The 55,850-nt window shown below is 58.9% G+C and carries 52 protein-coding genes, 1 other RNA gene, 1 pseudogene and 1 riboswitch (1 of these 55 cut by a window edge); of the genes and pseudogenes, 34 read left to right on the top strand and 20 right to left on the bottom strand.

The genetic code is table 11. The features are described 5' to 3' along the window. Positions 1–36: 36 nt before the first annotated feature. Together JFT87_RS27935 and upp are read right to left on the bottom strand one after the other, a co-directional pair. Positions 37–1,311, bottom strand: a complete 1,275-nt coding sequence (locus tag JFT87_RS27935) for a uracil-xanthine permease family protein (RefSeq protein WP_201206633.1) — start codon at positions 1,309–1,311, stop codon at positions 37–39. A gap of 2 nt (positions 1,312–1,313) precedes the next feature. Further along, the gene (upp, locus tag JFT87_RS27930; protein ID WP_201193530.1) at positions 1,314–1,952 is read right to left on the bottom strand and encodes a uracil phosphoribosyltransferase; all 639 of its coding nucleotides are present in this window, start codon (positions 1,950–1,952) and stop codon (positions 1,314–1,316) included. 176 nt (positions 1,953–2,128) lie between these two features. Between upp and JFT87_RS27925 the strand changes: the two genes are divergently transcribed. The 3 genes from JFT87_RS27925 to JFT87_RS27915 all read left to right on the top strand — a co-directional run bounded on the left by JFT87_RS27925 (position 2,129) and on the right by JFT87_RS27915 (position 3,701). Further along, on the top strand, positions 2,129–2,686 hold the full coding sequence (locus JFT87_RS27925) for a hypoxanthine-guanine phosphoribosyltransferase (protein ID WP_133840271.1): 558 nt from the start codon (positions 2,129–2,131) through the stop codon (positions 2,684–2,686). A 178-nt stretch (positions 2,687–2,864) separates the two neighbouring features. Beyond that, entirely contained in the window at positions 2,865–3,350 is a 486-nt protein-coding gene (locus JFT87_RS27920) for a hypothetical protein (RefSeq protein WP_201206631.1), read from the top strand. 63 nt (positions 3,351–3,413) lie between these two features. After that, on the top strand, positions 3,414–3,701 hold the full coding sequence (locus tag JFT87_RS27915; RefSeq protein ID WP_092278109.1) for a PA4642 family protein: 288 nt from the start codon (positions 3,414–3,416) through the stop codon (positions 3,699–3,701). A gap of 76 nt (positions 3,702–3,777) precedes the next feature. Here the strand turns inward: JFT87_RS27915 and mqo are convergent, their stop codons facing one another. Then, positions 3,778–5,286 carry a malate dehydrogenase (quinone) gene (mqo, locus tag JFT87_RS27910; protein ID WP_201206629.1) on the bottom strand — a complete coding sequence of 503 codons (1,509 nt, stop codon included), beginning with the start codon at positions 5,284–5,286 and terminating at the stop codon, positions 3,778–3,780. Between the two features lie 738 nt (positions 5,287–6,024). Beyond that, the gene (locus JFT87_RS27905; RefSeq protein ID WP_201193542.1) at positions 6,025–6,258 is read right to left on the bottom strand and encodes a hypothetical protein; all 234 of its coding nucleotides are present in this window, start codon (positions 6,256–6,258) and stop codon (positions 6,025–6,027) included. Between the two features lie 204 nt (positions 6,259–6,462). Here JFT87_RS27905 and JFT87_RS27900 point away from each other — a divergent pair, with 204 nt between their 5' ends. Continuing rightward, entirely contained in the window at positions 6,463–7,047 is a 585-nt protein-coding gene (locus JFT87_RS27900) for a YajG family lipoprotein (RefSeq protein WP_201206627.1), read from the top strand. 326 nt (positions 7,048–7,373) lie between these two features. Here JFT87_RS27900 and JFT87_RS27895 read toward each other — a convergent pair whose 3' ends face one another. Further along, positions 7,374–7,580: a hypothetical protein gene (locus JFT87_RS27895; RefSeq protein WP_054045634.1), complete on the bottom strand. Its 207-nt coding sequence runs from the start codon at positions 7,578–7,580 to the stop codon at positions 7,374–7,376. 194 nt (positions 7,581–7,774) lie between these two features. On the opposite strand from JFT87_RS27895, the gene JFT87_RS27890 reads away from it, so the two are divergent. Beyond that, positions 7,775–8,053, top strand: coding sequence for a hypothetical protein (locus JFT87_RS27890; RefSeq protein ID WP_201206624.1), 279 nt, complete (start codon positions 7,775–7,777; stop codon positions 8,051–8,053). Positions 8,054–8,149: 96 nt separating this feature from the next. On the opposite strand, the gene JFT87_RS27885 is transcribed toward JFT87_RS27890, so the two are convergent. Next, positions 8,150–9,313, bottom strand: coding sequence for a 1-acyl-sn-glycerol-3-phosphate acyltransferase (locus tag JFT87_RS27885; RefSeq protein ID WP_201206622.1), 1,164 nt, complete (start codon positions 9,311–9,313; stop codon positions 8,150–8,152). 142 nt (positions 9,314–9,455) lie between these two features. Here JFT87_RS27885 and JFT87_RS27880 point away from each other — a divergent pair, with 142 nt between their 5' ends. From JFT87_RS27880 to JFT87_RS27870, 3 genes are read left to right on the top strand one after another with little or no spacing between them, the layout of a single operon-like run. Next, entirely contained in the window at positions 9,456–9,638 is a 183-nt protein-coding gene (locus JFT87_RS27880) for a CPXCG motif-containing cysteine-rich protein (protein WP_201206620.1), read from the top strand. Positions 9,639–9,647: 9 nt separating this feature from the next. Continuing rightward, positions 9,648–9,908: a putative signal transducing protein gene (locus JFT87_RS27875; protein ID WP_201206618.1), complete on the top strand. Its 261-nt coding sequence runs from the start codon at positions 9,648–9,650 to the stop codon at positions 9,906–9,908. Positions 9,909–9,943: 35 nt separating this feature from the next. Beyond that, positions 9,944–10,567 (top strand): SOS response-associated peptidase, encoded by a 624-nt coding sequence (locus tag JFT87_RS27870; protein WP_201206616.1) that lies wholly within the window; start codon positions 9,944–9,946, stop codon positions 10,565–10,567. A 107-nt stretch (positions 10,568–10,674) separates the two neighbouring features. Here JFT87_RS27870 and JFT87_RS28995 read toward each other — a convergent pair whose 3' ends face one another. Continuing rightward, positions 10,675–11,418: a methyl-accepting chemotaxis protein gene (locus JFT87_RS28995; protein WP_416350746.1), complete on the bottom strand. Its 744-nt coding sequence runs from the start codon at positions 11,416–11,418 to the stop codon at positions 10,675–10,677. A 111-nt stretch (positions 11,419–11,529) separates the two neighbouring features. Then, positions 11,530–11,727, bottom strand: a pseudogene (locus tag JFT87_RS28990) (HAMP domain-containing protein); the annotation flags it as partial. 1,300 nt (positions 11,728–13,027) lie between these two features. On the opposite strand from JFT87_RS28990, the gene JFT87_RS27860 reads away from it, so the two are divergent. Beyond that, a complete protein-coding gene (locus JFT87_RS27860) occupies positions 13,028–13,843 on the top strand; it encodes a M48 family metallopeptidase (RefSeq protein ID WP_201206612.1) in 816 nt (271 codons plus the stop codon). A gap of 151 nt (positions 13,844–13,994) precedes the next feature. On the opposite strand, the gene JFT87_RS27855 is transcribed toward JFT87_RS27860, so the two are convergent. The 3 genes from JFT87_RS27855 to JFT87_RS27845 all read right to left on the bottom strand — a co-directional run bounded on the left by JFT87_RS27855 (position 13,995) and on the right by JFT87_RS27845 (position 16,840). Next, complete coding sequence (locus JFT87_RS27855; protein ID WP_201193568.1) at positions 13,995–14,579, bottom strand: TMEM165/GDT1 family protein; 585 nt, start codon at positions 14,577–14,579, stop codon at positions 13,995–13,997. Positions 14,580–14,667: 88 nt separating this feature from the next. Continuing rightward, a riboswitch (yybP-ykoY riboswitch) is annotated at positions 14,668–14,792 on the bottom strand. A gap of 50 nt (positions 14,793–14,842) precedes the next feature. After that, the gene (locus JFT87_RS27850) at positions 14,843–15,841 is read right to left on the bottom strand and encodes a class I SAM-dependent methyltransferase (RefSeq protein WP_201206610.1); all 999 of its coding nucleotides are present in this window, start codon (positions 15,839–15,841) and stop codon (positions 14,843–14,845) included. 33 nt (positions 15,842–15,874) lie between these two features. Next, positions 15,875–16,840 (bottom strand): 2-hydroxyacid dehydrogenase, encoded by a 966-nt coding sequence (locus JFT87_RS27845; protein ID WP_201206608.1) that lies wholly within the window; start codon positions 16,838–16,840, stop codon positions 15,875–15,877. A 325-nt stretch (positions 16,841–17,165) separates the two neighbouring features. On the opposite strand from JFT87_RS27845, the gene JFT87_RS27840 reads away from it, so the two are divergent. Then, positions 17,166–17,795 carry a LysE family translocator gene (locus tag JFT87_RS27840; RefSeq protein ID WP_201206606.1) on the top strand — a complete coding sequence of 210 codons (630 nt, stop codon included), beginning with the start codon at positions 17,166–17,168 and terminating at the stop codon, positions 17,793–17,795. 115 nt (positions 17,796–17,910) lie between these two features. Here the strand turns inward: JFT87_RS27840 and JFT87_RS27835 are convergent, their stop codons facing one another. Next, positions 17,911–18,681: an AraC family transcriptional regulator gene (locus tag JFT87_RS27835; protein WP_201206604.1), complete on the bottom strand. Its 771-nt coding sequence runs from the start codon at positions 18,679–18,681 to the stop codon at positions 17,911–17,913. 85 nt (positions 18,682–18,766) lie between these two features. On the opposite strand from JFT87_RS27835, the gene JFT87_RS27830 reads away from it, so the two are divergent. The 5 genes from JFT87_RS27830 (at position 18,767) to JFT87_RS27810 (ending at position 28,454) form a co-directional block, all read left to right on the top strand. Beyond that, positions 18,767–19,951, top strand: coding sequence for an MFS transporter (locus JFT87_RS27830; RefSeq protein WP_201206603.1), 1,185 nt, complete (start codon positions 18,767–18,769; stop codon positions 19,949–19,951). 148 nt (positions 19,952–20,099) lie between these two features. After that, entirely contained in the window at positions 20,100–21,782 is a 1,683-nt protein-coding gene (locus tag JFT87_RS27825; protein WP_201206601.1) for a fatty acid--CoA ligase, read from the top strand. Positions 21,783–22,128: 346 nt separating this feature from the next. After that, positions 22,129–24,018, top strand: coding sequence for a DUF1302 domain-containing protein (locus JFT87_RS27820; protein ID WP_201206599.1), 1,890 nt, complete (start codon positions 22,129–22,131; stop codon positions 24,016–24,018). Positions 24,019–24,046: 28 nt separating this feature from the next. Next, positions 24,047–25,411, top strand: a complete 1,365-nt coding sequence (locus JFT87_RS27815) for a DUF1329 domain-containing protein (RefSeq protein WP_201206597.1) — start codon at positions 24,047–24,049, stop codon at positions 25,409–25,411. A 310-nt stretch (positions 25,412–25,721) separates the two neighbouring features. After that, a complete protein-coding gene (locus JFT87_RS27810; RefSeq protein ID WP_201206595.1) occupies positions 25,722–28,454 on the top strand; it encodes a LuxR C-terminal-related transcriptional regulator in 2,733 nt (910 codons plus the stop codon). Between the two features lie 103 nt (positions 28,455–28,557). Here JFT87_RS27810 and JFT87_RS27805 read toward each other — a convergent pair whose 3' ends face one another. After that, positions 28,558–33,510, bottom strand: a complete 4,953-nt coding sequence (locus JFT87_RS27805; protein ID WP_201206593.1) for a matrixin family metalloprotease — start codon at positions 33,508–33,510, stop codon at positions 28,558–28,560. Positions 33,511–33,706: 196 nt separating this feature from the next. Here JFT87_RS27805 and JFT87_RS27800 point away from each other — a divergent pair, with 196 nt between their 5' ends. Together JFT87_RS27800 and JFT87_RS27795 are read left to right on the top strand one after the other, a co-directional pair. Beyond that, positions 33,707–34,351 (top strand): MBL fold metallo-hydrolase, encoded by a 645-nt coding sequence (locus JFT87_RS27800; protein ID WP_201206590.1) that lies wholly within the window; start codon positions 33,707–33,709, stop codon positions 34,349–34,351. A gap of 100 nt (positions 34,352–34,451) precedes the next feature. Beyond that, entirely contained in the window at positions 34,452–35,180 is a 729-nt protein-coding gene (locus JFT87_RS27795; RefSeq protein WP_201206588.1) for an OmpA family protein, read from the top strand. A gap of 224 nt (positions 35,181–35,404) precedes the next feature. Here the strand turns inward: JFT87_RS27795 and JFT87_RS27790 are convergent, their stop codons facing one another. Continuing rightward, positions 35,405–35,839, bottom strand: coding sequence for a YhcB family protein (locus JFT87_RS27790; protein ID WP_201206586.1), 435 nt, complete (start codon positions 35,837–35,839; stop codon positions 35,405–35,407). Between the two features lie 144 nt (positions 35,840–35,983). Between JFT87_RS27790 and JFT87_RS27785 the strand changes: the two genes are divergently transcribed. The 3 genes from JFT87_RS27785 (at position 35,984) to zapE (ending at position 39,179) form a co-directional block, all read left to right on the top strand. Then, positions 35,984–36,613, top strand: a complete 630-nt coding sequence (locus tag JFT87_RS27785) for an alpha/beta hydrolase (protein ID WP_201206584.1) — start codon at positions 35,984–35,986, stop codon at positions 36,611–36,613. Positions 36,614–36,637: 24 nt separating this feature from the next. Further along, positions 36,638–37,993, top strand: a complete 1,356-nt coding sequence (locus JFT87_RS27780; RefSeq protein ID WP_201206581.1) for a tryptophan--tRNA ligase — start codon at positions 36,638–36,640, stop codon at positions 37,991–37,993. A 91-nt stretch (positions 37,994–38,084) separates the two neighbouring features. Continuing rightward, positions 38,085–39,179 (top strand): cell division protein ZapE, encoded by a 1,095-nt coding sequence (gene zapE / locus JFT87_RS27775; protein ID WP_201206579.1) that lies wholly within the window; start codon positions 38,085–38,087, stop codon positions 39,177–39,179. Positions 39,180–39,361: 182 nt separating this feature from the next. Here zapE and JFT87_RS27770 read toward each other — a convergent pair whose 3' ends face one another. Beyond that, positions 39,362–40,258 (bottom strand): GlxA family transcriptional regulator, encoded by an 897-nt coding sequence (locus JFT87_RS27770; RefSeq protein ID WP_201206796.1) that lies wholly within the window; start codon positions 40,256–40,258, stop codon positions 39,362–39,364. Positions 40,259–40,501: 243 nt separating this feature from the next. On the opposite strand from JFT87_RS27770, the gene JFT87_RS27765 reads away from it, so the two are divergent. Continuing rightward, on the top strand, positions 40,502–41,638 hold the full coding sequence (locus JFT87_RS27765; RefSeq protein WP_201206577.1) for an acyl-CoA dehydrogenase family protein: 1,137 nt from the start codon (positions 40,502–40,504) through the stop codon (positions 41,636–41,638). 103 nt (positions 41,639–41,741) lie between these two features. On the opposite strand, the gene JFT87_RS27760 is transcribed toward JFT87_RS27765, so the two are convergent. Then, on the bottom strand, positions 41,742–42,782 hold the full coding sequence (locus JFT87_RS27760) for an NADP(H)-dependent aldo-keto reductase (RefSeq protein WP_201206575.1): 1,041 nt from the start codon (positions 42,780–42,782) through the stop codon (positions 41,742–41,744). A 245-nt stretch (positions 42,783–43,027) separates the two neighbouring features. Here JFT87_RS27760 and rplM point away from each other — a divergent pair, with 245 nt between their 5' ends. From rplM to JFT87_RS27725, 7 genes are all read left to right on the top strand, one after another. Further along, positions 43,028–43,456, top strand: coding sequence for a 50S ribosomal protein L13 (gene rplM / locus JFT87_RS27755; protein ID WP_007905295.1), 429 nt, complete (start codon positions 43,028–43,030; stop codon positions 43,454–43,456). 14 nt (positions 43,457–43,470) lie between these two features. After that, complete coding sequence (gene rpsI / locus JFT87_RS27750) at positions 43,471–43,863, top strand: 30S ribosomal protein S9 (RefSeq protein ID WP_003216038.1); 393 nt, start codon at positions 43,471–43,473, stop codon at positions 43,861–43,863. Positions 43,864–44,130: 267 nt separating this feature from the next. Beyond that, complete coding sequence (gene petA / locus JFT87_RS27745; protein WP_201206573.1) at positions 44,131–44,724, top strand: ubiquinol-cytochrome c reductase iron-sulfur subunit; 594 nt, start codon at positions 44,131–44,133, stop codon at positions 44,722–44,724. Continuing rightward, positions 44,724–45,935, top strand: coding sequence for a cytochrome b (locus JFT87_RS27740; RefSeq protein ID WP_054045582.1), 1,212 nt, complete (start codon positions 44,724–44,726; stop codon positions 45,933–45,935). The genes petA and JFT87_RS27740 overlap by 1 nt, the downstream gene beginning before the upstream one ends. Continuing rightward, entirely contained in the window at positions 45,935–46,717 is a 783-nt protein-coding gene (locus JFT87_RS27735; protein ID WP_201206571.1) for a cytochrome c1, read from the top strand. Before JFT87_RS27740 ends, JFT87_RS27735 begins: the two co-directional genes overlap by 1 nt. Before the next feature lie 150 nt (positions 46,718–46,867). Further along, a complete protein-coding gene (locus tag JFT87_RS27730) occupies positions 46,868–47,485 on the top strand; it encodes a glutathione S-transferase N-terminal domain-containing protein (RefSeq protein WP_201193598.1) in 618 nt (205 codons plus the stop codon). A gap of 16 nt (positions 47,486–47,501) precedes the next feature. Further along, complete coding sequence (locus JFT87_RS27725; protein ID WP_054045578.1) at positions 47,502–47,915, top strand: ClpXP protease specificity-enhancing factor; 414 nt, start codon at positions 47,502–47,504, stop codon at positions 47,913–47,915. Between the two features lie 190 nt (positions 47,916–48,105). Here the strand turns inward: JFT87_RS27725 and JFT87_RS27720 are convergent, their stop codons facing one another. The 4 genes from JFT87_RS27720 to JFT87_RS27705 form a co-directional block, all read right to left on the bottom strand. Beyond that, complete coding sequence (locus JFT87_RS27720) at positions 48,106–48,687, bottom strand: BON domain-containing protein (RefSeq protein ID WP_201206569.1); 582 nt, start codon at positions 48,685–48,687, stop codon at positions 48,106–48,108. Further along, positions 48,684–49,277, bottom strand: coding sequence for a phosphoheptose isomerase (locus JFT87_RS27715; protein ID WP_007904374.1), 594 nt, complete (start codon positions 49,275–49,277; stop codon positions 48,684–48,686). Before JFT87_RS27715 ends, JFT87_RS27720 begins: the two co-directional genes overlap by 4 nt. 104 nt (positions 49,278–49,381) lie before the next feature. Then, positions 49,382–49,744: a YraN family protein gene (locus JFT87_RS27710; RefSeq protein WP_201206566.1), complete on the bottom strand. Its 363-nt coding sequence runs from the start codon at positions 49,742–49,744 to the stop codon at positions 49,382–49,384. After that, on the bottom strand, positions 49,744–51,555 hold the full coding sequence (locus JFT87_RS27705) for a penicillin-binding protein activator (protein ID WP_201206564.1): 1,812 nt from the start codon (positions 51,553–51,555) through the stop codon (positions 49,744–49,746). The genes JFT87_RS27710 and JFT87_RS27705 overlap by 1 nt, the downstream gene beginning before the upstream one ends. Positions 51,556–51,732: 177 nt before the next feature. Here JFT87_RS27705 and rsmI point away from each other — a divergent pair, with 177 nt between their 5' ends. The 6 genes from rsmI to JFT87_RS27675 form a co-directional block, all read left to right on the top strand. After that, on the top strand, positions 51,733–52,638 hold the full coding sequence (gene rsmI / locus JFT87_RS27700) for a 16S rRNA (cytidine(1402)-2'-O)-methyltransferase (RefSeq protein WP_185058240.1): 906 nt from the start codon (positions 51,733–51,735) through the stop codon (positions 52,636–52,638). 75 nt (positions 52,639–52,713) lie between these two features. After that, an RNA gene (gene rnpB, locus JFT87_RS27695) (RNase P RNA component class A) lies at positions 52,714–53,067 on the top strand. Between the two features lie 355 nt (positions 53,068–53,422). Next, positions 53,423–53,878: a division/cell wall cluster transcriptional repressor MraZ gene (mraZ, locus tag JFT87_RS27690; protein WP_008147486.1), complete on the top strand. Its 456-nt coding sequence runs from the start codon at positions 53,423–53,425 to the stop codon at positions 53,876–53,878. After that, a complete protein-coding gene (rsmH, locus tag JFT87_RS27685) occupies positions 53,875–54,822 on the top strand; it encodes a 16S rRNA (cytosine(1402)-N(4))-methyltransferase RsmH (protein ID WP_446739745.1) in 948 nt (315 codons plus the stop codon). Before mraZ ends, rsmH begins: the two co-directional genes overlap by 4 nt. Then, on the top strand, positions 54,819–55,112 hold the full coding sequence (gene ftsL, locus JFT87_RS27680) for a cell division protein FtsL (RefSeq protein WP_201193606.1): 294 nt from the start codon (positions 54,819–54,821) through the stop codon (positions 55,110–55,112). Before rsmH ends, ftsL begins: the two co-directional genes overlap by 4 nt. Continuing rightward, positions 55,112–55,850, top strand: partial view of a peptidoglycan D,D-transpeptidase FtsI family protein gene (locus tag JFT87_RS27675; RefSeq protein WP_201206791.1) — the beginning only. 1,001 nt of this gene lie beyond the right edge of the window; 739 of the gene's 1,740 nt are visible here — the first part of the coding sequence; its start codon is at positions 55,112–55,114; the stop codon falls past the right edge of the window. Before ftsL ends, JFT87_RS27675 begins: the two co-directional genes overlap by 1 nt.

Raw genomic sequence — 55,850 nt, 5'->3', positions numbered from 1 at the left:
GATGAATCCCCTCGCCACAGGGTATTACGTCGACTGTTAGAGAAGCGGATCATCCGCCTTCTTGTGCTTCCAGCTGTCATTGCCCGGCAGCAACAGGTTCAGCGCAATCGCCACCACCGCACACAGTGCGATGCCTTTGAGGCCGAAGTCGTCTGGCCCTGTGCCGGTGCCGATCAGCACGCCGCCAATCCCGAACACCAGGGTCACCGAGACAATCACCAGATTGCGCGCCTCGCTCAGGTCGATCTTGTGGCGAATCAGCGTGTTCATGCCCACCGCCGCAATCGAGCCGAACAACAGGCACAGAATCCCGCCCATCACCGGCACCGGAATGCTTTGCAACAGCGCGCCGAACTTGCCGACAAACGCCAGGCTGATGGCAAAGATCGCCGCCCAGGTCATGATTTTCGGGTTGTAGTTCTTGGTCAGCATCACCGCGCCAGTCACTTCGGCGTAGGTGGTGTTGGGTGGGCCGCCGAACAGACCGGCTGCGGTGGTGGCAATGCCATCGCCGAGCAGGGTGCGGTGCAGGCCCGGCTTCTTCAGGTAATCGCGACCGGTCACGCTACCGACCGCAATCACGCCGCCGATGTGCTCGATGGCCGGGGCCAAGGCTACCGGGACGATGAACAGAATCGCCTGCCAGTTGAATTCCGGCGCCGTGAAGTGCGGGATCGCAAACCATGGGGCGGCGGCAATCTTCGCGGTGTCGACCACGCCGAAGTAGAACGCCATGGCAAAACCTACCAACACGCCGGAGATGATCGGCACCAGGCGGAAAATGCCTTTGCCGAACACTGCGACGATCAGGGTGGTCAGCAGCGCCGGCATCGAGATCAGCATCGCGGTCTGGTAATGAATCAGCTCGGAACCGTCGCCAGCCTTGCCCATCGCCATGTTGGCGGCAATCGGCGCCATGGCCAGGCCGATGGAGATGATCACCGGACCAATCACCACCGGTGGCAGCAACCGGTCAATGAACCCGGTGCCTTTGATCTTCACGGCCAGGCCGAGAAAGGTGTAGACGAAACCCGCCGCCATTACACCGCCCATGGTCGCTGCGAGGCCGAACTGGCCCTTGGCGAGGATGATCGGGGTAATGAAGGCAAAACTCGACGCCAGAAACACCGGCACCTGACGCCCGGTGACGATCTGGAACAAAATCGTCCCCAGACCTGCGGTGAACAGCGCCACATTCGGGTCGAGGCCGGTAATCAGCGGCATCAACACCAGGGCGCCGAACGCCACGAACAGCATCTGTGCACCCGACAGCACTGTGCGCCAGAGCGGATCGTTGAACTCTTCCTGCATGCTCAAGCGTCCTTCTGCTTGGTGCCGAAGATTTTGTCACCGGCATCGCCCAGGCCCGGGATGATGTAACCGTGCTCGTTGAGTTTTTCGTCGATGGAGGCGGTGTAGATCATCACGTCCGGGTGAGCTTTCCCGACGGCGGCGATGCCTTCAGGTGCCGCTACCAGCACCATGGCGCGGATGTCCCGGCAACCGGCCTTTTTCAGCAGGTCGATGGTGGCGACCATGGAGCTGCCGGTGGCGAGCATCGGGTCGATGATCATCGCCAGGCGTTCGTTGATTTCCGGAACGAGTTTTTCCAGGTAGGTGTGAGCTTGCAAAGTTTGTTCGTTACGGGCCACGCCTACAGCGCTGACTTTGGCGCCCGGGATCAGGCTCAGCACGCCTTCGAGCATGCCGATACCGGCGCGCAGGATCGGCACCACGGTAATTTTCTTGCCGGCGATTTTCTCCACCGACACAGTGCCGCACCAACCTTCGATATCGTAGGTTTCCAGCGGCAGGTCTTTGGTGGCTTCGTAGGTCAGCAGGGCACCGACTTCCTGAGCGAGCTCACGGAAATTCTTCGTGCTAATGTCTGCGCGGCGCATAAGGCCAAGTTTATGACGGATCAGCGGATGGCGGATCTCTTGGATGGGCATGGGGAAAGGCTCCGGCGGCGGGCAAAAAAACCGGCCTAGATTAATCTATCCGAGGGTGTTGTCCTATAGACATAAGGTACGTTAGTCCACAAACGCTTGATCTGGCCTCGCTTGATGCGTACCTTTGCCCGCTTTTCCTGAATCCGTCCCTCCCTTTACCCCCCCTGGAGAGCGCCATGCCTGCTGATCTCGAGCATATCCGTCAAATCATGCGAGAGGCTGACTGCCTGTACACCGAAGCTGAAGTCGAGGCGGCCATCGCCCGTGTCGGTGCACACATCAACGAACAGCTGGCTGATACCAACCCGGTGGTGTTCTGTGTAATGAACGGCGGCCTGATTTTCGCCGGCAAGCTGCTGACTCATTTGCACTTCCCGCTGGAAGCGTCTTACCTGCACGCCACCCGTTATCGCAACGAAACCAGCGGCGGCGACCTGTTCTGGAAAGCCAAGCCGGAAGTTTCGTTCCTGGACCGTGACGTGCTGATCATCGACGACATCCTCGATGAAGGTCACACCCTGGGCGCGATCATCGACTACTGCAAACACGCCGGCGCTCGCGCTGTGCACACAGCCGTATTGATCGACAAAGACCACGACCGCAAGGCTCGCCCGGACCTCAAAGCCGATTTCGTCGGCCTGCCGTGCATCGACCGTTACATCTTCGGTTACGGCATGGACTACAAAGGCTACTGGCGTAACGCCAACGGGATTTTTGCCGTTAAAGGCATGTAACTCCCGGCACCAATCCCTTGTGGGGGCGGGCTTGCTCGCGAAAGCGTCGGCACATTCAACATCAATGTGTCAGTAAGACCGCTTTCGCGAGCAAGCCCGCTCCCACAATGGTTCTGTGTTCTGCATCCACCGTTGTACACCCATGCTAGAGTGCTCGGCCTCGCCTCCGGAGCCCGTCATGAGTCTTTTGATCCGCAGTTGCGCCGTCCTGTTGCTGACCCTCAGCCTGCCTCTGGCCGCTGCTCCTGCGCCGATGCACGCGCAGTTTCTACCGCCGGACGACCTGACCCTGCGTGACGCTGAACCGGAGCAACAGCAACTGTTGCAGGTCACCGAGTATTCGGTGGTGGTGGGTAGCCAGCGCCAGTCCACCCAACAGCCGATTCCGGTCACGTCACCACTGCTGATCCGCCTCAAGGGCAAATCCTTGAACAAGGGCGCGAGCATCAATCAGGTGCTGGTCAACTTCGATGGTGAAAGCAAAAGCCTGAAAAAGCCGATCTACGACGAAAAAAGTAAAACCCTGACGCTCTACTACCCGCTGGCCCAATACCGGGTGGTGATCGATCTGCTGCGCAACGACACGGTGTATTGCCAGTTCCTGAGCTACGCCAACGGCCATGTCTGGGCCGATCTGCACACCGGCAGCGTTCGTTCGCGTTGAGCCCGGCGTCAAACGAGGGGTAAACTGCCCGCCCCGTGAAATGTCTGCGAGCTGGAGTCGGCAATGCGTAAAGATAAGAAGCAAGTGATTGGTGACGAGATCGGCGATGAGCAGATCAAACTGTTCCTCGATTTTGAACCGGTCGACGCCACTTCCCCGTCCCTGCACAAACTGATCAAGGCTTATCGCGGCCTGCGCATCGACGACTTCGAGCGTTTCCTGACGTTTTTCGTCGAGGCCGGGTTTGATCTGGACGGCAAAGATGAGCACGGCAATGATTTCGTCGCGGTGATCAAGGATCAGCGCAATGCGGCCGAGTACATCGAATTGATCGCCAAGGCTCGCGGTTAAGATCAAAAGCCAAGATCAGCGGCATAAAAAAACGCCCCGCTCTCAATGAGAACGGGGCGTTTTTTATGGGACCGAATCAAGCGTAGCTTTCGGTCTCGTTACTGGCTTCAACCAGTTCCAGCGCGACGTTGTTGTGCGCGTTGATCTTGCGATACAGCGCCGCGTCGGTTTCCAGGACCTTTTCCCGAGCCGGGAAGATTTCCGCCAGTTTGGCAGCCCACTCACCGGACGCTTTGTTCGGGAAGCACTTCTCGATCAGTTCCAGCATGATCGAAACGGTCACCGAAGCGCCTGGCGAAGCGCCGAGCAGGGCAGCAAGAGAACCGTCCTTGGCCGCGACCAGTTCGGTGCCGAACTGCAGAACGCCGCCCTTTTTCGGGTCTTTCTTGATGATCTGCACCCGTTGGCCGGCCACTTCCAGGCGCCAGTCTTCGGCTTTCGCTTCAGGGTAGAAGCGGCGCAGGGATTCCAGACGCTGTTCCATCGATTGCATCACTTCGCTGACCAGATACTTGGTCAGGTCCATGTTGTTTTTCGCCACGGCCAGCATCGGGCCGATGTTGCCGGCGCGTACCGACATCGGCAGATCCATGAAAGAACCATGCTTGAGGAACTTGGTGGTGAAACCGGCGTATGGCCCGAACAGCAGGGACTTCTTGCCATCGACCACGCGAGTGTCCAGGTGCGGCACGGACATCGGTGGCGAACCGACCGCTGCCTGGCTGTAGACCTTGGCCTGGTGATGCTTGACCACTTCAGGGTTGTCGCAACGCAGCCACTGGCCACTGATCGGGAAGCCGCCGAAGCCTTTGCTTTCTTCGATGCCCGACGCCTGCAACAGCGGCAATGCCGCACCGCCAGCGCCGAGGAAGACGAATTTGGCGTCGACTTCACGGGTGTTGCCGCTGTTGACGTCCTTGATACTGACGGTCCAGCCATTGGCGTTACGCTTGAGGCCAGTCACACGCTTGCAGTACTTGACCTGGGCATCGGGTGCGCTGGTCAGGTGCTTGAGCAGTTGATTGGTCAGCGCGCCAAAGTTGACGTCGGTGCCGTTCATCACGCGGGTGGCCGCGAGGACTTCGTCGGCCGGACGGCCCGGCATCATCAACGGCATCCATTCGGCCATCTTGGCCTTGTCTTCGGTGTATTCCATGTCGGCGAAGGCGTGGTGCTTGCTCAGCACGTTGAAGCGATCCTTGAGGAAGGACACGCCGCTGTCGCCTTGCACGAAGCTCAGGTGCGGCACCGGGCTGATGAAGGATTTGCACGAGCCGAAGGTGCCTTTTTTGGTCAGGTACGACCAGAACTGCTTCGACACCTCGAACTGGGTGTTGATGTGCACGGCTTTCTTGATGTCGACGGTGCCGTCGGCGGCCTGAGGCGTGTAGTTGAGCTCACACAGCCCGGCGTGACCGGTACCGGCGTTGTTCCATGGGTTGGAACTCTCCGCAGCACCGGAATCCATTAGCTCGACGACTTCCAGCTTGATCGCGGGGTCGAGCTCTTTGAGCAGTACAGCGAGGGTGGCACTCATGATGCCGGCCCCAACGAGTACTACGTCGACTGCTTCGTTATGCGCCATTTAACGCGTCTCCAAAATCTGCAGCACCAAATTGTCGGCATAGCTGCCAGGAGTGACGGGGCGTGTCAGTGATGCCCCAGGTACCCATGGCCAGGATCGCCATGTCCGAATCTTCGCAATTTTTCGCAACTTCGACGGACGCTACCGGCCGGGCCTATGAATCACATGAACTCATTTCAGCGCGCGACTGGCAATTCGACTTATGGTCGAGACATCCGTTTGTGCAACCAAATCCGTAGCGGACAGGCTTCAGGCTCCGGTGTTCGAGGAGTACTCGGTCCTGTGTCGTTGGGCTGTTTCAGACGCTAATGGTGCATGTTCAGACGCAAAACTATTCATTTGCTCGCCACACTCTTGTGAAGTTGTGAAAACCCGTTTTTTTCACGCTCTTTTGAAGACGTGAACCTCAAAAAAGGGCTGTCCCAGCCTGGCACCGTGCCCGGATGGATTGCCGCCATGGAATACATGACAGGCAAAACGGGCAAACAGCTCAGTAACCGAGCGTAATGACAGCTCTGCAGATTCGCGAAAAGTGGGGTTTTTGCTCAGGGAACAGCAAGCGCGCCAGCTTCACTCGATCTGTGTGGGCGGCTCTCTGTGGGCGGTGCGGGGTGTCAATACCGAGGCATTAACGATGCTGCGAGGCCCGATCAGGAGACGTCCTTATAATCGGGGTGAGATTGTATCTAAGAAACGCAGGGAAATGGACGTGTTTAATGACTTTTATTAGGCGTCTGGTCAGGTGGTCAACAGCTGTTGAGCGCGTGCGCGTGGCTGGCGCTGGCTGATGCGGGCGCTGGCGGGCAGGGGATGGTGCAGCCAGTTGAGGCGGATTTCTTCAATTTCGACCCAGCCATCGCCCATGGGCTGGAGGCTGCACTGCTTGAAAGCCTGGCAGTGGCCGTTGCGGTCGAGCAGGGCAAAGCTGCGGTGCAATGGGCGTGGTGCGAACAGCGAGATCAGATAACGCATGGCGAAGTACCTTGTGGGGGCTGCTGTGAAGAATGCCCGCGAGCCGTGACGTGCAAGTGTAAGGACGGTGACATATTTGTGACAGGATCCGCGGTCTGAAGGGTTCGTCAGAGATTTCAGTAATGTTTGTAGTCCCCTAGTTCGTCGCAGGCGCCCACCGCTATACTGCGAGCACTGTTAGTGCCTGATTCTGGAGAGAAGAGCATGTTGCAACGCCTGTTGTTCGGTTTGATCACTGTGACCAGTTTGACCCTGGTTGGCTGCGCCCACAGCCCGCAACAACTGAGCCCGGAACCGAAGCTGACCACTCAGCTGGCGCCGGTTGGCCATGGCCAGCAGGTTGTGGTGCGTGTGGTGGATGGCCGTCCGTCGCCAACCCTGGGAACCCGTGGCGGTCTGTACCCTGAGACCAGCGCGATCACCGTGCAGGGCGCGCAGATTCTGCCGAAGCTGCAAGCCCAGGCTGAAGCCGCCGTGCGTTTGCTGGGTTTCACCCCGGTGTCCAACGGCATGAACGCGCCGCAGTTGACCGTGACCCTGGCGGAGCTGAGTTATCAGTCGCCTAAAGAAGGCATGTATGTGACTGAAGCGACCATCGGCGCGACCTTCCGCTCTGATGTGCAGAACGCCAACCGTCGTTACAGCGGCCGTTACGGTGCTTCCCTGGATCAGCGTTTCGGTATGGCGCCGAACCAGGAAACCAACACCAAACTGGTCAGCGATGTGTTGAGCGACGCGCTGACGCGCCTGTTCAAGGACCCGACCGTGGGTCAGATGCTCGGCGAATAACCTTTCGCGAGATTCAAAAAAAGCCCGGTGCCAGTGATGGTTCCGGGCTTTTTTGTGTCTGCGATTTTTTGTGGGTGACGCCGACCCAATGTAGGAGCGGGCTTGCTCGCGAAGAGGGTGTGTCAGTCAACATCAATGCAGCTGACCCACCGCTTTCGCGAGCAAGCCCGCTCCCACATGGGATTGGCGGAGGCCACATAATGACCGATCAACTCTGAACCCTGTAGGAGCGAGGCTTGCCCGCGAAGGGACCGAACATTCAACATTAGTGTCGACTGACACACCGCTTTCGCGGGCAAGCCTCGCTCCTACATGGATCTAAAGCATCACGCTGCTTCTGAGTAAAAATCCAGCACACTCACGCCGGTCAGCAAATCCGTCTCCGGCAAGTCCGCATGTTGATGCCCGCCCAATGCGCAATACACCAGCCAGTGGCGGTCCTGGACGTTGAAGGCAAGGCTGCCAACGAGATTCTGCTGTTCGTCGCTTTGGGCGATGAGGTAGAGGCGGTCCTGGTTTTCGGCGTGCAGCATGTTGAACTCTGTGTGGGTTTCGAGGGGCGCCAGACTGGCGCATTCAGATGACGATGCTGTGACGCCGGACAGGTATCGGCCAAGTGGTGCGTTATTTGTCGCAAAGGTGAGGGCAGGCGGGCAGGCTTTCGGTAGAATCCACGCCGCAGTCGTCGGTCCGGCGCCTGCCACCCTGGTTCTGCCCGAGGTCCGTGATGTCGTTGCATTTGATTTCGCTGTTTACCAACCATCCCGCCAAATTGATCAACTTGCTGGCCTTGCTGCTCGCCTTCCCGGGCAGTTGGTTGTTGCACGCCACTCGTCGCCGTGAACAGCGCGCCATGGCCAGTATTGCCGCCCAGCGTCAGGCGCAACCCAATGCCGAGCCGATGCTGGATTGGGCGACGTTGCGCATGAACCGGTTTTTCTATCGTTTTGGTTTTGCCTGCCTGGGCCTGGCCCTGATCGTCTCCTGGATCAGCACCCGCTACTAAAATCAAAAGATCGCAGCCTTCGGCAGCTCCTACATAGGAACACAATCCCCTGTAGGAGCTGCCGAAGGCTGCGATCTTTTGATCTTGCTGTTGAATTTACAACGGCAACCCGGCCTTCACCCGATACTGATTCCTCACCGGCGTCGCATATTGCAGCACCATGAACGGCCGATGCTCCTCAGGGCAGGCTTCCAGGCGTCGCTGCCATTCTTCCTGAGCCTTGGCCAGTTCATCCGCCGCAAACACTTCGGTCGCTTTCGGCACCTGCAGTTGCGGATCCGCGTCCTTCCACATGGCGTACGCCAGGTAGTGCACCGGGAACAACCGGTAGCCGCCGAGGATCTGCCGGTCCATCTCGATCGCCAATTGCTTGGTGTCATCGAACAGCTCGGTGATCGGCGTGGCAAAGTTCACGTGGACTCGGCCCTTGTAGCCGGTGATGCCCTTGGCGATGCTCACGTCGTCCTCGCCCGGCACTTTGGTGTAACTGCCGGTGGTCGCGCGGATAAACAGCTCGCGGGCCTTGGCCTGGTCGCACGGGTCGTATTCGTAGCTGATCGACACCGGGGTGACGTTCAGCGACTGAATGACCTCGCCGAACGGCTCGTCCTTGCGGCTCATGTGGAACATCTTGAGGATCGCCGACTCGGTACGGTCGTCGCCGTCCTTGGCCCGGCCTTCGGCCTGGGCGATCCAGATCGAGGCGCAGTCTTTGCGGATCGAGTGGTTGATGTAGGCCGACAGCAGCTGATAAGCGGCCATCTTCTCGCGGCGACCGGTGATCGAACGGTGCACGATGAAGCTCTTGTTCAGGCGCATCAAATCGCTGACGAAGGGCTTTTGCAGCAGATTGTCGCCAATGGCAATGCGCGGGGTCGGCAGGCCAGCGTGGTACACGGCATAGTTGACGAAGGCCGGGTCCATCACGATGTCGCGGTGGTTGGCGATGAACAGGTAAGCGCTGCCAGATTTGAACTGCTCGACGCCGGTGTAAGTCACGCCGTCGGTGGCGCGTTCGATGGTGTGGTCGACATAAACTTCGACTTTGTCCTGCAATGTGGCCACCGAATTGACGCCGGCGAACTCACGGCGCAGCCGATGAGCTATAAGAGGTTTGAGCATCCAGCCGAAAGCACCGGCGTAACGCGGGAAGCGGAAGTGGATGAGAATATCTAGAAGCGCCTTGTCGCCGAGCAGCCGTGCCAGCACCGCTGGGACTTCGCTGTCGTCGTAAGGTCGGATGGCATCGAATTCGCCCATCATGCTCTCTTGTTAGAAACGGCTAGGGTAAGTAAAGGTTTTGATCGAAAACCAACGGGGCACGGTCTGAAAAGTTAGCCAGACAAAAATAGCCCTGCAAATAGACCGGCGATTATACGCACAAGTCACTTGGGAGACCGCGATGCTGGAAAGCGCAGTGTATGAATGTCCGTATTGTGGTGAGGAGGTTGAGACTTCCGTGGATCTGTCGGGTGGTGATCAGACCTACATCGAGGACTGTCAGGTGTGTTGTAAGCCGATCAAGTTTGTATTGCAGGTTGACGGAGAGGAATGGCACCTCGAAGTCTTCAGCGAAAACGAGTGAGGGGCGCGTATGCAGCGAATCTACGAACCGGAAAACCTGATGGAAGGTGAATTGCTGCAAAGCATGCTCGCCAGCGAGGGCATCGAGGCGCATCTGGTGGGGCGTGATTTGCTCGGCGGCACGGGCGAGTTGCCGATTTACGGGTTGCTGGGATTGTCAGTGGATAACGACCAGGCGCAATACGCCCGAGAGCTGATCACCGCCTACAATGCCGCGCTGCCGATGCCCGGTGATGAACCGGAAAGTTTTCCCGGCACCCTGGTCTGTTAGGCTGACGTTCGTTTTATCAAGAGTCGTGTTGCCCCATGTGTGGACGTTATGCCCTGTTTCGCTGGAACCCCGCCTTCGCGGCCCTGCCTGGCTTTCCCGCCGATCAGCAGGCCCAGTGGAATATTTCTCCCAACGATTCGGTGTTGATGCTGCGTGCCGGCACCAGCGGCCAGCGTGAACTGGCCCGTGCCCGCTGGGGCCTGACGCCGCCGTGGCTGACCGACCTGTCGCGCACGCCGGCCCATGCCCGGGCCGAAACCGTCGCCGAACAACCGATGTTCCGCCAGGCGTTGCGCGAGCGCCGTTGCCTGTTGCCGGCCAATGGTTTCTACGAGTGGCGCGGCACCCAGCGCAAACGTCCGTATTGGCTGACGCCGGGGGAGGGCTCGGCGCTGTTTTTCGCGGCGATCTGGGAAGCGTATCCGGTGCAGGAACAGGTGTGGCTGAGCACGGCGGTGATCACTCAGCCGGCGGCGAGTCAGCGTCGGCCGTTGATTCTGGATGAGGCGGGGCAAGCCGCCTGGCTTGATCCCGAGACGCCGTTGCATGTGTTGCAGGGGTTGCTGGCCAGTGAGCCCGCCCCATTGCGTGAGCGGGTACTGGCGAATCTGGTGAATGATCCGAAGCTGAATGGGCCGGAGTGTCTGACCCCCGGCTGATTGGGCGTCTGTTCCGACGCCTTCGCGAGCAAGCCCGCTCCCACAGGGATTTGTGAACGCCACAGATCCAATGTGGGAGCGGGCTTGCTCGCGAAGAGGGCCTCGGATCAAACCTTGAACTGATTGATCAACCGCCGCTGCTGTTCCGCCAACTTGGTCAGATCCGCACTCGCCGCGCTCGATTCATCCGCCCCGCCCGCCACTTCATTGGCCACTTGCCCAATGTTGATCACGTTCCGGTTGATGTCGTCAGCCACCGCACTCTGTTCCTCCGCGGCGCTGGCAATCTGCGTGTTCATGTCGTTGATTACCGACACTGCTTGAGTAATCGTCTCCAGCGCCTCGGCCGCTTTCGCCGCGTGCTGCACGCTTTCGTCGGTACGGTTCTGACTGTCTTCCATGACCCGCACCACATCGCGGGTGCCTTGTTGAAGTTGCTGGATCATGGTCTGGATTTCTTCGGTGGCCTTCTGGGTCTTCTGCGCCAGGTTGCGTACTTCATCGGCCACCACCGCAAAACCACGGCCCTGTTCACCGGCGCGGGCCGCTTCGATGGCCGCGTTCAAGGCCAGCAGATTAGTCTGCTCGGCGATCCCGCGAATGGCGGTGAGGATCGCGTTGATGTTCTCGCTGTCCTTGGCCAGGGTTTGCACCACGGCCACCGCTTTACCGATTTCCACCGCCAGCACGCCAATCGAATTCGAGGTGTCGCGCACAATCTGCATGCCTTGGGCTGCCGCCTGATCGGCATGACTGGCCGCCTGCGCCGCGGACGTCGCGTTACGCGCCACGTCTTGAGCGGTGGCGGTCATTTCGTGCACCGCCGTGGCGACCTGATCGATCTCGGCCATTTGCTTGTGCACGCCGATATTGGTGCGAATCGCAATGTCGGCGGTGTGTTCCGACGAATCGCTGACACTCTGCACCGACGTCACCACTTGGGTGATCATCGCCTGCAACTTGGCCAGGAAGGTGTTGAAGCCTTTGGCGATCGAGCCCAATTCGTCGGTGCGGTCGCTGGTCAGGCGTCGAGTGAGGTCGCCTTCGCCCTGAGCGATGTCGTCGAGCATGGCCACCATTTGCTTGAGCGGACGGGCAATGCCGTGGCCCACCAGCCAGATCACCAGCAAGCCGATACCGGCAATCAGCAACCCGACCATGGCCATGCCGAAAGTGTCGGATTTGCGCTGTTTATCCAGATCGCCTTGTAGTTTTTGCAGGTCCGCCATCACTGCGTTCAGCGGCAATTGCAGCATCAGCGTCCAGCGGGCGTCGGTCTGGCCGATGCCGAATGGCAGGTACAACTCGATCCGGCCCTGGGCCTTGTCGACCGTGTAAGTCACTTCGCCGCGCTTGAGATTGGACATATTGGCGATCTGCTGGCTGTCGAGGATGTCGCTGACCTTCTCGCCGAATTTGCTCGGGTCCTTGGTGTAGGCGACGATTCGGCCATTGCCGCCGATCAGCGCCATCACGCCTGAGCCGCCATACAGTTTCTGGTTGGCGCCCAGCAGCATTTCCTGGATGAAGTTCACCGACAGGTCCGCGCCGACGATGCCCTGAAAGGTGCCGTTGAGCATGATCGGTTCAATAAAGGAGGCGAGCATGACGATTTTGTCGCCGACCTTGTAGGGCGCCGGATCGATCACGCAGGATTTCCTGGTTTCTTTCGAGCACAGGTAGTACTCGCTGGCGCGCACGCCGGTGGACAGGGTTTTCTGGTCGTCGACGTCCACCAGTTTGTCCAGGCCCAGGCTGCCATCCTCGTTGCGGAACCACCACGGCAGGAAACGCCCGTTGGCGGCGTCGATGCCGACCACCTTGGTGTCGACGTAGGCCGCGTCGTTATGGTCCAGTGCGTTTTTTTCCCAGCCGATGTAGGTGCCGAGGATTTTCGGGTTCTTGGTGACGTTTTCCTTGATCAGGCTGATCAACTGCTCACGGCTGAGATTCAGTTGCGGCTGGCCATCAGCCCCCGGCGTGCCGATCAGTTCATTAACGCGCACCAGTCCGCCGGCAATCAGCAGCGGCGCTTCGAGTTCGCGCTGAATCTGGCTGACCTGAGTCTGCGCCAGGGACGTCAGGCGTTGCTCGATGACTTGTTCGAACTGCGCCTGGGTCCGCTCCTGGACCATGTCTTGCGTCCGGGCACCGGAAAACAGCGCGTACAGCACCAGGGCGGCAACAACGCTGAGGACGATAGCGCCGGCAAGGGCCGCCACGGAAAACTGGATCGACTTGAATTTCATGGGGGCTCCGCACGCAAGAGGACGTCTGCGTTGGGGTATCGGCAGGTGGGCCAATGGACATGAGCCCAAGGGGGCGAATTGACCCTTTTGGATGTGCCCGTGTCGCATTCAGGCAGGCGCAGAACCTTTGCGCAGCAGGGCAGTCAGTTCAGTATGAATTTTTTCCACTACAGTCTGCCTTTCGCAGAGTGCGGATATCGGGAGTTACGGGATGAACAAGTCACTGATGGCGGGTGTGCTGGGCTCGGTGCTGTTGCTCAATGGCTGCGAGACGGTGAACACGACGAGTGCCGGTGAGGTGGGTGTCGTTCGTCAGCAGCGGATGTTCAGCCTGGTGTCGAGCGAGCAGGTCAATCAAGCGTATGCCCAGGATTACCAGCAGACCCTGGGTGATGCGAGCAGCAAGAATGTGCTCGACAAAACCAGCGCCGATGCCAAACGTATTCAGGTGATCGCCGATCGGTTGATCGCCCAGGCGCCGACATTCCGGCCGGACTCCGCGCAATGGAAATGGGAAGTCAATCTGATCAAGAGCGATGAGCTCAATGCCAACTGTGGTCCTGGCGGCAAGATCATCGTTTACACCGGTCTGCTCGACAAACTGCAACTGACCGACGATGAAGCGGCCGCAGTGATGGGGCATGAAATTGCCCACGCTTTACGCGAACACGGTCGCGAGGCCTTGTCGAAGTCGTATGGCGTGCAAATGGCGCAACAGATGGCGATAGCGGCGGGTGCGCCGCCTGCATTGGTGGAGGTGGGAAACAATGGTGTAAACCTGTTGATGACGTTGCCCAACAGCCGCGCCAATGAAAACGAAGCCGACCTGATCGGTCTGGAACTGGCGGCTCGCGCCGGCTACAACCCGAATGCCGCAATCACCTTGTGGAACAAGATGAGCAAGGCTTCCGAAGGTTCGTCGCCGGAATTCATGAGCACTCACCCGGCGTCGACCAGTCGGATTGCTTCGCTGCAGGCAGCGATTCCGAAGGTGATGCCGTTGTACGAGAAAGCTGCGAAGTCCTGATATTCATGGGGCGAGGCTGCTGACGCCTTCGCGAGCAAGCCCGCTCCCACATTGGATCACCAGTGCTCACAAATATTGTGGCCACCGAGATTCCCCTGTGGGAGCGGGCTTGCTCGCGAAGAACGATAACGCGGTCTACCGACCTACGCCGTCAAACCCACCCACTGCTCTGCATCGCCTTGTACACCGCGACAATCGCCAGCACAAAGAACGCCGCTGCCGCCAGGCGACGAATCAAGGTCAATGGCAGTTTGTCCGCCGCAAAGTTACCGGCCAATACCACTGGCACGTTGGCGATCAACATACCGGCGGTGGTGCCGATGATCACCAGCCACAGGTCCGGGTATTGCGCGGCGAGCATCACGGTGGCGACCTGGGTTTTGTCGCCCATTTCGGCGAGGAAGAACGCGATCAGCGTGGTCAGGAACGGCCCGAACTTGCGGGCGGTACTGGCTTCGTCGTCGTCCATCTTGTCCGGCACCAGGGTCCACAATGCCGTTGCGGTAAAGCTCGCGGCGAGGATCCAGTGCAGCGTCGCATTCGTGAAGAAGCTACCAAACCAGGCACCTACCGCACCGGCTGCCGCGTGGTTGGCCAGCGTCGCGGCGACGATACCGGCGATGATTGGCCAGGGTTTGCGAAAGCGCGCGGCGAGAATGAGCGCGAGCAGTTGCGTCTTGTCGCCGATTTCGGCCAAGGCAACGATTGCGGTAGGAACGAGAAGAGAATCCAGCATCAGGGTTTTCCTAAGGGGCGGGTCGACACGGCTATGACACGTACAGCCTTCCCGCCCCGGGTAAGGTGTTCGTGTCATAGGTCTTGTCAAACCCTGGCGATCCGTCTGTGCGGACGCTTAGGTCGCATACGCCATGGTCTGTTGACCAAGTATGTTGACGTATGCCGGACGAGCATGGCGCTCGTGGGAGACTACTCCCCTAGGACGGAGCGGATTCTGCCTAGGCAAATCCGATTGGGCAAGCCTCTTTTTTAAAAGAAGTTTCAGCCGCGTTTGGCCCGGTAGATCCGGAAACCCTGTCCTTCAGCCTTGATCGCACACACGCCGAGGTGCTCTTCGATCAGCGGTTGATACTTCAGGAAGCTGTTCGCAACCAGGCGCAGTTCGCCACCGTTTTTCAGATGTTTGGCTGCTTTTCGCAGCAAGTTCTCGGTCGCGAAATAATCTGTGTGCACCCCGACATGGAACGGTGGGTTACTCAAAATCGCACTCAAACCCATCGGCGCGGCATCGATGCCATCACCGGTAATCACCTCGGCTTCCAGACCGTTGGCGGCCAATGTCAGACGACTGCTGGCGGCGGCAAACGCATCCACGTCGAGCAACGTGACCTGATTGTGTGGATAACGACGCTTGACCGCCGCGCCCAACACGCCGGCACCGCAACCGAAGTCCAGCAAGTGGCCGCTCGGCAATTTGTCCAGATGCTCCAGCAACAGCGCGCTGCCGCGATCCAGGCGACCGTGGCTGAAGACGCCCGGCAGGCTGATGACTTTCAGCGGCCCTTCGGCCAGTGGCAGTTCGTATTCCTGGGCCAGGCTTTCCAGCGACTTGGCTTCTGGCGCATTGGCGACGGTGACCTGCCACAGTTGGCAATGCCGTGCGCTGTCGAGCTTGCGCGGTTTGCCGAACGGGTTCAGTTGCTTGGCCGCGCCTTCGATACCGCTGCGTTTTTCGCCGACCAGGTACAACTCGCGCCCGGCCAGACGTGAGGCGAGGGCGTTGAGGATGTAGTCGGTCAAATCCTTGGACTTGGGCAGAAACACCACGGCGGTTTCGAATTCGCGCTCGGGCGCATTCACGCCAAACTGGCTGCGATCGGCGAAGCGTGCGTCCAGTGTCGCTTGATCGCCGGCATGCCAGCACCAGCCGTGGGCGTCGGGCAGGCGGCCCAGCAAGTCGTCGGCGGGCAAACCGGCCAACAACACCGAACCCTGGAACAACTCGGCCTGACGAAGCAGTACTTCACTGCGCGGATCCATACTCTGCTCCTTGAAAAAAAGTGCGGCAGTTTATCAACTGACGACCCGCAGCGCTGTACCGCTGAAGAACGCCTGAGCGTTTTCGGTCAATTGCCCAACGATCCGCTGCCGCGCTTCGCGACTGCCCCAGGCGTTGTGCGGGGTGACGATCAGTCGAGGGATGTCGTGGGCCAGCAGCGGATTGCCAGCGGTCGGTGGTTCGACGCTCAGCACATCGGTGGCGGCGCCGCCCAAATGACCGTTGCGCAACGCATCGGCCAGTGCCTGTTCGTCGATCAAGCCACCGCGGGCGGTGTTGACCACGAAGGCACCGGGTTTCATCGAGGCCAGCTCACGGGCGCCGATGAAGTGGCGGGTGTGTTCGTTGAGCGGGCAGTGCAGAGTCAGCGCGTCGATTTGCGGCAGCAGTTCATTCAGCGGCAAGCGATCCGGGCGGGCAGGGCGACCTGGAATCTGCCCCAGCACTACGCGCATGCCGAAGGCTTCGGCCAGCCGTGCGACGGCGCCACCCAGTTCACCGTGGCCGAGCAGGCCGAGGGTTTTGCCTTCCAGTTCGACGATCGGGTAATCCAGCAGGCAGAACTGTTTCGCTTGCTGCCAGCGACCTTCGCCGACGGCTTTCTGGTAGTCCGCCAGGCGTGTCGCCAAATTGAGCAACAGCATGATCGTGTGCTGGGCCACCGACGGCGTGCCGTAACCCTGGCAGTTGCAAACGGTGATCCCGTGGGCGCGGGCGGCGGCCAGATCGACGTTGTTGGTGCCGGTGGCGGTGATCAGGATCAGCTTTAATTCAGGGTTGGCGGCCATGGCGGCGGCATCGATCAGGATCTTGTTGCTGATGGCGACGGTGGCGCCCTTGAGGCGCTCGATCACTTGGTCCGGTGTGGTTTGGGCGAACAACTGCAAATCGCTGAAGCACTCGCGCAAGGGGCTCAGGTCGAGGTCGCCCAGATCCAGGGACGGGTGGTCGAGGAAAACGGCGCGGCGAGAGTTCGTCATCAACTGTACCTTTTGTGCAATGAACTGAAGGCGTAATCTGCCGAGCCTACCAGATGAAACAAATGGTTACGCACTGGCTGAAAGTCACTCGGTTGAGACTTTGAAGTACGGCGCAGTCCTGTGGCGAGGGTGCTTGCCCCCGTTGGGGCGCGAAGCGGCCCCTTTCAACAGCAACCCGGCTTCATCAGGTGTACCGAGTGCACCGATTTACGGCTGCTTCGCAGCCGAACGGGGGCAAGCCCCCTCGCCACAGGTTTTATGCAAGCCATAGAAATTGAGTTTGCTTCAGTTTATTTATTGACCACGTCGCCCTAGAGGAGCCCCCATGTACTGGACAGAGTTTTTGACCGTTGCCCTGATTCACCTGCTGGCCGTCGCCAGCCCCGGCCCGGACTTTGCCGTGGTGGTGCGTGAGAGCGTGACCCACGGTCGACGTGCCGGGACCTGGACCGCGCTGGGTGTGGGGTCGGCGATTTTCCTCCACGTTGGCTATTCGCTGCTGGGCATCGGCCTGATCGTGTCCCAGTCGATCGTGCTGTTCAACGCCTTGAAATGGGCCGCCGCCGCGTACCTGCTGTACATCGGTTTCAAGGCCCTGCGGGCACAACCGGCCAAACCCGTGGCGGACGATTTGCACAAGGAAGTCGGCGAGCGCACTGCTCGCGGCGCCTTCACCTCAGGCTTCGTGACCAATGGCCTGAACCCGAAAGCCACGCTGTTTTTCCTGTCGCTGTTCACCGTGGTGATCAACCCGCACACGCCGCTGGCCGTGCAGGCTGGTTACGGGGTTTATCTCGCGGTGGCGACGGCGTTCTGGTTCAGCCTGGTGGCAATGCTGTTCAGCCAGCAGCGCGTACGCGCCAGTTTCGCCCGCATGGGCCATTGGTTCGACCGGACCATGGGCGCGGTGCTGATCGCCATCGGCGTGAAACTCGCGTTCACCGAGATGCATTGATAGCACCCTGAAAATAACGACCCTGATCCTTGTAGGAGCTGCCGAAGGCTGCGATCTTTTGATCTTAACGGTACTGAAACGCCGAAGATCAAAAGATCGCAGCCTTCGGCAGCTCCTACACGGGATTGAGTTCGCTCAATTTGTTCAACGCACTCAGGTATTCCCGAGGGTTCTCCCCGAGCAAGCGGCGGAACATCGCGCTGAACGCCCGGGCGCTGCCGTAGCCCAGATCCTGCGCCACGTTCTGCACGCTTTCACCGACGAGCAGGCGCGGCAGGGCTTCCATCAGGCGCAGTTGCTGGCGCCAGGCATTGAAATTCATCTTCAGTTGTTGCTGGAACAGCCGCGCCAGGGTTCGTGAACTGGCGCCGACCTGCTGGGCCCAGTCTTCCAGCGTGTTGGGGTGGTCCGGTGTGCGCAGCAGTGCCAGGCAGATGCCTTGCAGGCGCCGGTCCTCGGGCATAGGGATATGAAGGGGAAGGTTTTCCAGGCCGGCGATTTCTTCCAGCATCAACTTCTGGATCAACGGATTTCCCGCGTGTTGCGGGCCTTGCACTGCCCGCAGGATCAACTCGCGCAGCAACGGCGTAACGGCCAGCACGCAGCATTGTTGTAGGCTCGGCGGCGACAGTTCCGGAGCAATGAACAGCGAGCGCATACGCACCTCACCGGACATGAAAATCTCATGGGCCACCATGGGTGGAATCCACACCGCCCGGGTCGGCGGAATCACCCAGGCGCCCTGCGCCGTGACCACCCGCATGGTCCCGCAAACGGCATAGAGCAACTGTGCTTCGCGATGTTGATGTAGCTCTTGGTGAGCGCCATCCATGTAATCGCGCGGATAGGCGCTGACCGGGCCGTGCTGGAAGTGGCTGATTAACATGTCGGTTCCGATGACTTTGTTGTCAGGAATACGCTTTTTCGCCAACTTAGCATAAGCCGCTCACTACAACGTAAAGCGTGCCGCGATGAACCAATCCAGAAACGTCATCCGCTACATCAACGCAGCCCATGTGATCGACCACATGTTCATGCTGATCTTTCCCGCCGCCATTCTTGGCATGACCCAAGCCTTCGCCCTGGATTACGCCGCGCTGATCGGCCTGTCCTTGGGCGGCTTCATTGCCTTCGGCGCCTGTTCGCTACCGGCCGGTTGGCTGGGTGATCACTGGAGCCGGCGGAAGATGATGCTGGTGTTTTTCTTCGGAATTGGCGCCTCGGCAATCTTTACCGGGTTGAGCACCCGCGCACCCATGTTGGTACTGGGCCTGACGCTGATCGGGATCTTCGCCGCGATTTATCATCCGGTGGGCACTGCGATGCTGGTGGCCTATGCACAGAACCGTGGCCGGGAAATCGGCATCAACGGTATGTGGGGCAACCTTGGCGTGGCGTTTTCGGCGCTGATCACCGTGTTGCTGGTGGCGCAGTTCGGCTGGCGTTCGGCGTTCATTCTGCCGGGCGTGGTGGCGATTGTTCTGGGCATCGGTTTTGCCTTGCAGGTGCGTGAAGAGCCGATTCCCAAGCGTCCCCATACGCCGCTCAAAGGCGCGGCCGGCCAGCGGATTTCCATGGTCATGGTGTTCGGTGTGCTGGCCCTGGCCACGGCGACCGGCGGCGTGGTGTTCAACGCCACGACCATGACCTACCCGAAACTGTTTCAAGAGCGCCTGCACGATCTGTTTGCTTCGCCGCAAATCCTGGGCGTTGTGGTCAGCCTGGCGTATGCCTTCGGCGCCGTGGCGCAGTTGAGCATCGGCCGGGTCCTGCATCGTTTCAGTCTGAAATGGCCGTTCCTTGTGTTGACGTTGTGCCAGGCGCCGCTGCTGTTCGGATTGGCCTACGTGGATGGCTGGGCCGTGATTGCACTGGGCGCGGCGTTCATGTTCGTGGTGTTTGGCCAGGTCACGGTGAATGACGCGATGGTCGCCAACTTCGTCGCGCCGCAGTGGCAATCCCGGGTTTTTGCGCTGCGTTACTGTTTATCGTTCGGTGCCAGTGCTACTGCGATTCCGCTAATTTCGTTCGTCGAACCACGCCAGGGATTTGTAGGGCTTTACCTGATATTGGCGGGTTTTGCGGCGTTGACCTTCGTCGCTGCACTGGTTTTCCCACGGACGCCGTCTGAGGCTGCTGTAGGGCAAACGGCGTAACCGGTGACGAAATCCTGCAAATGCTGGCGCAAAGCTAGCATTTGTACCGCTGTGCAAATCATTCCTTTGACTGATTTGGCTGCGGTATAACGGCTCTAGAGTAATGATCTTTAATAGCCAACACCGTGTAGTCAGAAAAGGGATTCTTATGTTGCAGACTCGCGTTATTCCGCCAGCCGAAGGCGCTTACCAGTATCCGTTGCTGATTAAACGACTGCTGATGTCCGGCGCTCGTTACGAGAAAACCCGCGAGATCGTGTACCGCGACCAATTGCGCTACAGCTACCCGACGTTGATCGAGCGGGTCGCACGGTTGGCCAACGTGTTGACGGCGGCCGGGGTCAAGGCCGGGGATACCGTGGCGGTGATGGACTGGGACAGCCATCGCTACCTGGAATGTATGTTCGCCATCCCGATGATTGGCGCGGTTATTCACACGATCAACGTGCGGCTGTCACCGGAACAGATCCTCTACACCATGAACCACGCCGAGGACCGCTTCGTGCTGGTCAACAGCGAGTTCGTCGGGTTGTATCAAGCCATCGCCGGGCACCTGACCACGGTTGAGAAAACCCTGCTGTTGACCGACCTGCCAGAGAAAACCGCCGATTTGCCGAACCTTGTCGGTGAATACGAGCAACTGCTGGCCGCCGCGAGCACGCAGTACGACTTCCAGGATTTCGACGAAAACTCCGTCGCGACCACGTTTTACACCACAGGTACTACCGGCAATCCGAAAGGCGTGTACTTCACCCATCGGCAACTGGTGCTGCACACCATGGGCGTGTCGACGATCATGGGTTCCATCGACAGCGTGCGGCTGTTGGGTACCAACGACGTCTATATGCCGATTACGCCGATGTTCCATGTGCACGCCTGGGGCTTGCCGTATGTGGCGACGATGCTCGGGCTCAAGCAGGTTTATCCCGGCCGCTACGACCCGGAATACCTGGTGGAGCTGTGGCGCAAAGAGAAGGTCAGCTTTTCCCACTGCGTGCCGACCATCCTGCAAATGGTCCTCAACGCCAAGGCTGCGCAGAACGTCGATTTCGGCGGCTGGAAAATCGTCATTGGCGGCAGTGCGCTGAACCGCACGTTGTACGAGTCTGCCAAGGCCAAGGGTATTCAATTGACCGCCGCTTACGGCATGTCGGAAACCGGGCCGTTGGTCTCGTGCGCTCACCTCAACGACGAGTTGATGGCCGGCACCGAAGACGAGCGCACCACCTATCGAATCAAGGCCGGCGTGCCGGGTCCCTTGGTGGACGCGGCGATCATCGACAGCGATGGCAACTTCCTGCCCGCCGATGGCGAGACCCAGGGCGAACTGGTGCTGCGTGCGCCGTGGCTCACCGAAGGTTATTTCAACGAGCCCCAGAAGGGCGCCGAGCTCTGGGCCGGCGGCTGGTTGCACACCGGCGACGTGGCGACGCTGGACAGCATGGGCGTGATCGACATCCGTGACCGGATCAAGGACGTGATCAAGACCGGCGGCGAGTGGATCTCGTCCCTGGACCTCGAAGATCTGATCAGCCGTCACGCAGCGGTACGTGAAGTAGCAGTGGTGGGCATTGCCGATCCGCAGTGGGGCGAGCGCCCGTTTGCCTTGCTGGTGATCCGCGAGGGCCATGTGATCGGGGCCAGGGAACTCAAGGAACACCTCAAGCCGTTCGTTGAGTTGGGGCACCTGAGCAAGTGGGCGATCCCGAGCCAGATTGCCCTTGTTACTGAAATTCCCAAGACCAGTGTCGGCAAGCTCGACAAGAAGCGTATCCGCCTCGACATCACCGAATGGCAGGCCAACAACAGCACCTTCCTCTCGACGCTTTAAGCGTTATCTGAGCTCCACTGGCGTGCCCGAAAAGGCACGCCAGCCCCACCAAGCAAGCGCTTGGCTTGTTAAATCCAAATTTTCAGCCATCCTTGCCGTGCCGACATGTGTCGGACTGGCGAAAGGACTGTTCCAGAGTGGCCGGCAGCTGCAAATCACACTTTAGAGGGATCAAGCCGTACTACCTGCTGGCTATAGTCCGCTCAAGGATTTTTAAGAACGGAGCAAACGCACAAACGGGGCGATGCACATTTGGATTGACGTCGGGATCTCTTGGCTCCCGGTCACCCACAACGTTTTTAAAAGTACTCACTGCCATAACAATAATGCACATGGAGTAGCGTCGATGACATCAGTAAACCAGTTCTGGCGCCGGGCGAAATTGCCGCTGGCGGTCAGTCTTGCTTCTACGCTCGCCGGGCCCGCATTCGGCGTCAGTTTCAATATCGGTGAAATCGAAGGTCAGTTCGACTCGTCGCTCTCCCTGGGCATGAGTGTTTCGACCCAGCAGCCGAACAAGGACCTTATTGGTGTCAACAACGGTGGCAAGGGCTTGTCCCAAACCTCCGATGACGGTCACGCGAACTTCAAGAGCGGGCAAGCCTTCTCGAAGATCTTCAAAGGCATCCATGACCTTGAATTGAAATACGGCGATACCGGCGTGTTCGTGCGGGGCAAATACTGGTACGACTTCGCGCTGCAAAACCAGGACCTGGAATTCAAGAACGTCAGCAACGATCACCGGGATGAAGCGGCCAAGTCATCGGGCGGCCAGATCCTCGACGCCTTCATTTACCACAACTACTCCATTGCCGATGAGCCGGGTTCGGTGCGTCTGGGCAAGCAGGTTGTGAACTGGGGTGAAAGTACTTTCATTGGCGGCGGTATCAACTCGATCAACCCGATCGACGTGTCCGCGTTCCGTCGTCCAGGTGCCGAGATCAAGGAAGGCCTGATCCCGGTCAACATGTTCTACGTGTCCCAGAGCCTTACCGAAAACCTGTCGGCCGAGGGCTTCTATCAGCTTGACTGGCAAAAGACCGTCACCGATAACTGCGGCACGTTTTTCTCTCAGCCCGACATCGTGACCACCGGTTGCGATGACAACCTGCGGGTACTGAACAAGAGTTCGACGATTCCAGGCGTGGCGCTCGGTCCATTGGCCGCTGCCAATGTCGACGTCAACGACGAAGGCGTTCTGGTGCGCCGCGCCCCTAACCGCAACGCGCGGGACAGTGGGCAGTTTGGTGTTGCCGCCAAGTACATGTTCGATCCGCTGGCCACCGAATTCGGTGCCTACTTCATGAACTACCACAGCCGTGCGCCGATCTTCAGCGCCACGGGTGCGCCACAGTCGGTCTATAACGGCGTCAAGGCACTGCCAGGCCCGTTCCAGGCACTGGGGCCTTTGGTGGTTGCGGGTAACTCGGAATACTTCATCGAGTACCCAGAAGACATTCGTCTGTATGGTTTGAGCTTCTCCACCACCCTGCCTACCGGTACGGCGTGGAGCGGTGAGATCAGCTACCGGCCGAATGCGCCGGTGCAGTTGAACTCCACCGACATTCTGTTCGCCGGTGTGCGTCCGTTGGGCGGTGCGCTGACCAATGCGTCGATTCTCAGCGGCGTCCCCGGTCAGGATCTGCACGGCTATAACCGCAAGGAAATCACCCAGTTCCAGACGACGTTCACGCATTTCTTCGATCAGGTCATGGGCGCCAACCGTCTGACCCTGGTCGGTGAAGTCGGCGTGACCCACGTCGGCGGTCTGGAAAGCAAGTCCGATGCCCGTTATGGCCGCGATCCGGTCTTCGGTCCGGGTGAACTGCCGTCTACCGGTGGCCTCAACACTTGCTCGCAGATCCTCAACGCCTCCACCATCGCAGGTGCCGGTGCGGGTGCATCGACCAGCAACCAAAGCAGCAATTGCAACAACGATGGTTTTACCACGGCTACTTCGTGGGGCTATCGCGGTCGCGCCATCTGGGATTACAGCGACGTGTTTGCCGGCGTGAACCTGAAGCCGAACGTGGCCTGGTCCCATGACGTCAAGGGTTACTCACCAGGCCCAGGCGGCAACTTCGAAGAAGGTCGCAAGGCAATCAGTCTTGGGCTCGATGCCGAATACCAGAACACCTACACAGCGAGTCTGAACTACACCAACTTCTTTGGTGGCGACTACAGCACGGTGGATGATCGCGACTTCGTTGCCCTCAGCGTCGGCGTGAACTTCTAAGCACAGTTTTTTCAGGACGAACACACATATGAAAATAACAAAGAGTCTGTTCCACGCCGGTGTTCTGGGGCTTTCGCTGCTGGCCAGCGCGGTCATGGCGGCGGTTCCTGCTGCCGAAGCCGACAAGCTGGGCAAAAGCCTGACGCCGATGGGGGCCGAGATGGCGGGTAACGCCGACGGTTCGATCCCGGCCTGGAAACCGCTGCCGAAAAATGCCGGCACGGTCGACAGCAAAGGCTTCCTGTCCGACCCTTACGCCAGCGAAAAACCGCTGTTCACCATCACCGCACAAAACGTTGACCAATATAAGGACAAGCTTGCACCGGGCCAGTACGCGATGTTCAAGCGCTACCCGGACACGTTCAAAATGCCGGTCTATCCGTCCCATCGCGGCGCCACCGTGCCGGATGACGTGTTTGCCGCCATCAAAAAGAACGCCACGACCACCAACCTGGTCGCCGGTGGCAACGGTCTGGAAAACTTCGAAACCGCCGTACCGTTCCCGATCCCGAAAACCGGTCTGGAAGTCATCTGGAACCACATCACCCGCTATCGCGGTGGCAGCGTGACCCGCCTCGTGACCCAGGCGACGCCACAGACCAATGGCTCGTTCAGCCTGGTGTATTTCCAGGATCAGTTCGTGTTCCGCGACAAGATGAAGGACTACGACCCGAAAAATCCGGGCAACGTCCTGTTCTACTTCAAGCAGAAAGTGACCGCGCCGGCCCGTCTGGCAGGTACCGTGCTGCTGGTGCATGAGACCCTTGACCAAGTGAAGGAACCTCGCAAGGCCTGGGTTTACGCCACTGGCCAGCGCCGTGTGCGTCAGGCACCGCAAGTGTCCTATGACGGCCCGGGCACTGCCGCGGATGGCCTGCGCACCTCCGACAACCTGGACATGTACAACGGGGCGCCGGATCGTTATGACTGGGCGCTCGAAGGCAAGAAGGAGATGTACATTGCCTCCGACAGCTACAAGATCGATTCGCCGACTCTCAAGTACACCGACATCATCAAGGCCGGCCATATCAACCAGGACCTGACGCGTTACGAGCTGCGCCGGGTCTGGCATGTGGTGGCGACCTTGAAGCCAGGTCAGCGTCATATCTATGCCAAACGTGACTTCTTCATCGACGAAGACACCTGGCAGGCAGCGGTCATCGACCATTACGACGGTCGTGGTCAGCTGTGGCGCGTGGCCGAAGCCCATGCCGAGGATTACTACGACAAGCAAGTGCCGTGGTATGCGCTGGAAGTCCTGTACGACCTGCAATCGGGCCGCTACCTGGCACTGGGCATGAAGAACGAAGAGAAACAGGCGTATGACTTCGGCTTCTCTGCCAGCAAAAGTGAATTCCAGCCGGGCAACCTGGGTCAGGATGGTATTCGCTAAGCAGTAATCAGAGGCCGCATCCTCGAAAAACGCCCCGACTGGTTCGGGGCGTTTTTTTGGGGAAAAACATCAAAAGATCGTCCGAACGCGGCCCGAGCCTTCGGCAGCTCCTACGGGTATACGCCGATCCCATGTAGGAGCTGCCGAAGGCTGCGATCTTTTCACTGATACGGATGTATCAAAAGCCTGACACCTTTGGTTGTATTCTTTTTGTAGCCATTTGTAGCAACAACCTTCAATACCGCTCCGTTTACCGCTAGTCTGCGGACATCTGCAACGCCGCCAACAGCAATTCAAACAAGAGCCGGCCATGACTGATCTGTCCCCACTTCCGGGTCCTGCAACCGTCGCCGTCGCGGCATTGGACGGGCGTTTCTTCCGGCCCCCGTTGCCTGACGGCCATGTGCTGCGACCTCGCCTGTGCGAACGCCTGGGTGCGGGGCTGGGTGGCCGGTTGCTGCTGGTCAGCGCCCCGGCGGGGTTCGGCAAGAGTTCGTTGGCAGTGGAGTTCTGTCAGAGCCTGCCGGCTCATTGGCAAAGTCTTTGGCTGGGATTGAGCCCGCGGGACAACGATCCGGGGCGTTTCCTCGAGCGTCTGCTCGAAGGCCTTCAGGACTTTTTTCCGCAACTGGGCAGCAAGGCGCTCGGGCTGCTGAAAATGCGTCAGCGCCATCAACCCTTCGCCTTCGAAGAATGGCTGGACGGTTTGCTGGATGAGCTGGCCGTGCACCTGTCGCCGAGTACGCCATTGCTGCTGGTGCTGGATGACTACCATTTGGCCCAGGGACCGGTGCTCGATCGCTGCCTGCAATTTTTCCTCAATCACCTCCCCGATGGCCTGCTGGTCATGGTCACCAGTCGGCAACGTCCTGACTGGCACCTGGCGCGACTGCGGCTGTCGCGGCAACTGCTCGAACTGCATGAGCAAGACCTGCGACTGACCCGTGACGAAGCCCTGACCCTGCTGGATCGCCATAGCAGTTCATTGCGCGGGGAGGCGCTGGAAAGCCTGATCCTGCGCAGCGAAGGCTGGGTGGCCGGCCTGCGCTTCTGGCTGCTGGCGGCGTCCGAAGTCGGCAGCGATGGCGCGTTGCCGCAGTCGCTGCACGGCGGGGAAGGGCTGATCCGCGATTACTTGCTGGAAGAAGTCATCGATTGTTTGCCCGCCGAAGTGCAGGCATTCCTCTATGACACCGCGCCTCAGGAGCGCTTTTGCAGCGAGTTGTGCGACGCCGTGCGCGAGGCACATGACAGCGCCGAGATCCTGCGTTTCCTGTTGGCCCATCAGATTTTTCTGGTGCCGTTGGACGAGCACGGTCACTGGTACCGTTATCACCACTTGTTTTCCGACTTGCTGCGCACGCGGCCCACGACTCAGGCCCTGGTGCCGGCCGCCAGCCTGCATTTGCGTGCCTGCCGCTGGTTCAACGCCCAGGGATTGCTCGATGAGGCGGTAGAGCAGGCCTTGCGCGCCGGGCACCTGGATGTCGCGGCGAACCTGGTGCAAAACCTTTCGGAAGAACAGCTGCTGGCGGAGCAAAACGTCGGCATGCTGCTGCGCTGGAAAATGGACTTGCCCGACAGCCTGCTGATTAGCACGCCACGGCTGATCGTGCTTTATAGCTGGGCGCTGGGGCTGGCCTGCCAGTTGGACGCTGCCGAGGAGCTGGCCAATCACTTGAGCCGTTTCCTGCCAGCGCCGTCGGCCACGGCGCAGAAGTCCATGCTGGCGCAATGGCTGGCCCTGAGCGGCATCATCGCCCGTGGACGCGGCAATCGTGAACTGACGCTGCTCTATTGCAGCGAAGCGCTGGAAAGCCTGCCCGCCAAACGTTACGGCCAGCGCCTGATGTGCCTCTCTACCTTGTCCAACCTGGCGATTGCCGATGGCGACTTGTGGCGCGCCCGGGGCCTGAATCGCGAGTCCCTGGAGTTGGCGCAGCGCGTCGGCAATCCGTTGTTCGAGGCCTTGGCCCATTACGACCGCGCCCGCGTGTTGCAGGCGCGCGGGGAGATCCTGCGCTCGCTCGATGAGGTCCGTCAGGGGCTGCAACGCCTGCACGGGTTGTCGCCGCAACGGTTGTATGCGGTGCGCGCCCGTTTGATCTTGTACGAGGGTTTTCTGCTGGCGCTGCGCTTGCAGCCGGACGCCGCTCGGTTACGTTTGCAGGCCGGTTTGAGCGAAGCGCGGGCCTGTCGCGACATCAGTGTATTGATCGGCCATTGTGTGATCGCCAGGCTCGAGGGCAGCAGCGGCGAGTTCGCCAAAGCCTTTGCCGAACTGGCCGAAGCCGAACGGTTGATGCACATCTGGGATGTCCCGCCGATCTATTACCTGGCGATGATCACCCTGGTCAAATGCGAGCTCTGGCTGGCTCAGGGCCGCACCGATCTGGCCGAAGCCTGGCTCGCGCGATTGGGCCAGACCTACAACGGTGAACGCGCCGCCGCGCCGCCGGAATTCCATCCACAACTGCCGCTGCACATCGAGTTGCAACAAGCCTTGCTTGAGGTGATTCAGGGGCAGCCGATGCTGGCCGAGGGGCGTTTGAATGCGTTGCTTGAGCATGGGCAGCAGACGGGGCGGCAGATGCTCTGTGTGATGGCGCTGACGCAGAAAATTATGTTGTTGCTGGCGAGTGGGCGTGAGCCTGAAGCACGCAAGGCATTGGCTCAGGCACTGGAGGCGGCGGCCGGTGGTGTGCTGCAACCGTTTGATGCATTAGTGAAAGAGCAGGGAGATTGGCTGCGTGGACAACTGTTGGCTTCGCCAGCGTTGGCAGGTCAGCAATTGCTCCAGCACTTCCCTTCAGCGCCGTCCCGTCCGGTCATTGATTCGAGTGGCACCGAGCAACTCAGCAGTCGGGAATTGTCGGTACTGCGCCTGATCGCCCAAGGCTGCTCGAACCAGGAGATCAGCGATCAACTGTTCATTTCGTTGCACACGGTAAAAACCCACGCCAGCCATATCAACAGCAAGTTGGGGGTTGAGCGACGTACGCAAGCCGTGGCGCGGGCGCAAGAACTGGGGGTGCTGGGTTAGCCAGTAACAATCGTCGAGCATCAAAAAACGCCCCGAACCAGTCGGGGCGTTTTTCTTGTGCATGACGGCCTGCGTGGCAGGCCGTGACAGGTTGCGATAAGCGTCAGGCCACCAGATCGTTGGCGCTGAAGCTGTTCACACCGACCAGTTGGATTTCAAAGTCGGCACCGACGTTGCCACTGACGTTGCCCGAGAGCACATGGTCAACGAAGCGCAGTTGGCCGGCGCCGGTGAAATCGTTCGCACCGATGAAGGTGAAACCGTTGATGCCAGCGGTCAGCAGGTTGGCGTCGAAGTGTGTCAGGTCGATTTTATCTCCCTGCAGGCTGCTGAAGTCAGTAATGACGTCGCGGTTGTTTCCCAACCCCATCTCGTTGACGGCACCGAAGATAAAGATGTCGGCACCGCCACCGCCGATCAGTGTGTCTGCGCCTGCGCCACCATTGAGAATGTTATTGGAGGCGTTACCGGTGAGGGTGTTGTTCAAGCTGTTGCCGATTGCATTGAAGTTGCCGCTGCCCAGCAGCAGGACGTTTTCGACGTTCTGCAGGTTGCTCAGGTTCAGGTCGACGACATTGTCCTGCGCAGTGGCGTTGTAGACCACATAGAGCGTGTCGTTGCCTTCGTTGGCATTCTCCTGCACCAGGGTCAGTTCGCCCGACTGGTCGATGGCATAGGCATCGTTGCCTTTGCCACCGATCATAGTGTCCAGACCGGCGCCACCGTTGAGCTGGTTGTCGCCATCGTTGCCGGTCAGCACGTTGTTCTGTGCGTTGCCGATGGCATTGATGTTGGCAGTGCCGGTGAGGACGAGGTTTTCCAGGTTGGCACCCAGGGTGTAGGTGACCGAAGAACGGACGGTGTCGATCTCGCTGGCCAGGGTGCTGGTCTCGACCACGACGTCGCCGATGTTGTCGACGATGTAGGTGTCGTTGCCTGTGCCGCCGGCCATATAGTCGGCGCCGGCACCACCGTCGAGGATGTTGTTACCCGAGTTGCCGGTGATGCGGTTGTCCAGGGCGTTGCCGGTGCCGTTGAGATTGGCGGTGCCGAGCAGGTTCAGCCACTCGACGTTGGCGCCCAGGGTGTAGTCGATCGTGCTGTTGACTGCGTCGATTTCCGAGGTTGAGGTACCGGTTTCGATGACCTGGTCGCCGATGTTGTCGACGTAGTAGCTGTCGTTGCCACCGCCGCCGATCATGATGTCGGCGCCTGCACCGCCATTGAGGATGTTGGAGTCAGCGTTGCCGGTCAGGGTGTTGTTCAGGCCGTTGCCCAGTGCGGTGAACATGCCGCTGCCCAGCAGCAGGATGTTCTCGACGTTCTGCAGGTTGCTCAGGTTCAGGTCGACGACGTTGTCCTGCGCAGTGGCGTTGTAGACCACATAGAGCGTGTCGTTGCCTTCGTTGGCATTCTCCTGCACCAGGGTCAGTTCGCCCGACTGGTCGACGGCGTAGTCGTCGTTACCCTTGCCACCGATCATGGTGTCCAGGCCGGCGCCACCGTTGAGCTGGTTGTCGCCATCGTTGCCGGTCAGCACGTTGTTCTGTGCGTTGCCGATGGCATTGATGTTGGCAGTGCCGGTGAGGACGAGGTTTTCCAGGTTGGCACCCAGGGTGTAGGAGACCGAAGAACGGACGGTGTCGATCTCGCTGGCCAGGATGCTGGTCTCGACCACGACGTCGCCGATGTTGTCGACGATGTAGGTGTCGTTGCCAGTGCCGCCGGCCATATAGTCGGCGCCGGCACCACCGTCGAGGATGTTGTTACCCGAGTTGCCGGTGATGCGGTTGTCCAGGGCGTTGCCGGTGCCGTTGAGATTGGCGGTGCCGAGCAGGTTCAGCCACTCGACGTTGGCGCCCAGGGTGTAGTCGATCGTGCTGTTGACTGCGTCGATTTCCGAGGTTGAGGTACCGGTTTCGATGACCTGGTCGCCGATGTTGTCGACGTAGTAGCTGTCGTTGCCACCGCCGCCGATCATGATGTCGGCGCCTGCACCGCCATTGAGGATGTTGGAGTCAGCGTTGCCAGTCAGGGTGTTGTTCAGGCCGTTGCCCAGTGCGGTGAACATGCCGCTGCCCAGCAGCAGGATGTTCTCGACGTTCTGCAGGTTGCTCAGGTTCAGGTCGACGACGTTGTCCTGCGCAGTGGCGTTGTAGACCACATAGAGCGTGTCGTTGCCTTCGTTGGCATTCTCCTGCACCAGGGCCAGTTCGCCCGACTGGTCGACGGCGTAGTCGTCGTTACCCTTGCCACCGATCATGGTGTCCAGGCCGGCGCCACCGTTGAGCTGGTTGTCGCCATCGTTGCCGGTCAGCACGTTGTTCTGTGCGTTGCCGATGGCATTGATGTTGGCAGTGCCGGTGAGGACGAGGTTTTCCAGGTTGGCACCCAGGGTGTAGGTGACCGAAGAACGGACGGTGTCGATCTCGCTGGCTAGGATGCTGGTCTCGACCACGACGTCGCCGATGTTGTCGACGATGTAGGTGTCATTGCCAGCGCCGCCGGCCATGTAGTCGGCACCGGCGCCGCCGTCCAGGATGTTGGCATCGGCGTTACCGGTGAGGGTGTTGTTCAAGCTGTTGCCGATTGCATTGAAGTTGCCGCTGCCCAGCAGCAGGACGTTTTCGACGTTCTGCAGGTTGCTCAGGTTCAGGTCGACGACATTGTCTTGCGCAGTGGCGTTGTAGACCACATAGAGCGTGTCGTTGCCTTCGTTGGCATTCTCCTGCACCAGGGCCAGTTCGCCCGCCTGGTCGATGGCATAGGCATCGTTGCCCTTGCCACCGATCATGGTGTCCAGACCGGCGCCACCGTTGAGCTGGTTGTCGCCATCGTTGCCGGTCAGCACGTTGTTCTGTGCGTTGCCGATGCCGTTGATGTTGGCTGTGCCGGTTAGGATGAGGTTTTCCAGGTTGGCACCCAGGGTGAAGGTGACCGAAGAACGGACGATGTCGATCTCGCTGGCCAGGGTGCTGGTCTCGACCACGACGTCGCCGATGTTGTCGACGATGTAGGTGTCGTTGCCAGTGCCGCCGGCCATATAGTCGGCGCCAGCGCCGCCGTCGAGGATGTTGTTACCCGAGTTGCCGGTGATGCGGTTGTCCAGAGCGTTGCCGGTGCCGTTGAGGTTGGCGCTGCCAAGCAGATTCAGGTATTCGACGTTGGCGCCCAGGGTGTAGTCGATCGTGCTGTTGACCGCGTCGATTTCCGAGGTCGAGGTACCGGTTTCGATGACCTGGTCGCCGATGTTGTCGACGTAGTAGCTGTCGTTGCCACCACCGCCAATCATGATGTCGGCGCCCGCACCGCCATTGAGGACGTTGGCGTCGGCATTGCCGGTCAGGGTGTTGTTCAGGCCATTGCCCAGCGCGGTGAACATGCCGCTGCCCAGCAGCAGGATATTCTCGACGTTCTGCAGGTTGCTCAGGTTCAGGTCGACGACATTGTCTTGCGCAGTGGCGTTGTAGACCACATAGAGCGTGTCGTTGCCTTCGTTGGCATTCTCCTGCACCAGGGCCAGTTCGCCCGACTGGTCGATGGCATAGGCATCGTTGCCCTTGCCACCGATCATGGTGTCCAGACCGGCGCCACCGTTGAGCTGGTTGTCGCCATCGTTGCCGGTCAGCACGTTGTTCTGTGCGTTGCCGATGCCGTTGATGTTGGCAGTGCCGGTGAGGACGAGGTTTTCCAGGTTGGGGCTCAGGGCGAAGGTGACCGAGGAGCGGACGGTGTCGATCTCGCTGGCCAGGGTGCTGGTCTCGATCACGACATCGCCGATGTTGTCGACGATGTAGGTGTCGTTGCCAGTGCCGCCGATCATGATGTCTGCGCCGGCACCGCCGTCGAGGATGTTGCTACCCGAGTTGCCGGTGATGCGGTTGTCCAGGGCGTTGCCGGTGCCGTTGAGATTGGCGGTGCCGAGCAGGTTCAGCCACTCGACGTTGGCGCCCAAGGTGTAGTCGATCGTGCTGTTGACGGCGTCGATTTCCGAGGTCGAGGTATTTGTCTCGATGACCACGTCGCCGATGTTGTCGACGTAATAGCTGTCGTTGCCGGCGCCGCCAATCATGGTGTCCGCACCGCCCATGCCGTCAAGCATATTGTCCAGCGCGTTACCGATAAGGGTGTCGTCAAAAGCCGAGCCGTAGGCGTTTTCGATCTTGGTGCCATAGGCAATGGCCAATCCTTCGTTGAAGGATGTCATGGTATTCAGATCAAGGAATGCCTTGCCGATCTGGCTGAACTGTCCTTCGTTCAGGTTGATACGAACGGCCGAGAGCTGGTTGCTGCCATCAATGGCATCGATGCCACCCGTATCGTTAATAGTCTCGAATACGGACTGGTTGGGTGCCCAGTTATAAAAGTTATTGCCCGACTGCCATTGGGTATTCGCACCGTACAGCTTTTGAATGGCGAGGATGTCCAGCAGCATCGGGCTGGTAGGCTGGTAAGAGTAGTTATCGTTATAGCTCATCACCGTGTAACGGACATCGTCCAGTGCGGGAGTGAGGATTGTCTTGTTGTCACTGCTGGCTTCAAAAGGATGTTTGAGTCCCAGGGCATGGCCAATTTCGTGCAAAAACGTCAAATAGTCATATGAGCCTTTTACCGGCGCAGGATCATTCGTCGATGGGCCGATCCATACGTCTCCAGCAACAGGCGTGCGATCAGGGAAATAAGCCCAGGCGGCGTACTTGGAGTCCATTCCCAGGTAGCCGCCGAACCGCAGGTCGCCTACGTTAGAAAAATTTTCTGCCACTTGCGTGAATTGAAGATTGGAAACCGAACTCCACATGCTCAGAGCGCTTTTTACCGCGTTCTCCTGACCTGAAGTCAACGTGAAGGCATTCAGGTACTCGTTGCTCGGACTGTAGTTTCGAGCGAAATAGGAGTTGTCTGTGGTAACGAAGCTGAAGGTAAGGAGTGTAGGCGTTCCACTCTTGTGAAAAGGGGTGGAGCCCGTCCAGTAGTCACCCGAAAGGAGGCCATCGATCGAGTTATTACCAGTCAGCGTTGTAAAAGTTGTGTAGGAGTAGCTGGTAGGAGTGGGCATGTCATGTTCCTGAGTGGTCTCGCGGTCTTTCCCTGAGCTCGCCGCAAAAAATGTTATTTTGCGATAGATTTTTCAAGTTTGATATCACTACGCCATTATTTTCGGATTGATGGCGTCAAATTTCTGAACTGGCGTTCTGTATCGGCAAGTGGATTAGAATCCTGAGTTCTGCATTCACTGCTTTCCGGGACTTCTCATGACTTTTGCTGCGCCGGCTCTCATCCGCGAAACCTTCCCCGTCGGCCCGCTTCAGTGCAACTGCACGATTATCGGTGACCCTATCAGCAAAAAAGCTATCGTTGTGGATCCGGGGGGTAATCACGAGCTGATCCTGGCCCGCCTCGACGCTCTCGGTCTAAAGGTGGTGAGCATCATCCACACCCACGCGCACCTGGATCATTTCCTGGCTTCCGGCCAGTTAAAAGAGAAAACCGGTGCCACCCTGCACCTGCATAAAGACGATCAGTTCCTCTGGGATAACCTGGAGATGCAATGCCAGATGTTCGGCGTGCCTTACATTCCGGTTCCACCGCCGGATCGCTGGCTCGTGGACGATGAAGCGCTGGCGTGTGGCTGCGGCGTAGCAATTCACACGCCGGGTCATACGCCAGGCTCCATGAGCTTTTGGTTTTCAGAGGCTAAGCTGCTGATTGCCGGCGACACATTGTTTCGTCGAGGGGTAGGACGCACAGACTTGTGGGGAGGCGATCAGGCCACCATCGTGCGGTCGATCAAGCAACGCTTGTACACCCTCGACGAGGAAGCGATCGTGGTAACCGGGCATGGTCCGGACACCTGTCTGGGTGATGAAATGCGCGGTAACCCTTTTGTCAGAGCGTGATGGTCAGCGAATGAATTTTTATTATCTTCAATGATCCAACGCCCGCAAAGGTCCAATGCCAACGTCGTTGCACTCCAGAATGCAAAAGTAGGAGCTCTTCATGTTCACCACGCCTCGTTTGATTATTGTTGCTACCGCTGTGGCCATGCTGGCCGGTTGTGCTTCACCCAATCCGTATGACAATCAGGGTCAGGCCGATTCCGGTGTGAGTAAAACCGCCAAATACGGCGGCCTTGGCGCTTTGGCCGGTGCGCTGGCCGGTGCTGCGATCGACCACAACAACCGTGGTAAAGGCGCGCTGATTGGTGCGGCAGTGGTGGGTGCTTCCGCTGCCGGTTATGGTTATTACGCCGACCAGCAGGAGAAAAAGCTGCGGGCCAGCATGGCCAACACTGGCGTCGAAGTGCAGCGCCAGGGCGATCAGATCAAGCTGATCATGCCGGGCAACATCACCTTCGCTACCGACTCTGCGAACATTGCGCCAAGCTTCTACCAGCCGCTTAACAACCTGGCAGGCTCGCTTCGGGAGTTCAGTCAGAACCAGATCGAGATCGTCGGCTACACCGACAGCACCGGCAGCCGTGCGCATAACATGGACCTGTCGCAGCGCCGTGCCCAAAGCGTCGCGACTTACCTGACGTCCCAAGGCGTCAGCGGTGCGAACCTGTCGGCGGTCGGCGTCGGGCCGGATAACCCGATTGCCAACAATGCCGACGTCAATGGTCGGGCGCAGAATCGTCGTGTAGAGGTCAACCTCAAGGCGATTCCGGGGCAGCAATATGGTGGTCAGCAGCAACAGCAACCGGGCACGGTTCAGCAGTATCCGTAAGCGAATGCCCGCATGAGGAAATGCCCGGTCCTGTGACCGGGCATTTTTGTGTGTGGACTGTGCTGGCCCCTTCGCGAGCAGGCTCGCTCCCACTTTGAAATGCAGTTCCCTGTGGGAGCGAGCCTGCTCGCGAAGGGCGCGCAACAGAAACCGAAGACAGCAGATACAAAAAAGCCCCCGGACACATCACTGTCCGGGGGCTTTTTGTTTGGCGCTAAGGCTGATTACTTCTTCAGGCCGTAATGCTCATCAAGCATGCCTGGCGCGTTCGGGGCTTTTGGCGCGTAGTCGCGAGGCGGCTCCTGATTGCGCGGCGGCGTCAGGCGTTCCCGTGGTGCCACGGAGGCGTCGGCGTGCAGGGCGGCCAGCAAGCGTTGGCGGGTCTGCTCGTCCAGGGCCAGGCGGTTGGCGCCCTCGGCGAGATGATCCTGCACTTCCTGGTAGCTCGCAGTCAGTTTCTTGACCAGTGTTGCAGTGCTGTTGAAGTGGGTGACCACCTCGTTCTGATAACTGTCGAAACGTTCCTGAATGTCATCCAGCTGACGTTGCGTGCGGTTAGGCGCGGCATTCGGCACCAGACGAGCGACCAGGAATCCAAGGGCGACACCCACAACCAGGGCAAGAGTCGGCAACAACCAAACTAAGAGCGAGTGTTCCACGAGTCCTTCCTCTATAAACGGCTTTGCTTTACGTTAACGGCTCGAACCTGCGCTGTATACCGCGATTCACTCGCAATAGATTGGCACAGACAATTTGCTAGACGAGTCGACCCGATTCGAGGTCACGGAGTTCCTTCCTTGCTTATGCGCGAAACCCCTGTAGTGATTGATGGCCCTGTCGGCCAACTGGAAGCTTTGTACCTGGATAACGAACAGCTCCGCGGTGTGGCGCTAATCTGCCATCCGAACCCGGTGCAGGGCGGCACCATGCTCAATAAAGTCGTGTCGACCTTGCAACGCACCGCCCGGGATGCCGGTTTGATTACCTTGCGCTTCAACTATCGCGGCGTCGGCGCCAGCGAAGGTAGCCACGATATGGGTACCGGCGAAGTCGACGACGCTCAAGCGGCGGCCGAATGGCTGCGGGCCAAACACCCCGAGTTGCCACTGACCCTGTTCGGTTTCTCCTTTGGCGGTTTTGTTGCAGCAAGTCTCGGTGGACGCCTGGAAGCCAAAGGCGAGCAGCTCAAGCATTTGTTCATGGTTGCGCCGGCGGTCATGCGCCTCGGCGAGCAGGATCAACTACCGCAACTCGGCGAGTTGACCTTGATCCAGCCGGAAACCGACGAAGTCATCGATCCCCAGCTCGTCTACGACTGGTCCGAGAAACTCGATCGCCCCCATGAGCTGCTGAAAGTGGCAGAATGCGGACACTTTTTTCATGGCAAGCTGACCGATCTCAAGGATCTGATCCTGCCGCGTCTTTCGAATTGATTGCAGTCTGACAAGCGATTACCCATGACGACTCGTACCCGTATCCTCACCGGCATCACCACCACCGGCACGCCGCACCTGGGCAACTACGCCGGCGCCATCCGCCCGGCGATCGTCGCCAGCCGTGACAGCAATGCCGATTCGTTCTACTTTCTGGCCGACTACCACGCCCTGATCAAATGCGATGACCCGCTGCGCATTCAGCGTTCGCGTCTGGAAATCGCCGCGACCTGGCTGGCTGGCGGCCTGGATGTCGACCGTGTGACGTTCTATCGCCAGTCCGACATCCCGGAAATCCCCGAACTGACCTGGCTGCTGACCTGCGTCGCCGCCAAGGGCCTGCTCAACCGCGCCCACGCCTACAAGGCTTCGGTGGACAAGAACGTCGAAACCGGTGAAGACCCGGACGCTGGCATCACCATGGGCTTGTACAGCTACCCGGTGCTGATGGCCGCGGACATTCTGATGTTCAACGCCCACAAGGTGCCGGTCGGTCGTGACCAGATCCAGCACGTGGAAATGGCCCGCGATATCGGCCAGCGCTTCAACCATCTGTTCGGTCAGGGCAAAGAATTCTTCACCATGCCGGAAGCGTTGATCGAAGAAAGCGTTGCCACACTGCCAGGCCTCGACGGTCGCAAGATGTCGAAGAGCTACGACAACACCATTCCGTTGTTCAGCAGCGCCAAGGAAATGAAAGACGCGATTTCGCGGATCGTCACCGACTCCCGTGCGCCGGGCGAAGCCAAAGATCCGGATAACTCGCACCTGTTCACTCTGTTCCAGGCCTTCGCCACGCCGGCGCAGTCCGACGAATTCCGCAGCGAACTGTTGCAGGGCCTGGGCTGGGGCGAGGCGAAGAATCGTCTGTTCCAGTTGCTCGACAGCGAGCTGGGTGAATCCCGCGAGCGCTATCATCAGTTGATCGAGCGCCCGGCAGACCTGGAAGACATCCTGCAGATCGGCGCCAAAAAGGCTCGTTCGGTAGCGACGCCGTTCCTCCACGAGCTGCGCGAAGCGGTTGGCCTGCGTTCTTTCGTCAATCAGGTTCAGGTCGCTGCGACCACCAAGAAGAAAGCCGCAAAAGCCGCACGTTTCGTCAGCTTCCGTGAAGACGATGGCAGCTTCCGTTTCCGTCTGCTGGCGGCCGATGGCGAGCAACTGCTGCTGTCGCGCAACTTCGCCGACGGCAAAACCGCAGGCCAGGTGACCAAGCAACTGCAATCCGGCCAGCCGCTGGACGTGCGCAGCGAAGACCTGAGCTTCAGCGTCTGGCTGGAAGGCGAGTGCGTGGCCGACAGCGCAACCTTCGCTGACAGCGCCGCTCGCGACGTGGCCATCGACGCCCTGCGCGTGGCACTGACGCCGGTTCAGGAATAAATCAGCGGCGCGGCCCGACCAAGGGCTGATTGCCATTCTCACGGGCCGTCGCTACAGTGGCGGCCCGTTTTTGTTGCCTTGCTAACGAATTATGACGCCCCTAGAACGATATCAAGCTGATCTGAAACGCCCGGACTTCTTCCATGACGCTGCGCAGGAAACGGCCGTGCGTCATTTGCAGCGCCTGTACGACGATCTGGTCGCGGCCTCGCAGAGCAAGCCAGGCCTGTTCGGCAAACTGTTTGGCAAGAAAGACCAGGCGCCGGTCAAGGGCCTGTACTTCTGGGGCGGCGTTGGCCGTGGCAAGACCTACCTGGTCGACACCTTCTTCGAAGCCCTGCCGTTCAAGGAAAAGACTCGGACGCACTTCCACCGCTTCATGAAGCGCGTGCACGAAGAAATGAAGACCCTTGGCGGCGAGAGAAACCCGCTGACCATCATCGCCAAGCGCTTCTCCGACGAGTCGCGGGTGATCTGTTTCGATGAATTCTTCGTCTCCGACATCACCGACGCCATGATCCTCGGCACGTTGATGGAAGAGCTGTTCAAGAACGGCGTGACCCTGGTTGCGACCTCGAACATCGTGCCGGACGGTTTGTACAAGGACGGCCTGCAACGTGCGCGCTTCCTGCCGGCCATTGCGCTGATCAAGCAGAACACCGACATCGTCAACGTCGACAGCGGCGTCGATTATCGTCTGCGTCACCTTGAGCAGGCCGAGCTGTTCCACTTCCCGCTCGACGACGCGTCCCATGAGAGCTTGCGCAAGAGCTTCCGGGCCCTGACGCCGGAATGCACGGCCGCTACCGAAGACGACGTGTTGATGATCGAGAACCGCGAAATCCGTGCCTTGCGCACCTGTGATGACGTGGCCTGGTTCGACTTCCGCGAACTGTGCGACGGCCCGCGCAGCCAGAACGATTACATCGAACTGGGCAAGATCTTCCACGCCGTGTTGCTCAGCGGTGTCGAACAGATGAACGTCACCACCGACGACATCGCCCGGCGCTTTATCAACATGGTCGACGAGTTCTACGACCGTAACGTGAAGCTGATCATTTCTGCGGAAGTCGAGCTCAAAGACCTCTACACCGGCGGTCGTTTGAATTTCGAATTCCAGCGGACTCTGAGTCGTTTGCTGGAGATGCAGTCGCACGAATTCCTGTCGCGGGCGCATAAGCCGTAGAACGATGCGGAAGATAAAAAAGGGCCTGCAGATGCAGGCCCTTTTTTTGTGCGCTGAAGATCTTCCCTGTGGGAGCGAGCCTGCTCGCGAAAGCGGTGTGTCAGCCAACAATCTTAGTGAATGTAAAACCGAATTCGCGAGCAGGCTCGCTCCCACATTGGAATTTCGCTGTTGCGCCTAGGTTATGCTGCCTGCTGAAACTGCTGCCGATACTGGTTTGGCGACAGCTCGGTGTGCTGGCGGAACAGCCGCGCAAAGAAGCTCGCATCGTCGTAACCGACCTCATAACTGATGGTCTTGATGCTTTTGCGGCTGGCGGACAACAAGCCCTTGGCGGTTTCGATGCGCAGGCGTTGCAGGTAATGCAACGGTTTGTCGCCAGTGGCGGTCTGGAAACGGCGCATGAAGTTGCGGATGCTCATGCCGTGCTCTCGTGCGACATCTTCGAAGCGGAACTTGTCGGCAAAGTGTTCTTCGAGCCAGTGCTGGATCTGCAGGATGATCACGTCCTGGTGCAACTTCTGTCCGCCGAAACCGATCCGCCCCGGCGCATAGTTGCGCTGCACTTCATACAGGATGTCCCGGGCCACGGCCTGGGCCACGTTGGCGCCGCAAAACCGTTCGATCAGATAGATGTAGAGGTCGCACGCCGAGGTTGTGCCGCCGGCGCAAAACAGGTTGTCGGCGTCAGTCAGGTGCTTGTCCTGATTGAGCTGAACCTGTGGGAAGCGCTCGGCAAACGCATTGAAGAAGCGCCAGTACGTGGTCGCTTCCTTGCCATCGAGCAACCCGGCTTCCGCCAGCCAGAACACCCCGGTCGCTTCGCCGCACAGCACCGCGCCCCGGGCGTGTTGTTCGCGCAGCCACGGCAGCACCTGTGGATAACGTTTGCAGAGTGTGTCGAAATCGTCCCAGAAGGCCGGGAGGATGATGATGTCAGCATTTTCCAGGCCGCCGTCCACCGGCATGATCACATCGCTGAAGCTGTTCACTGATTTGCCATCGGGACTGACCAGCCGGGTTTCGAACGCCGGTGTCAGGCCGTGGCCCAGTTGTTTGCCGTAGCGCAGGCTGGCCAGATGGAAGAAATCCTTGGCTTGCATGAGGGTGGAAGCGAAAACCCGGTCGATAGCCAGGATGCTGACGCGCCGTAAAGGCGTGGAGACTTGGTTAGACATAATTCAACTTTATTCTTATAGGGGAAAGTGGTCACCAGACGGCTGGATCGTCTTATTTTTTGTCTGATGTGTCCAGTGTCCTGTATCGCAAGCGCGGCTTAGTCTCTGAGGTCAACTCCTCCCAATAACCACGACAGGTGCCGCATGATCCCCAGAACCTTGTTCAGTTCCGAGCACGAACTTTTTCGCGACAGCGTGCGAACGTTCCTCGAAAAAGAGGCTGTGCCGTTCCATGGGCAATGGGAAAAGCAGGGTTACATCGACCGCAAGCTCTGGAACAAGGCGGGGGAGGCGGGGATGCTCTGCTCGCATCTGCCGGAGGAATATGGCGGGCTGGGGGCGGACTTTCTCTACAGCGCGGTGGTGATCGAAGAGGTCGGTCGTCTCGGCCTGACCGGGATCGGTTTCTCGCTGCATTCGGACATCGTGGCGCCGTACATCCTGCATTACGGCAGCGAAGCGTTGAAGCACAAGTACCTGCCGAAATTGGTGTCTGGCGAAATGGTAACGGCGATTGCCATGACCGAGCCTGGCGCCGGTTCCGACCTGCAAGGGGTAAAGACCACCGCCGTGCTGGACGGCGACGAGTATGTGATCAATGGCTCGAAGACCTTCATCACCAATGGCTTTCTGGCGGATCTGGTGATCGTCGTCGCCAAGACCGATCCGAAGGCCGGGGCCAAGGGCACTAGCTTGTTTCTGGTGGAAGCCAATACGCCGGGCTTTGCCAAGGGCAAGCGTCTGGAAAAAGTCGGCATGAAGGCCCAAGACACCTCGGAGCTGTTCTTCCAGGATGTGCGGGTGCCCAAGGAAAACCTGTTGGGTCAGGCCGGGGCAGGGTTCGCCTACCTGATGCAGGAATTGCCGCAGGAACGCCTTACCGTCGCCATCGGCGGGCTGGCTTCGGCAGAAGCGGCGTTGCAATGGACGCTGGATTACACCCGTGAGCGCAAGGCCTTTGGGAAGGCGATTGCAGACTTCCAGAACACCCGTTTCAAACTGGCGGAGATGGCCACCGAGATTCAGATTGGCCGGGTCTTCGTCGATAAGTGCCTGGAACTGCACCTGCAAGGCAAACTCGATGTGCCTACCGCAGCGATGGCCAAGTACTGGGGCACGGACCTGCAATGCAAGGTACTCGACGAGTGCGTGCAATTGCATGGCGGTTACGGGTACATGTGGGAATACCCGATAGCTCGGGCGTGGGCGGATGCACGGGTGCAGCGGATCTATGCCGGCACCAACGAAATCATGAAGGAGATTATTGCGCGGTCGCTTTGATCTGCGGTGACTGTTAGGCCGTCATCGCGGGCAAGCCACGCTCCCACAGAGGATCACAAACCTGTGGGAGCGTGGCTTGCCCGCGATTGGGTCTATAGATCAATCAAGGTGCAGGATTCGGGTGATCCTTGTGAATCGCCTCGATTCCCGCCAGCACTTCGTCGGAAAGCTTCAGCTCGAAACTCGCTATGTTGCTATCCAGTTGCTCAAGCGTCGTGGCGCCGATGATGTTGCTGGTCACGAACGGCTGCGCCGTCACGAATGCCAGCGCCATCTGCGCCGGGTCCAGACCGTGTTCACGGGCCAGTGCTACGTAACGGCTGCACGCTGCTTCCGACTGCGCGTTGAAATAGCGGCTGAAGCGGCTGTAGAGGCTCAGGCGGCCCTTTGCCGGACGTGCACCACCTTCGTACTTGCCCGACAGGAAGCCGAACGCCAGCGGCGAATAGGCCAGCAAGCCGCACTGTTCGCGAATGGCGATTTCCGCCAGGCCGACTTCGAAGCTGCGGTTGAGCAGGTTGTACGGGTTCTGGATCGACACGGCGCGCGGCCAGCCACGGGCTTCGGCCAGGGCGAGGAAGCGCATGGTGCCCCACGGCGTTTCGTTGGACAGGCCGATGTGGCGAATTTTGCCGGCCTTGACCTGCTCGTCCAGCGCTTCGAGGGTGTCTTCGAGCGGGGTGAGGTTGGCTTCGATCTTGTGCTTGTAGCCCAGTTGGCCGAAGAAATTGGTGCTGCGTTCCGGCCAGTGCAATTGATAGAGGTCGATGTAGTCGGTCTGCAAGCGCTTGAGGCTGGCATCCACCGCTTCGGTGATGTGCTGGCGGTTGTGCCGCAGGTTTTTGTCGCGGATGTAATCGATGGTGTTGCCGGGGCCGGCGATCTTGCTCGCCAGGATCCAGTCGGCACGATCACCACGGCTTTTGAAGTAATTGCCGATGTAGCGCTCGGTGGTGGCGTAGGTTTCGGCCTTGGGCGGCACCGGGTACATTTCGGCGGTGTCGATGAAATTGATCCCGGCGCTTTTGGCCCGTTCAATCTGGGCGAAGGCTTCAGCCTCGCTGTTTTGCTCGCCCCAGGTCATGGTTCCGAGACAGATTGCACTCACGTTCAGATTGGTTCGGCCTAGCTGGCGATAGTCCATCGGGTGCTCCTTGGGCAAAACAATCATAAAAGCAGGTTGAAATATTTTTCGCAATCTGCATAATTGCGCACCTCTTTCTGCAGTGGAAGTGATGCGCCGCCGCCGAAGAATCTTGCCGTTGAACGGACGCGCCGACCCGAGCCCCCGAAAGCGTCTGTATCCGGCTGCCTTTGACTTGTCAAAGTACGCACTATTCAGTAAGATCCGCCGTCTAATTTACAGGGCGGCCCCTGAGGCTATAAAGAATGAAAACTTTTACTGCTAAACCGGAAACAGTACAGCGCGACTGGTTTGTCGTCGACGCTGCAGGTCAGACCCTGGGTCGTCTGGCCACCGAAATCGCGAGCCGTCTGCGTGGCAAGCATAAAGCTGAGTACACTCCTCACGTTGACACCGGCGATTACATCGTCGTTATCAATGCCGAGCAGATTCGTGTAACTGGTGCTAAAACCACCGACAAGATCTACTACTCCCACTCCGGTTTCCCGGGCGGCATCAAGTCGATCAACTTCGAAAAGCTGATCGCTAAAGCCCCTGAGCGCGTGATCGAGACCGCGGTCAAAGGCATGCTGCCTAAGAACCCGCTGGGTCGCGACATGTATCGTAAGCTGAAAGTCTATGCGGGCGCTGTACACCCTCATACTGCTCAGCAGCCCCAAGAACTGAAGTTTTAACGGAATAGTTCATTATGTCGGCGACTCAAAATTACGGCACTGGCCGTCGCAAGACCGCAACCGCACGCGTTTTCCTGCGTCCGGGTACTGGTAACATCTCCATCAACAACCGCACCCTGGAAAATTTCTTCGGCCGCGAAACTGCCCGCATGGTAGTTCGTCAGCCGCTGGAACTGACTGAGACTGTCGAGAAATTCGACATCTACGTCACCGTGATCGGTGGTGGTGTAAGTGGTCAAGCTGGCGCAATCCGCCACGGTATCACTCGCGCACTGATGCAGTACGACGAAACCCTGCGTGGCGCTCTGCGCAAAGCTGGCTTCGTTACTCGCGATGCTCGCGAAGTTGAACGTAAGAAAGTTGGTCTGCGTAAAGCGCGTAAGCGTCCGCAGTACTCGAAGCGTTAATTCGCTTCCACGTTCAAAAAGAACGCCCATCTCCTCACGGAGCTGGGCGTTTTTTTATGCGTGCGATTTCTCAAAGAATTGCGCTGTGACAACTTGCCACATCCGTAGAGCCCCTATACTGCAAGGCTTGGCAGTGGAGCCCTTGGGTAATTACCTTGTCAGAATTGGGGCTTTTCATTACCATTCGGCAAAATTTTTATAAGTACATAGTTTTAACTTAGTAGATGCCTGATTTAACAGGCCACAAAGCTGATGGGAGAGGACTGAATGAGCAATGACGGCGTGAATGCAGGCCGGCGTCGCTTCTTGGTAGCAGCCACATCCGTGGTGGGTGCTGCAGGAGCGGTGGGGGCTGCGGTCCCGTTCGTGGGGTCATGGTTTCCCAGTGCCAAGGCGAAAGCCGCAGGTGCACCGGTGAAAGTGAATGTCAGCAAAGTCGAGCCAGGCCAGCAGATGATTGCTGAGTGGCGCGGTCAGCCAGTATTCATTGTCCGCCGAACCGCGGAAATCCTGGGGAATCTGAAGAAGATCGAGGGCCAGTTGTCTGACCCGACCTCCAAGAACTCGACACAACCGACCTACGTTGATCCAGAAACGCGTTCGATCAAGCCAGAGGTTCTGCTGCTGATCGGTATCTGCACACACCTGGGTTGCTCGCCGACCTTCCGCCCTGAAGTGGCACCCGCTGATCTGGGCAAAGACTGGGTAGGTGGTTATTTCTGCCCTTGCCACGGTTCCCATTACGATCTGGCTGGTCGCGTCTACAAGTCGCAACCTGCGCCTCTGAACCTGCCAGTTCCCCCGCATTCCTATGAGACCGATGAGATTATTGTCATTGGCGTCGATACGGAGAAAGCGTGATGAGCAAGTTCATGGATTGGGTTGATGCGCGCTTTCCCGCGACCAAAATGTGGGAAGACCATCTCAGCAAGTACTACGCCCCGAAGAACTTCAACTTCTTCTATTTCTTTGGTTCCCTCGCACTGCTCGTTCTGGTCAACCAGATCGTAACCGGTGTCTGGCTGACCATGAGCTACACCCCGTCGGCGGAAGAAGCATTTGCCTCCGTCGAATACATCATGCGCGACGTCGAGTACGGCTCGATCCTGCGTCTGCTGCACTCCACCGGCGCTTCGGCGTTCTTCATCGTGGTCTATCTGCATATGTTCCGTGGCTTGCTCTACGGTTCTTACCAGAAGCCGCGTGAGCTGGTGTGGGTCTTTGGCATGCTGATCTACCTGGCGCTGATGGCCGAAGCTTTCATGGGTTACCTGCTGCCTTGGGGTCAGATGTCCTACTGGGGTGCCCAGGTGATCATCTCGCTGTTCGGTGCGATCCCGGTCATCGGTAACGACCTGACCCAGTGGATCCGTGGTGACTATCTGATTTCCGGTATTACCCTGAACCGCTTCTTCGCCTTGCACGTTGTGGCCCTGCCGATCGTGATCCTCGGTCTCGTGGTGTTGCACGTTCTGGCGCTGCACGAAGTCGGCTCGAATAACCCGGACGGCGTGGACATCAAGAAACACAAAGACGAAAACGGCGTACCGCTGGACGGCATTGCTTTCCACCCGTACTACACCGTGAAAGATATCGTCGGCGTGGTGGTGTTCCTGTTCATCTTCTGCTCGATCGTGTTCTTTTTCCCGGAAATGGGCGGTTACTTCCTCGAGAAGCCGAACTTTGAAGTGGCCAACGCCTTCAAGACCCCAGAGCACATCGCTCCGGTCTGGTACTTCACACCGTTCTACGCAATCTTGAGGGCGATTCCGGACAAGCTCATGGGTGTTATCGCCATGGGTGCTTCGATTGCCATGCTGTTTGTCCTGCCGTGGCTCGATCGGAGTCCAGTCAAGTCCATGCGCTACAAGGGCTGGCTGAGCAAGATCTGGCTTTGGGTGTTCTGCATCTGTTTCGTGATCCTCGGCGTGCTGGGCGTATTGGCCCCAACCCCTGAGCGTACGCTGGTATCGCAGATTTGCACCTTCCTGTACTTCGCCTACTTCATTCTGATGCCGTTCTACACCAGGCTCGAGAAGACCAAACCGGTTCCGGAAAGGGTGACTGGCTGATGAAAAAGCTATTTGCTGTATTGATTCTTGCTGCCATGCCGATGTTGTCCTTTGCAGCCGAGCACGGTGGTCCCGAGCTGGAAAAAGTCGACATCGACGTTTCCGATAAAGCGGCCATGCAGGACGGCGCGCGTACGTTCGCCAACTATTGCATGGGCTGCCACAGTGCCAAGTTCCAGCGCTATGAGCGCGTTGCCGACGATCTGGGTATTCCTCATGATCTGATGCTGAAAAACCTGGTGTTCACGGGTGCCAAGATCGGCGACCACATGACCATCGGCATGCAGTCTGCAGACGCCAAGGCCTGGTTCGGTGCTGCACCGCCGGACCTGACCCTCGTTGCTCGCGTTCGTGGCACTGACTGGCTCTACGGTTACCTGCGTTCGTTCTATGAAGACCCGGCGCGTCCTTGGGGTGTGAACAACAAGGTTTTCCCGAATGTCGGTATGCCTAACGTGCTGGTCGGTCTGCAAGGTCGTCAGGTGGTCGGCTGCAAACAGGTTCAAATCGTCGAGGACGACAAGAAGCAGTATGATCCGCTGACCGGTACGCCACTGACTCATGAAGCGTGCGATCAGCTGACCATCGTGCCGAAGACCGGTGCTCTGAACGAAGAGCAGTTCAATGAGAAGGTCAAGAATCTGGTAACCTTCCTCGCTTACTCGGCTAACCCGGTTAAGCTGCAACATCAGCGCATCGGTACCTATGTATTGCTGTACCTGGCGTTCTTCTTCGTATTCGCATACTTGCTCAAGCGTGAATACTGGAAAGACGTACATTGATAAAGCTGTAAGCAATTGCTGTTAATCGCGCGCGCCCAGGGGCGTCTCTGAAGGTGTAACGAGTCTGGTGAGCCAGGCGTTACGGGAGGCGTCCTCTGGGCGCGCGCGTTTTTCCGCTTCCGATAATTTCTACAAGCGAGGAGGACCGCCATGGGCGTGACCAATCGGTTGGCCTGTTACTCCGACCCCGCCGACCACTATTCCCACCGAGTACGCATCGTACTTGCAGAGAAGGGTGTCAGCGCCGAGATCATTTACGTGGAAGCTGGTCGTCACCCGCCTAAACTGATCGAAGTGAACCCTTACGGCAGCTTGCCCACCCTGGTCGATCGTGACCTGGCGTTGTGGGAGTCGACCGTGGTGATGGAATATCTGGATGAGCGTTACCCGCACCCGCCTTTACTGCCGGTTTATCCTGTGGCGCGTGCAAATAGCCGTCTGCTGATTCATCGTATTCAGCGTGACTGGTGTGGCCTGGTGGATCTGATTCTGGATTCCCGGTCCAAGGAAGCAGCCCGCGTCGTGGCTCGTAAAGAGCTGCGCGAAAGCCTGACTGGCGTGTCGCCGTTGTTCGCCGACAAGCCGTTTTTCCTCAGCGAGGAACAAAGTCTGGTGGATTGCTGCCTATTGCCAATACTCTGGCGATTGCCGATTCTGGGTATTGAACTGCCGCGGCCTGCCAAGCCGTTGCTTGATTACATGGAGCGCTCTTTCGCGCGTGAGGCTTTCCAGGCGAGTCTGTCTGGTGTCGAACGCGATATGCGCTAAGGCTTAAGGAGCCGCTATGAACTCCAGTCGACCTTATCTGGTCCGCGCGCTCTACGAGTGGATTGTTGATAACGATTGCACCCCGCACATGCTGGTCAATTCCGAATATCCGTCGGTGCAGGTGCCTCAAGGTTTCGCCAGTGATGGACAAATTGTCCTGAACGTTTCGCCGGCAGCCGTGCGTCATTTGCACATGGACAACGAAGCGGTCAGCTTCGAAGGGCGCTTCGGTGGCGTGCCGCACACCCTGTTCGTGCCTATCGCTTCGATCCTGGGCATTTACGCCCGGGAGAACGGCCAAGGCATGGTGTTTGATCTGGAGTCGCCTATGGAAGACGACGAAGAGATCGAGCCGGACGATGATGTTCCGCCACCCGACAACGAGCCGCCGCGTCCCAGCGGTCGACCGAGTTTGAAAGTGGTGAAGTAATAAAAAAGGCGATCCGAAAGGATCGCCTTTTTTATTCACCACTTTCAAACGGGTAGGAGCTGCCGAAGGCTGCGATCTTTTGACTTTGGCTTTTTAAGATCAAAAGATCGCAGCCTTCGGCAGTTCCTACAGGGCGAGGGCGATCTCAAGAGCGCCATCGCCGGCAAGCCATGCTCCTACAAGAGGGGCATCAGTCGATGTATTCGAACAGCTTCACAATCTTCTGCACGCCGGCAACGCTCTGAACCAGATTGGTGGCCTGGGCGGCTTCCTGCTTGGTCAGCAGGCCCAGCAGATAAACGATGCCGTTCTCGGTCACGACCTTGATGCGCGAACCCGGGATGCTGGCGTCGGCCAGCATCTGGGTCTTGATCTTGGTGGTCAGCCAGGTGTCGTTCTGGCGGGCGATGAATCCGGACGGCGGTAGGATCTGCAGCTCGTTATGGACTGTCTTCACACGCTGGACGGCGGCAGCAGCCTGTTCGGCCTTGGCCTTCAAGTCTGCACTAGGCGTTTGCCCGGCCAGCAGTACAACGCCGTTGAAGCTGGTGACGACGATGTGCGAATCGTTATCCAGCCCTGGATCGGCCTTGGCGACGTTAACGCCAACCTTGGTATCAATCAGGGAGTCGTCGATTTTGCTGCCGAAGGTGCGCGTGCCGCGGTCATCTTCAATCGGTGCTTCACGGCTGGCGTTAACCACCGAGGTGCAGCCGCTGATGCCGACGAGGCACAGGGTCAAGGCCAGAAGGCCTAGGCGATTAGGGGTCATTCTTCACTCCCGAACAGTTGGCTGTCGATCAAGTCGCAAAGGCAATGGATCGCCAGCAGGTGGACTTCCTGAATACGTGCGGTGACATTGGCCGGTACGCGAATCTCGACGTCCTCGGGCAATAGCAGCGACGCCATGCCGCCGCCATCACGACCGGTCAATGCTACGACAATCATTTCGCGATCATGTGCGGCCTGGATCGCTTGAATAATGTTCGCCGAGTTGCCGCTGGTGGAAATCGCCAGCAATACGTCACCCGGCTGGCCGAGGGCGCGGATCTGTTTGGAAAAGATTTCGTTGTAGCTGTAGTCGTTGGCGATCGAGGTGATCGTCGAGCTGTCGGTGGTCAGCGCGATGGCTGGCAGGCTCGGACGCTCGCGTTCGAAGCGGTTGAGCAGCTCCGACGAGAAGTGCTGGGCATCACCGGCAGAGCCGCCGTTGCCGCAGGAAAGCATTTTGCCCTCGTTGAGCAGGGCGTTGACCATCACTTGGCTGGCTTGCTCGATGTGCGGTGCAAGTACGTCCATCGCCTGTTGCTTGGTGTCGATACTGGCCTGAAAAAGCTGGCGAATTCGGGATTGCATGTCCATCTGTGTGACCTTAATTAGCGCGGCTACTCGGCACATGAATGTGCAGCCCGCAAAGCAAAGAGCAAAAGTGTTGGGTGAAGGTGTCCGGTTCGGGGTGCAAGCGATCAGCTGTCGAAGGCATTCTGCATCCAGTTCAACTGATCAAGGCTGCTTTCGATGGCAACCACGTCGAAACGGCAAGGGGAATTGGCCCAACGCGACTCGCGCTGAAGAAAATACTGCGCGGCGAAAATCAGTTTCTGCCGTTTGCGCCCATCGATGCTATCGAGTGCGCCACCCCATTGAGTGTTTTTTCTGTAGCGGACTTCAACGAATACTACTGTATCGCCATCAAGCATGACCAGATCAAGCTCGCCGCGTTTACACAACCAGTTCTGCGCCAGCAGGCGCAGACCGTGTTGTTGAAGATGCTCGAGCGCATGGCGCTCGGCATCTTTACCGCTTTGCTGGCGTGACCTGTCAGGCATTAGCGCGGGGTGTCCGGCAGGCGTTGAATCTGACCATTAACGAACTGTGCCCACGGCAACTGGCGAACCACGCGTTGGTTCTGGGTCATGCCGAGGCTGCCCGATTGACCTTCGATGCGGCTGTCCGGCAAAGCCTTGAGTTGCCCCAGGCGCGGTGCCAGGCGATAGGCGTCAACACCCATTGCGTAAAGGCGACCGAGGCTGCCACCGGCCTGCGGCCATTGTGCAGTGACCTGTTTGCGCAGTGGATCGTTGGCATCCAGTAGCCACGGGGTTTCGCAGAAGCGCACACCGTTCATGTCGTTGTACTGGTTTACATCGCCGCTGGCACTGAACACGTGGGACGTCGCGTAAACCGGGACGTCACCGGCGTACTGGAAGTTCAGGGTTGGTTTGATCTGTTGCGCCTGTTGCGGGGTGGCCGCCAGGAAGATGAACTCGATGTCCTGACGACGGGAAGGCTGGGCGGCGACTTGCGAGCCAACGGTGCTCTGCAGGCTCTTGGCGCGACCTTCGCTCTGGCGCAACTGGAACATGTCAGCAATCTGCTGTGCCAGTTGTACCGGCTGGTCAACACGTTCGACGGCGACAATGCTGCCACCGTTCGCTTGCCAGTCCTGGCTGAATGCCTTCATTACGCGGTCGCCCCATTCGCCTTTTGGCACCATGATGGCAGCACGATGCAAGCCATCGGCGCGAGCGCGGCGGGACACTTCGCGAGCTTCGTCTTCAGCCGCAAGGCCAAACTGGAACAGCTGCGCCGGACCTTGCTCGCCTTCGCTATAGTTCAGCGCCAACGTGGTGATCGGTAGCTGAGGGTGAGCGCTGAGCTGTTTGACCAGCGGCTTCTCCAGCGGACCAACGACCAGTTGCACGCCGTCGGCCTGGGCCTTGCGATAGAACTCGTCCATCGAGGTCAGTTTCGAGCTGTCATAGAACACGATGGCTGGCGGCTTCTGCCCGGCTTGTTGTGCCTGGTAGTGAGCGGCCATGAAACCGTCGCGCAGTGCCTTGCCAACCGCCGCCAACTGGCCTTCTTGTGGCAGCAGCAGAGCAATTTTGCTCAGGGGCTGGCTCGCCAGCTCTTTGAGTTTGGTCAGCGGCAGCGGCAATTGAAGGGCGGCTGGGTGCTTGGGATTCTGTGCGCGCCAGTTGTCGATCGCCGCTTGCTGCTGCTCCAGTGTGCCGGCAGTTTTCACCGCCAGAGCCAGGCCCATCCAGCCACCGAGGTCGTCGGAGGTGGTCGGCTGCAATTGATCTGTGGGCAGCGAGGCGATCAGGATCCAGATCGCTTCGTGGTTTTTGCTGGCTGCTTCACCTTCGAGCATTGGCGCAATAAAGATGCGTTCCCGTGCAGCGGCCAGGGTCTGGCCATCGGCTTCAAGGGCGCGGGCGTGAACGGTGCCGGTGCGTACTTGTTGCTCGACAGGCAGTTCGCCCAAGCGTTGCAGGCTCGGATGGCTCAAGGCAGTCAGCGCCGCTTTGGGCTGATTGCGCACCATGGCCAGTTCAGCCGCCAGAGTGCTGGCGAAGACCTGTTGGCCAGGCTTGAGTTGTTCCATCGGCACCTGTTGCAGGATTTGCGCGGACTGGCCGGCATTGCCCTGACGGTAAGCCAGGTCTGCCGCGCTCAGGCGAAACAGTGCAGCTTGTTCCGGCGTTTTGCTTTGGGCAGCCTTTTCGAGCAATTGCTCGATACTGGCATCCGGGGTGCGTGGAAGTTCGCCAAGGCTGGAGGAGGGCGAGCTGGCGCAAGCCACCAGCAAGGCAGCGAGGCAGAGGGCAGAGAACAGCCGCAGGCAAGCGATCATGTAAGTGTTCCTGATACTCGATCAAATTAGCGTGGAATTGTACCCAAGCGCTGGCCGGGGCGCGATGTTACTGGCGTGAAACCGTCAATTTAGCTCGTGTAAATGTTGCAGTACTGCACAAAAGGCCGAAAAACCAAGGGTGGGTGGGGCGTATCGCGAAAGCTGCTACGCGCTACAATGGCGACTTTTACCGATCATGAGGTGTGCGCTTTGACTGCTCCAGGTGCTTTGAATTCCGCTGCTGGCTCGCTTTATGTGGTGGCGACGCCCATCGGCAACCTGGACGACATCAGTGCCCGTGCGCTGAAAATCCTGCGCGAGGTGGCGTTGATTGCCGCCGAAGACACGCGTCACTCCCAGCGTTTGATGCAGCACTTCGGCATTCCTACGCCGTTGGCCGCCTGCCATGAACACAACGAACGTGATGAAGGTAGCCGCTTTATCACACGCCTGCTGGCCGGCGACGATGTGGCATTGATCTCTGACGCCGGCACGCCGCTGATTTCCGATCCGGGTTATCACCTGGTGCGTCAGGCCCGTGCAGCGGGGATCAATGTGGTGCCAGTGCCCGGCGCTTGCGCGTTGATCGCCGCACTCTCGGCGGCGGGGCTGCCGTCGGATCGCTTCATTTTCGAAGGCTTCCTGCCGGCCAAGGCTGTGGGGCGTCGGGCGCGACTGGAGTTGGTCAAGGAAGAACCGCGCACGCTGATTTTCTACGAGGCTCCGCACCGCATCCTTGAATGCCTGCAAGACATGGAACTGGTATTCGGCGGCGAGCGCCCGGCGTTGTTGGCGCGGGAAATCACTAAAACGTTCGAGACACTCAAGGGGTTGCCGCTCGCCGAGTTGCGTGAGTTTGTCGAGTCCGACAGCAATCAGCAGCGCGGGGAGTGCGTGGTGCTGGTGGCCGGCTGGTCGGCGCCGGAGACGGAAGACGCAGTCAGCAGCGAAGCCATGCGCATCCTCAACCTGTTGCTCGAAGAAATGCCGCTCAAGCGTGCCGCCGCCTTGGCCGCGCAAATTACCGGCGAGCGTAAGAATGTTCTGTATCAAGTCGCGCTGGATAAACAGAAGAGCGAGTAAAACCCGACGCGCAGGAGTGGCCAAAGGCTTTTAGCGCTTGTTCTTCGGCCGCTCTGCCGTTAACCTTTGCGGCGGAGAGTCGATTGGACAGTCGCTGCCCTCTATGAAAATTAGGGGGGGGAGGAAAGTCCGGGCTCCATAGGGCGAAGTGCCAGGTAATGCCTGGGAGGTGTGAGCCTACGGAAAGTGCCACAGAAAATAACCGCCTAAGCGCTTCGGCGCCGGTAAGGGTGAAAAGGTGCGGTAAGAGCGCACCGCACGTCTGGCAACAGTTCGTGGCTAGGTAAACCCCACTTGGAGCAAGACCAAATAGGGTCCCAAGGCGTGGCCCGCGCTGGGACCGGGTAGGTTGCTAAAGATGTCCAGTGATGGCCATCGTAGACGAATGACTGTTCAAGACAGAACCCGGCTTACAGATCGACTCTCCACCTTTTTTTCTCCCCTGCTTGAATCATTGAGCAGGGTGCTGGTAGTGGCAATTTCCCTCCTTACATAAACACCAGCAGACCCCCTCTCGTAATACCGAAAAAATCTTACTCTTAACAAATTACTTTAACTTTCGAATGCAGCTATCCGTGCTGATTCAAGTTATTGAGCGAAAACATACGCCAGATTCTCGTTCCCCCTCCTTTTACACTCCTAAATCTCCGTTCTGTAAGGGTTTTCCTTTAATCCGCGCCTTGACGGTGTGGTGGGCGCATTCCTATAGTGTGCGCAAGTGGCGGAAAGTGGCATGAAGTGGGTTTTTTGAGCTCAAAACGCTAAAAATTGGAGAAACGCTGACGTGTTTCGCGGAGCTAACGCTATCAGTCTCGATGCAAAGGGCCGTCTCGCTATGCCGAGCCGGTACCGTGACGAGCTGGTTTCGAGAAGTTCCGGGCAATTAATCGTCACCATCGATGCCGTTGATCCATGTTTGTGCGTTTACCCCCTCGATGAGTGGGAAATTATTGAAACCAAACTGCGCGCACTGCCTTCGCTTCGCGAAGAGAACCGTCGCCTGCAACGTTTGCTGATTGGTAATGCCGTCGACCTCGAGCTCGATGGCAGTGGTCGTTTTCTGGTTCCGCCGCGTCTGCGCGAATATGCCAAGTTGGATAAGCGCGCAATGCTGGTGGGCCAACTGAACAAGTTCCAATTATGGGACGAGGATGCCTGGGATGCGGTTTCTGCCGCTGACCTGGCTGCTATTCAACAACCGGGCGCCATGCCTGATGAACTGCGTGATTTGATCCTGTGACTATTGATAGCGGCTTTAACCACATCACCGTACTGCTTGACGAAGCCGTGGAGGCTCTCGCCGTACGTCCTGATGGCTGCTATCTGGACGGTACGTTCGGACGCGGCGGACACAGCCGGTTGATCCTCAGCCAGCTCGGTCCCGATGGTCGGTTGCTTGGATTCGATAAAGATCCTCAAGCGATTGCCACCGGGCAAACGCTAGCGGCCGAAGACGGCCGCTTTGTCGTTGTGCAGCGCAGCTTTGCCGAGCTCGGTTCGGAAGTCGCCGAGCGCGGTCTGGCCGGCAAGGTCAGCGGCATTCTGCTCGACCTGGGCGTCTCGTCGCCACAGCTCGACGACCCTGAGCGCGGCTTCAGTTTCCTCAACGATGGCCCGCTGGACATGCGCATGGACCCGTCCCGCGGGATCAGCGCTGCCGAATTCGTCAACACCGCGCCGGTGGAAGAAATCGCCCGGGTGTTCAAGGAATACGGCGAAGAACGTTTCTCCGGGCGCATGGCCCGTGCCGTGGCCGAGCGTCGCGACATCAAGCCTTTCGAGCGCACTGCTGACCTGGCCGAAGTCCTGAAAGTCGCGAACCCTGCATGGGAAAAGGGCAAGAACCCGGCCACCCGTGCGTTCCAGGGCCTGCGTATTCACGTCAACAACGAACTGGGCGATCTGGAAGCCGGCCTCGAAGCCGCGCTGGAATGTCTGGAAATCGGCGGTCGCCTGGTGGTCATCAGCTTCCATTCCCTGGAAGACCGCATCGTCAAACTGTTCATGCGCAAACTGGTGAAAGGCGAGTCCGACAACCTGCCGCGCAACCTGCCGGTCCGTCACGTCGCCTTCGAACCGAAAATCAAAGTCCATGGCAAAGCGCAGTCCGCCTCCGAGGCCGAACTCAAAGCCAACCCACGTTCTCGTAGCGCCATCATGCGCGTCGCGGAGAAGCTGCGGTGAGCAAGCTTTTCGCCAAGCCACTTCCCGGCGGAAGCTTTTTCATGCTGCTGTTGTTTATTGGCGTGATCGTGTCGGCCATCGGCGTGTCTTACAGCGCCCACTGGAACCGTCAGTTGTTGAACTCGCTGTACAACGAGTTGAGCGTGCGCGACAAGGCGCAGGCCGAGTGGGGCCGGTTGATTCTCGAGCAGAGCACCTGGACCGCCCACAGCCGCATCGAAGTCCTGGCCACCGAACAACTGAAGATGCGCATTCCCGGCGCTGCTGAAGTACGGATGGTGGCGCCATGATGAAACTTGAAGGTGCACTTTTCCCTTGGCGGTTCCGCGTGGTCATGGGGTTGCTCGGTGTCATGGTGGCTGCAATTTGCTGGCGCATCATCGACCTGCAAGTGGTCGACCGTGACTTCCTCAAGGGGCAGGGCGACGCGCGCAGCGTCCGTCACATTCCTATTCCCGCTCACCGTGGTCTGATCACCGACCGTAACGGCGAGCCTTTGGCCGTGAGTACGCCGGTCACCACCCTGTGGGCCAACGCCAAGGAAATGCAGCTGGCCAAAGAGAAGTGGCCAGCACTGGCCGCAGCGCTGGGCCAGGATCCGAAAGCCCTGACCGAACGTCTCGAAGCCCAGGCCAATAAAGAATTCATCTATCTGGTGCGCGGGTTGACGCCTGAGCAAGGCCAGTCGGTGCTCGACCTTAAAGTGCCAGGCGTCTACGGCATTGAAGAGTTCCGCCGTTTCTACCCGGCCGGTGAAGTCACCGCGCACATGGTCGGCTTTACCGACATTGACGATCACGGGCGCGAAGGCGTCGAGCTGGCCTACGACGAATGGCTGGCCGGGGTCGCCGGCAAGCGACAGGTCATCAAGGATCGGCGCGGCAGACTGATCAAAGATGTCCAGGTCACCAAAAACGCCAAGGCCGGCAAGCCCTTGGCGTTGTCCATTGACCTGCGTCTGCAATATCTGGCCAACCGCGAGCTGCGTAACGCGATCATCGAGAACGGCGCGAAGGCCGGCAGCCTGG

It is taken from the genome of Pseudomonas sp. TH15 (genome assembly GCF_016651105.1).
Lineage (GTDB): Bacteria > Pseudomonadota > Gammaproteobacteria > Pseudomonadales > Pseudomonadaceae > Aquipseudomonas.
The sequence above is the reverse complement of the archived record's forward strand: the minus strand, read 5'-3'. Positions and strand labels throughout refer to the sequence as shown.

What these genes read in the sequence shown, in the direction of transcription:
- JFT87_RS27785 (WP_201206584.1), top strand. Translation starts at nt 35,984, where the DNA reads ATGCGCGAAACCCCTGTAGTGATTGATGGCCCTGTCGGCCAACTGGAA.
- JFT87_RS27840 (WP_201206606.1), top strand. Translation starts at nt 17,166, where the DNA reads ATGTACTGGACAGAGTTTTTGACCGTTGCCCTGATTCACCTGCTGGCC.
- JFT87_RS27880 (WP_201206620.1), top strand. Translation starts at nt 9,456, where the DNA reads ATGCTGGAAAGCGCAGTGTATGAATGTCCGTATTGTGGTGAGGAGGTT.
- JFT87_RS27825 (WP_201206601.1), top strand. Translation starts at nt 20,100, where the DNA reads ATGTTGCAGACTCGCGTTATTCCGCCAGCCGAAGGCGCTTACCAGTAT.
- JFT87_RS27800 (WP_201206590.1), top strand. Translation starts at nt 33,707, where the DNA reads ATGACTTTTGCTGCGCCGGCTCTCATCCGCGAAACCTTCCCCGTCGGC.
- JFT87_RS27900 (WP_201206627.1), top strand. Translation starts at nt 6,463, where the DNA reads ATGTTGCAACGCCTGTTGTTCGGTTTGATCACTGTGACCAGTTTGACC.
- JFT87_RS27805 (WP_201206593.1), bottom strand. Translation starts at nt 33,510, where the DNA reads ATGCCCACTCCTACCAGCTACTCCTACACAACTTTTACAACGCTGACT.
- JFT87_RS27765 (WP_201206577.1), top strand. Translation starts at nt 40,502, where the DNA reads ATGATCCCCAGAACCTTGTTCAGTTCCGAGCACGAACTTTTTCGCGAC.
- JFT87_RS27925 (WP_133840271.1), top strand. Translation starts at nt 2,129, where the DNA reads ATGCCTGCTGATCTCGAGCATATCCGTCAAATCATGCGAGAGGCTGAC.
- JFT87_RS27710 (WP_201206566.1), bottom strand. Translation starts at nt 49,744, where the DNA reads ATGCCTGACAGGTCACGCCAGCAAAGCGGTAAAGATGCCGAGCGCCAT.
- mqo (WP_201206629.1), bottom strand. Translation starts at nt 5,286, where the DNA reads ATGGCGCATAACGAAGCAGTCGACGTAGTACTCGTTGGGGCCGGCATC.
- JFT87_RS27895 (WP_054045634.1), bottom strand. Translation starts at nt 7,580, where the DNA reads ATGCTGCACGCCGAAAACCAGGACCGCCTCTACCTCATCGCCCAAAGC.
- JFT87_RS27935 (WP_201206633.1), bottom strand. Translation starts at nt 1,311, where the DNA reads ATGCAGGAAGAGTTCAACGATCCGCTCTGGCGCACAGTGCTGTCGGGT.
- rpsI (WP_003216038.1), top strand. Translation starts at nt 43,471, where the DNA reads ATGTCGGCGACTCAAAATTACGGCACTGGCCGTCGCAAGACCGCAACC.
- JFT87_RS27740 (WP_054045582.1), top strand. Translation starts at nt 44,724, where the DNA reads ATGAGCAAGTTCATGGATTGGGTTGATGCGCGCTTTCCCGCGACCAAA.
- zapE (WP_201206579.1), top strand. Translation starts at nt 38,085, where the DNA reads ATGACGCCCCTAGAACGATATCAAGCTGATCTGAAACGCCCGGACTTC.
- petA (WP_201206573.1), top strand. Translation starts at nt 44,131, where the DNA reads ATGAGCAATGACGGCGTGAATGCAGGCCGGCGTCGCTTCTTGGTAGCA.
- JFT87_RS27905 (WP_201193542.1), bottom strand. Translation starts at nt 6,258, where the DNA reads ATGCGTTATCTGATCTCGCTGTTCGCACCACGCCCATTGCACCGCAGC.
- JFT87_RS27835 (WP_201206604.1), bottom strand. Translation starts at nt 18,681, where the DNA reads ATGTTAATCAGCCACTTCCAGCACGGCCCGGTCAGCGCCTATCCGCGC.
- JFT87_RS27730 (WP_201193598.1), top strand. Translation starts at nt 46,868, where the DNA reads ATGGGCGTGACCAATCGGTTGGCCTGTTACTCCGACCCCGCCGACCAC.
- JFT87_RS27885 (WP_201206622.1), bottom strand. Translation starts at nt 9,313, where the DNA reads ATGGGCGAATTCGATGCCATCCGACCTTACGACGACAGCGAAGTCCCA.
- rsmI (WP_185058240.1), top strand. Translation starts at nt 51,733, where the DNA reads ATGGCGACTTTTACCGATCATGAGGTGTGCGCTTTGACTGCTCCAGGT.
- JFT87_RS27725 (WP_054045578.1), top strand. Translation starts at nt 47,502, where the DNA reads ATGAACTCCAGTCGACCTTATCTGGTCCGCGCGCTCTACGAGTGGATT.
- rplM (WP_007905295.1), top strand. Translation starts at nt 43,028, where the DNA reads ATGAAAACTTTTACTGCTAAACCGGAAACAGTACAGCGCGACTGGTTT.
- JFT87_RS27735 (WP_201206571.1), top strand. Translation starts at nt 45,935, where the DNA reads ATGAAAAAGCTATTTGCTGTATTGATTCTTGCTGCCATGCCGATGTTG.
- JFT87_RS27850 (WP_201206610.1), bottom strand. Translation starts at nt 15,841, where the DNA reads ATGGATCCGCGCAGTGAAGTACTGCTTCGTCAGGCCGAGTTGTTCCAG.
- JFT87_RS27875 (WP_201206618.1), top strand. Translation starts at nt 9,648, where the DNA reads ATGCAGCGAATCTACGAACCGGAAAACCTGATGGAAGGTGAATTGCTG.
- JFT87_RS28995 (WP_416350746.1), bottom strand. Translation starts at nt 11,418, where the DNA reads ATGGCCGAGATCGATCAGGTCGCCACGGCGGTGCACGAAATGACCGCC.
- JFT87_RS27920 (WP_201206631.1), top strand. Translation starts at nt 2,865, where the DNA reads ATGAGTCTTTTGATCCGCAGTTGCGCCGTCCTGTTGCTGACCCTCAGC.
- JFT87_RS27830 (WP_201206603.1), top strand. Translation starts at nt 18,767, where the DNA reads ATGAACCAATCCAGAAACGTCATCCGCTACATCAACGCAGCCCATGTG.
- JFT87_RS27720 (WP_201206569.1), bottom strand. Translation starts at nt 48,687, where the DNA reads ATGACCCCTAATCGCCTAGGCCTTCTGGCCTTGACCCTGTGCCTCGTC.
- JFT87_RS27915 (WP_092278109.1), top strand. Translation starts at nt 3,414, where the DNA reads ATGCGTAAAGATAAGAAGCAAGTGATTGGTGACGAGATCGGCGATGAG.
- JFT87_RS27705 (WP_201206564.1), bottom strand. Translation starts at nt 51,555, where the DNA reads ATGATCGCTTGCCTGCGGCTGTTCTCTGCCCTCTGCCTCGCTGCCTTG.
- JFT87_RS27795 (WP_201206588.1), top strand. Translation starts at nt 34,452, where the DNA reads ATGTTCACCACGCCTCGTTTGATTATTGTTGCTACCGCTGTGGCCATG.
- JFT87_RS27715 (WP_007904374.1), bottom strand. Translation starts at nt 49,277, where the DNA reads ATGGACATGCAATCCCGAATTCGCCAGCTTTTTCAGGCCAGTATCGAC.
- JFT87_RS27860 (WP_201206612.1), top strand. Translation starts at nt 13,028, where the DNA reads ATGAACAAGTCACTGATGGCGGGTGTGCTGGGCTCGGTGCTGTTGCTC.
- JFT87_RS27845 (WP_201206608.1), bottom strand. Translation starts at nt 16,840, where the DNA reads ATGACGAACTCTCGCCGCGCCGTTTTCCTCGACCACCCGTCCCTGGAT.
- JFT87_RS27760 (WP_201206575.1), bottom strand. Translation starts at nt 42,782, where the DNA reads ATGGACTATCGCCAGCTAGGCCGAACCAATCTGAACGTGAGTGCAATC.
- JFT87_RS27810 (WP_201206595.1), top strand. Translation starts at nt 25,722, where the DNA reads ATGACTGATCTGTCCCCACTTCCGGGTCCTGCAACCGTCGCCGTCGCG.
- JFT87_RS27870 (WP_201206616.1), top strand. Translation starts at nt 9,944, where the DNA reads ATGTGTGGACGTTATGCCCTGTTTCGCTGGAACCCCGCCTTCGCGGCC.
- JFT87_RS27815 (WP_201206597.1), top strand. Translation starts at nt 24,047, where the DNA reads ATGAAAATAACAAAGAGTCTGTTCCACGCCGGTGTTCTGGGGCTTTCG.
- JFT87_RS27780 (WP_201206581.1), top strand. Translation starts at nt 36,638, where the DNA reads ATGACGACTCGTACCCGTATCCTCACCGGCATCACCACCACCGGCACG.
- JFT87_RS27820 (WP_201206599.1), top strand. Translation starts at nt 22,129, where the DNA reads ATGACATCAGTAAACCAGTTCTGGCGCCGGGCGAAATTGCCGCTGGCG.
- JFT87_RS27855 (WP_201193568.1), bottom strand. Translation starts at nt 14,579, where the DNA reads ATGCTGGATTCTCTTCTCGTTCCTACCGCAATCGTTGCCTTGGCCGAA.
- JFT87_RS27890 (WP_201206624.1), top strand. Translation starts at nt 7,775, where the DNA reads ATGTCGTTGCATTTGATTTCGCTGTTTACCAACCATCCCGCCAAATTG.
- upp (WP_201193530.1), bottom strand. Translation starts at nt 1,952, where the DNA reads ATGCCCATCCAAGAGATCCGCCATCCGCTGATCCGTCATAAACTTGGC.